This is a genomic window from Pseudomonas sp. NPDC086112 (assembly GCF_044746425.1).
Lineage (GTDB): Bacteria > Pseudomonadota > Gammaproteobacteria > Pseudomonadales > Pseudomonadaceae > Aquipseudomonas.
On sequence record NZ_JBIVCD010000036.1, the window covers coordinates 29,077 to 69,997 of the forward strand.

Consider the following 40,921-nt stretch of genomic DNA (forward strand, 5'->3'; position numbering starts at 1 on the left):
CGACGCAGGAAGAACCCTGGCCGAGACTGAGTGCAAAGAGCAGGACAAATTCTTGTAGATGGTTGGATCGAAATTCAACATATCGTGTAGAGATTCTCAGTGACACAAGCAGCACAGTGGCGCCACCTTAACCCTTTTTCCGGAACGTGCCAATGTTTCTTGCGAAGGTTTCTCTGTTTTCATGACTGACGGTGCATTGAATGGCGGTGAAGACCCGGGATTCACGGGGGATCGGCGAGAATTGTCTCCCGGACTTTGAACCCGGCGCGCCTGCCCGGTAAGATGCCGGACAGAATTTTTCTACCTCGCTATTCAGGACACCCGCCATGAGCATCAAATCGGACAAGTGGATTCGCCGCATGGCGCAGGAACACGGCATGATCGAGCCTTTCGTCGAGCGCCAGGTGCGCGGTAGCGACGATAGCCGTGTGATCTCCTACGGCGTGTCCAGCTACGGCTACGATGTGCGTTGCACCAATCACTTCAAGGTGTTTACCAACATCAATTCGGCGATCGTCGACCCGAAAAACTTCGATGCTGGCAGCTTCGTCGACATCCACAGCGACGTGTGCATCATTCCGCCGAACTCCTTCGCTCTGGCCAGCACCGTCGAATACTTCCGCATCCCGCGTAACGTATTGACCATTTGCCTGGGTAAAAGCACCTACGCGCGTTGCGGCATCATCGTCAACGTCACGCCGCTCGAGCCTGAGTGGGAAGGTCACGTGACCCTGGAGTTCTCCAACACCACCAATCTGCCGGCGAAAATCTACGCGAACGAAGGCGTGGCGCAGATGTTGTTCCTTGAGTCGGACGAAGAGTGCGAAGTCTCCTACAAGGACCGTGGCGGCAAGTATCAGGGGCAGCGTGGCGTGACCCTGCCGCGTACCTGAGTCAGCCGTCTGACAAGCCGTTGGAATTCCTGAGCGGGCGTACACTCTATGGAATGTACTGCTCCGATTCGCGCAAGGCGGATCGGGCCATCGCTCAGGAGTGCTTCATGAAGATCGATCCGCGAATAAGTGCCGAACTGGCAAGGCTTGAGCCCAATCAGGTTGGCGTGCTGGCCTGGTCCTTGTTGGCACATCCGCCCGTCATGGCAGGGGGCATCCCCCATCAGCCTGATCCCGACACACCCAATGAAGATCCGACAGAACCCGGGGAGCCCACCCTGCCGGATGAGCCGCCTCCCGCGCCTGTTGTCTGATGCCTGTGGGACAACCTGATTTCTGTAGGAGCGAGGCTTGCCCGCGAAGGCGTCCTTCCAGTCATATCAATGCGCAATGTGCCGACACCTTCGCGGGCAAGCCTCGCTCCTACAAGGGCGGAAGTTACTTCAGGTTGCCGCTGAGGAACTGCTTCAACCGCTCGCTCTTCGGGTTGCCCAGCACGTCTTCCGGCGCGCCTTCTTCTTCCACCAGCCCCTGGTGCAGGAACAGCACCTGGCTCGATACCTTACGGGCGAAGCTCATTTCGTGGGTGACCATGATCATGGTCCGGCCTTCTTCGGCCAGGCCCTGGATGACCTTGAGCACTTCGCCCACCAGTTCCGGGTCGAGCGCCGAGGTCGGTTCGTCGAACAGCATGACTTCCGGTTCCATGGCCAGTGCACGGGCAATGGCTACCCGTTGTTGCTGGCCGCCCGACAGGAACGCCGGGTACTGATCCGCTACGCGCGCCGCCAGGCCAACCTTGTCGAGGTAACGTCGGGCACGGTCTTCGGCCTCTTGCTTGCTGCAACCCAAGACCCGGCGCGGGGCCATGGTGATGTTTTCCAGCACCGTCATGTGGCTCCACAGGTTGAAGTGCTGGAACACCATAGCCAGGCGGGTGCGAATCCGCTGCAGCTCATCTGCATCGGCCACGCGCATGCCGTGACGGTCGTGGATCATGCGGATCGTCTGGCCATCCAGGCTCATGGCACCGTCGTTGGGTTGTTCGAGAAAGTTGATGCAGCGCAAAAAGGTGCTTTTACCCGAGCCGCTGGCGCCGATCAGGCTGATGACGTCGCCGGTCTTGGCCTTGAGCGAAACGCCTTTGAGCACCTGATGCTCGCCATAGCTTTTATGCAGGCCTTCAATGGTCAGTTTGTACATGGGGCATGCATCCTCAAGGCGAAAGTAGGTAGCCACTGCGATAGGCTTCGGTGCCCGCGACGTGGGCGATCACCATGCCGGCAGTGGCCATGCGTCGCAGCGAACGGGCGTACATCAGCCCGGCGGCGGTGCAATGAACAGGGGTGACGCGATCATTGATCGGGTCGATGACTTCGGCGATCAGTTGTCCGGCCTCCAGGTATTCCCCGGGCAGGGCCGTGAACACCAGCAGCCCGCCCACCGGCGTCGCCACCGGTTCAACGCCGGCCAGCGGGGTGGCCGGGTAGGGCAGTTCCGGTAATGGCGCCGGCTCACCGGCAATCGCGCCGAAATGAATCAGATAATCGATCAGCGCCTGGCTGTCGAGGCTGGCCAGCGGGTGATTGACGTCACCTTGGCCGCGTAATTCGACAGTGACTGAAAAACTGCCCAGCGGAATCTCGAACTGCTCGCCGAAGCGCTCTTTCAACTGCCACCAGAGCAGAGTGAAGCATTCATCGAACGATTGGCCACCCGAGTCGGTGGCCAGCAGGCTGGCTTCGGAACCGATGTAGCGCGCCAGCGGCTCGACCTGCGGCCAGGCCTCGGGCGTGGTGTAAAGGTGCGCCACGGCTTCGAAATCGCAATGCAGGTCCAGCACCATGTCTGCATCACAGGCCAGCCGTTGCAGGGTCAGGCGCTGGGATTGCAGTTGAGTGCCTGCGGTCTGCCGCGCCAACGCCTTGCGCAGGCTGTCGCGGATCAGTTCGAGGTTACATTGCGGATCGTCGCCGAGCAGGCCTTCGATCTCGTTGCCGACTTCTTCACTCAAGTCGACGAACCAGCGATTGAAGTTCTGCCCGCTTTCCAGCTCGTAGCGGCCCAGTGGAACGTCCATCAACACTTGTTCCAGGCCGACCGGGTTGGCCACGGGCACCAGTACGATTTCGCTGCGCAGCCGGCCGGCGGCTTCCAGCTCCGCCAGACGTCGCTTGAGGTGCCAGGCCACCAGCATGCCAGGCAATTCATCGGCATGCAGGGAGGACTGAATGTAAATCTTGCCTTTGGCCGACGACGGGCCGAAGTGGAAACTGTGAATCTGTCGCACGGTCCCCGGCAGCGGGGCCAGCAGGTCATGAATCTGGTGGCGCATGTACGAGTTGTCCTAGTGAGTCGGCCCGAGGAAGGCCAGCCATCGGCGTTCGGCGAGACGGAACAGGCCGACCAGCGCAAAGGTAACGGTCAGGTAGATCAGCGCGGCGATGCCGAACGACTGGAATGTCAGGAAGGTCGCAGAGTTCGCATCGCGAGCGACTTTCAATACATCCGGGATGGTCGCGGTGAACGCCACGGTGGTCGAGTGCAGCATCAGAATCACTTCGTTGCTGTAATAGGGCAACGAGCGACGCAGGGCTGACGGCATGATCACGTAGGCGTAGAGCTTCCAGCCTGACAGGCCGTAAGCCTTGGCCGCTTCGATTTCTCCGTGAGGCAGGCTGCGAATCGCCCCGGCGAAGATCTCCGTGGTGTAGGCGCAGGTGTTCAGGGCAAAGGCCAGGATCGTGCAGTTCATCGCATCGCGAAAGAACGCATCGAGGACCGGCTGGGCGCGCACGGCCGCCAGGCTGTAGATACCGGTGTAGCAAATCAGCAGCTGGATATACAGCGGTGTACCCCGGAACAGGTAGACGTAAAACTGCACTGGCCAGCGGATGTAGATCTTGGGCGAAACCCTGGCGATGGACAGCGGGATCGACGCCAGAAAGCCGATGAAGATCGAAGCGCTGAGCAGCCACAGGGTCATGGCCAGGCCGGTGATGTTGTAACCGTCGGTATAAAGGAAGGGTTTCCAGTATTCCTGCAAGAGTTCGATCATCGTACGGCCTCCCGGGAGCCAGCGGCGTAGCGGCGTTCGAGCCAGCGCAGGACGACGTTGGAGGCGCTGGTGATCAGCAGGTAAATCAGCGCAGCCAGCACCAGGAAATAGAACAGTTGATAAGTGCTTTTACCGGCGTCCTGCGCGGCTTTGACCAAGTCGGCCAGGCCGATGATCGAGACCAGCGCGGTGGCCTTGAGCATCACCATCCAGTTGTTGCCGATACCCGGCAGGGCGAAGCGCATCATTTGCGGGAACACCACGAAACGAAAACGCTGGCCGCGTTTGAGGCCGTAGGCGGTGGCGGCTTCGACCTGGCCCCGTGGCACGGCGAGGATCGCCCCGCGAAACGTTTCGGTGAAGTACGCACCATAAATGAAGCCCAGGGTGATGACCCCGGCGCTGAACGGGTTGATCTCGATGTATTCCCATTCCATGAAGTCGGTAAACGAGGTCAGCCAGGTTTGCAGACTGTAGAAGATCAGCAGCATCAGCACCAGGTCGGGCACCCCACGAATCAGCGTGGTGTAGAGCTGGGCCGGTACCCGCACCAGTTTGACTTTTGACAGCTTGGCACTGGCGCCCAGCAAGCCGAGCAAAACGGCCACCAACAGCGACAACACCGATAATTTGATGGTCATCCAGGTGCCTTCCATCAGCAACGGACCGAAGCCCTGGAGGCTGAAGGCTGAGAGCCCCAGGTTTTGTAATAGGTTTTCGAACATAAATCAGCAACCTGATCGGGTGAAAAAAGCGCCCATCGCGAGATGGGCGCCGGGCATTATTTGCCGCTGTACAGATTCAGATCGCCAAAGTGTTTCTTCTGAATGGTGGCGTAGGTGCCATCGTCGTGTAACGCTTTGATACCTTTATCCAAAAGTGCCTTGAGGTCTTTGTTACCTTTCGAGATACCGATCGCTGTTTTGGAAGGCAGCAATTCGCTGTCGACTGGCTTGCTGACTTCGTAATCGGTGCCTTTTGGCGACTTCAAGAAGCCCAGTTCGGCTTGCAGCATGTCCTGGATCGCTGCATCGAGACGGCCGGAAGTCAGGTCGGAATACACCTGATCCTGGTTCTGATAGGCCTGGGTTTTTACGCCAGCCTTGTCCAGCACCGCTTTGGCGTACGCTTCCTGGATGGTGCCTTGCTCGTAACCGACGGTTTTACCCTTCAGCGAAGCGACGTCTTCGGTCAGGCCGGAACCTTTCTTGAACACGTAAGCGGTTGGGCCGGAGAACAACTCGTTTGAGAAGTCGATGACTTTTTCGCGGGCCGGGGTGACGGTCATCGAAGAGATCACACCGTCGAATTTATTGGCTTTCAAGCCCGGAATCATGCCGTCGAAATCGCTTTCGACCCATTTGCACTTGACCTTCAGCTCGGCGCAAATGGCATTGCCCAGGTCGATGTCGAAGCCTACCAGGCTACCGTCGGCTGCTTTGGACTCGAACGGCGCGTAAGAAGGGTCAACGCCAAAACGCAATTCTTTGTATTCCTTGGCCAGCGCGGAGCCGGCAGCCATGCACAACGCCAGTGCAGAAAGGGTCAGCAATGCTTTTTTCATTATTCAATCCCTAAGAACCAATATGAGCGCTTGTGGCGCAGAAGTACTGTTACTGAAAAGCGTAAGACCTATTAAAAGTAGCAATTTCCGAACCAGAGTCCCGAACAAGCGTTTAAAAGGTAATACAAGAAGCGGCAAAGCGGGATTTTATGCACGAAAACGGGCATCGCCAGATCCCTGCGCCAGGATGGTGCTAAATGTGGGGAGAGGGCTTGTCCTAATGCCCAATCTGTCTGTAGGAGCGAGGCTTGCCCGCGAAGCTTTTGGCGTACCTGGGGACGCCTTCGCGGGCAAGCCTCGCTCCTACAGGATCAGCTCACCGAAATCAGGTCAGGCGAGCAAATCCTGCAATGTCGCCAAGTTGTCAGCGTCCTCCACCGACTTGTCCTGCCGCCAACGCAGCATCCTCGGGAACCGCACTGCAATCCCGCTCTTATGCCGCTTCGACAGGGCAATACCCTCGAATCCCAGCTCAAACACCAAAGTCGGTTTCACACTACTCACCGGTCCGAATTTTTCCACCGTGGTCTTGCGTACGATGCTGTCGACCTGACGCATTTCTTCGTCAGTCAACCCGGAGTAAGCCTTGGCGAAAGGCACCAGCGTTCGCTCGCGGGCAGAGGGAGGACCGTCCCACACCGCGAACGTGTAATCAGTGTAGAGGCTGGCCCGGCGGCCATGGCCCTGCTGGGCATAGATCAGCACCGCATCAACGCTGAACGGGTCGACTTTCCATTTCCACCACACGCCCATGTCCTTGGTCCGCCCGACGCCATACAGCGCATCGCGGGCCTTGAGCATCATGCCTTCGACGCCCAGTCTGCGGGAGGCTTCCCGTTGACGGCCAAGGTCGAACCAGTCTTCGCCGGTCAGCACGGGCGAGCTCATTAATACCGGGTTTGCGCAGTTGAGGATCAGTTGCTCCAGCTGAGTGCGGCGCGTGGCTTGAGTCTGGTTACGCCAATCCTCACCCTGCCATTCCAGCAGGTCATAGGCCAGGATCACCACGGGCACCTCATCGAGGATTTTCCTGCTCAGCGTTCTACGGCTGATCCGCTGTTGCAACAGCGCGAAGGGTTGCACGGCGGGTGACGACGTCGACTTCGGGTCGAAGGCGTCCTCGGTGCCTGGTTGTGCGGTTTTCCAGGCGACGATTTCACCGTCAATCACCGTGCCGTCGGGTAAGTCATAAACCAGGCTGTCCAGTTCGGGGAAACGGTCACTCACCAATTCTTCACCACGCGACCAGATCCACAAGCGCCCGTCACGCTTGACCACCTGGGCGCGGATGCCGTCCCACTTCCATTCCACTTGCCATTGGCTGGCCGGTCCGAGCAGGTTTTCGAACTGTTCGACCGGGTGCGACAACGCATGGGCGAGGAAAAACGGGTAGGGCTGACCACCCCGTTGGGCATGCTCATTGGGTGATTCGGGGGCGATCAGCTTCAGGTAACTGGCGGCGCTTGGGCGGTTAGACAAATCGGTGTAACCCACCAGCCGCTGGGCCACGCGTTTGCTGTCGAGCCCAGCCATCGCCGCCAAGGCGCGGGTAACCAGCAATTTGGAGACCCCGACACGGAAACTGCCGGTGATCAGTTTGATGCACAGCATCAGACTCTGGCGATCCAGTTGCGCCCACAAGGCGGGCAAGCATTCGGCGAGGGTTAGCGGGGGCGCGTTACGCAGCGGCAGCAGTTTGTCTTCAATCCACACCGCCAGCCCATCGGTAGAGGTGTGGTGCGTTTCGGGTAGCACCAGCGAAATGGTTTCCGCCAGATCACCGACGGCCTGATAACTCTCTTCGAACAACCAGGGTGGGAGCCCGGAAAACGCTGTGGCCATTTCCCGCAGCATTCGTACCGGCACCAATTGTCGAGGGCGCCCACCGGACAGAAAGTACACCGCCCAAGCGGCATCTTCGGGTGCGGCCTGGGCGAAATAGCTCTGCATCGCCGCCAGTTTGGCGTTGCTCGAGGTGGTGGCGTCGAGTTCGGCATACAAGTCGGCGAAGGCTTTCATGCCAGCACCTCGGCGCTCTCGGGTTCGAGGACTGTGGTTTCTTCATCATCGCCATATTCGGTGCTGAAACTCATGGCATCCAGGCCTTGTTCGCGCAGATAGCGCACCAATACCCCGATCGAACCATGGGTGACGATCACGCGTTCGGCTCCGGTTTGTTCGATGGCCCAAAGCAGGCCGGGCCAGTCGGCGTGATCCGATAGCACAAAACCGCGGTCCACACTGCGCCGGCGCCGTGTACCGCGCAAGCGCATCCAACCGCTGGCGAAGCCATCGCTGTAATCACCGAAACGCCGTACCCAAGGGCTGGCACCCGCCGAAGGAGGCGCGAGGACCAAGGCCTTGCGCATCATCGGGTCATGCTTTTTAACGTCGCCGGCATAGATCGTTGGCGGTAAATAAATGCCGCTCTGACGATAAATCCGATTGATGGGTTCAACCGCGCCGTGGACCAGAATGGGGCCGAGGCTGGCATCGATGCCGTGGAGAATCCGCTGGGCCTTGCCGAAGGCATAGCAGAACAGCACGCTGGTCTTGTCGGCCGCCGCATTGGCCCGCCACCACTGATTGATCTCGGCAAAGATCTGCGTCTGGGGTTGCCAGCGGTAAATCGGCAGGCCGAACGTCGATTCTGTGATGAAGGTGTGGCAACGCACCGGTTCGAATGGCGCACAGGTGCCATCGGGCTCGGTCTTGTAATCCCCCGAGGCGACCCAGACTTCCCCGCCATATTCCAGACGTACCTGGGCGGAGCCGAGTACGTGGCCCGCGGGGTGAAAACTCAGTTTTACACCGCGGTGCAGCAATGGCTCGCCATAAGGCAAGGTTTGCAGGTTGATGTCCCGGCCCAGACGCGCACGCAGGATGCCTGCACCCGGTGCCGCGGCCAGATAATGTTGATTGCCATGGCGAGCATGGTCGCTGTGGGCGTGGGTGATGATCGAGCGTTCGACCGGCTGCCATGGGTCGATATAGAAATCACCGGGCGGGCAGTACAAACCTTCAGGACGAGCGATAACAAGGTCCATGTTGTTACCCAAATGGAGAGGCCTGTTAGCTAGGAGGTTCGCGCGAGACGAGAAGTTCTATTTATTTTGGGGAAGATGGAGGCGTTAAACAGGCCGCTTTCGCGAGCAAGCCCGCTCCCACATTCAATCGAGTTCTGCCAGAAAGAATGCGATCAAATGTGGGAGCGGGCTTGCTCGCGAAGACGGCGGCACATTCAACATCAATGGGACCGGCAGCATGCTTTCGCGAGCAAGCCCGGTCCCACTCGAGGTTACTTGCCAGGCGTCAGCGTCAACCGCGTCTTGCCATACACCTTGTCAAAGTTCTGTGGCTGCATCGGCAGGCTGATGTATTGCCCCTTGAGCCATGGCTCGACGCTGTCGAGATAGTGCGCGCTGGCCGGGTTGCCGGACTGGCCGCTACCGTTCTGGCCCATCAGTGGTTCGGCCTTGCCGAAATCGACGATAAAGCGCATGGCCGGCGCCAGCGTGGTGTTGAAGTCCTGGCCCCAGGTGAACGCGGCGGTGTTGAGCGTGGTGTGGTCGCCGCCGGCTGCCAGCGGACCGCGCACGGTCTGGCCGCTGGCGTTCTTCCACTCGTAGCGATGCAGTTTGCCCCACTGCCAGGCTTTGTGATCGCCACCTAACTGGCTGTCACCCGCACTGATCGCGGCCGCGAGGCTACGGGCGAGAATCGCCGGTTTGTCTTCTTTCTGTGAGGTGCGCAGGTCGTCCCAGAACGGACTGTCCTCACGGCTCAGCAGATGATCGGCCTGCGCCGCGTAGGACAACTTGCCGTTGGCGATAAAGGCTTTCCACGCCGGGCTGCTTTCCGGGCCCAGTTCGTCGAGGAAAATCTGCTGGGTGCTTTCCTGCAGGAACAGCTCGTAGATCGCCGCGTCGGCGGAGGTCGGGCTGAGTTTTCCGTCGAAGGCCATCAAGCGCGTATAAGCCTCGCGAGCCTTGCCGCGATCGGCCACCGGCAACGCTTCGATGGCTTGCTTGAGTGGCTGGGACATGCCCGGTGCTTCAAACATCTTCTTCAGCTTGGCAGCGAAGGTGGTGGTCTGGTCGTATTGCATGGCGATCAGGCTACGCGTGTCGTGTTTGCCGACGCCCGCCAGTTCGGCCATGCGTTCACCGCGCTCCGGCGCCGACCAGGAATTGGACAGCTGCATGCCGTAGCCATGGGGAATGACCCGCTGGTTGGCGGTGCCGAGCCAGCCTTGAGCCGGGTCCTGGTCATACGGATGGAGCATCGGGTCGGCGTAACCGTCCCAGTCGTAACGACCTTCCCAGCCCGGCGACGGCAGCAAGCCTTCGCCTTCGCGACGGTTCGGGTAGCGACCGGTGACTTGCCAACCGATGTTGCTGGCATCGGCAAACACCAGATTCAGGGCGATGGCGCGTATTTCACGGCTGGCGTCCGAGGCTTTCTCGACGCTCTGCGCTCGAGACAGGTCGAAAAACGCATCCAGGGTTTTGTCGTCGGTGAAGTTCGGCGTCTGCAAGGCCAGGCCGAAACCATTCGCCAACGCGGTGCCTTGGGCGCTGTTGAGCAGCGACCCGTGGCGGGTTTCGTACACCGCTTCGCGAATCGGCTTCTGGCCTTTGACGAAGTAGGTTTCGTTGCGCACGATCACCGGCTGCCATTTGCCGCTGACTTCGTAGGAAAGGCCGTTGCCCTGGCGTTTGATTTTTTCCAGGAACAGGTCCTGGTTGTCGCCCATGACCGTGGTCATGCTCCACGCCACTTTGCCGTTGAAACCACCGAGCACCATCGGTAGCCCGGCAATGGTCACGCCGGAGGCCTGGTATTTCGGCGCGCGAATCTGCACGTAGCTGAACAGCGACGGCACGCCCAGCGGCCCATGGCTGTCGCTGGCCAACAGGCTTTTGCCGCTGCGGCTGCGCTGCGGGGCAATCGCCCAGTTGTTCGAAGACGTGGCGCCCAGCAGATTCAGGTCGGACAGTTGGCCCGTGGCTTTGCTGATTTCGCTCAGCCCCGGGATTTGCCCATTGAGTTTGATGCCCTGAAGTTTTTCCGCTTCTGCGACTGGCAGTTTTTCATCGGGAGCGGACGGTGCAAGCCACGCCAGCTTGTCGGTACTGACTGTCTGGGCCAGCATCAATGAGGAAATTTCTTCCGGCAGGTTCGCCGATTGACTGAAATTCAGCAGGCAGAAAATCAGCGCCGAATCTTCCGGTTTCCAGTACTCAGGCTTGTAGCCAGTGGCTGCGAGGTCCGCAGGCAGTTTGTCGCGGTAGCGGAACAGGTAGGCGTTGACCCCACGGGCATAGACTTCGAAGAAACGCTTGAGGCGCGGCGAAGAGGCTTTGTACAGCTCCCCCGCACTTTTCTTCAGGTTGACCGCACGCATGTAGCGGTCGGCGTCGAGCAAGTCCGAACCGGATATCTCCGCCAGACGGCCCTGGGCCAGCAAACGCAGAGTGACCATTTGGCTGATGCGGTCGCTGGCGTGCACGTAACCGAGGGTGAACAGCGCATCGTGGAAGCTGTTGCTCTCGATCAGCGGCATGCCCATGGCATTGCGCCGAATCGAAACGTTCTGCGCCAGGCCCTTGAGCGGTTGCACGCCGGAGGTCGGCGGGAGGGTGTCTTGAGTGTTCCAGGTCTGACAACCGGTCAGGCTTAAAACACCGGCCACTGCTGCGGCAACGCCGAACCGGGGAAGAAAATGTGTGAGGGCTGGCGAGGCCATGGCAAAGCTCCTGCGGGGGTAGTGACGCAATAAAGGCGCTACGTTAGTGAGCAGGAGGAAGCCGCGCAAGCGGGGTATGGGGTTATTTCAGGAATTGTTTGTGGAACGCAAAAAAGATCGCAGCCTCGTTTCACTCGACAGCTCCTACAGGGCATGCAAAACCGTGTAGGAGCTGTCGAGTGAAACGAGGCTGCGATCTTTTGATCTTCTATCAGGATTTAGGCGGATTGACCTTGGCCACCAGCGCATACGCCTTCACCGTCGCCGGGCGGTTCTGGATGTGGGTGAACCAGCGCAATACGTTGGGGAAGTCTTCCAGGTTCTGGCTTTGCCACTTGTGAGAAACGATCCACGGGTAGATCGCCATGTCGGCAATGCTGTATTCGCTGCCGGCGACAAAGTCATCGTTGGCCAGTTGCTTGTCGAGCACCCCATAGAGGCGGGCGGTTTCGTCGATGTAGCGCTTGATCGCGTAGGGGATTTTCTCTGGTGCGAATTGGCTGAAGTGATGATTTTGCCCGGCCATTGGCCCCAGTCCACCCATCTGCCAGAACAACCATTGCAACGCTTGCTGGCGTCCGCGCAGATCCTTGGGCAGGAACTTGCCGGTTTTCTCCGCGAGGTACAGCAGAATCGCCCCCGACTCGAACAGTGCCAACGGTTCACCGCCATCGGCCGGCTCATGATCGACGATGGCCGGGATTTTATTATTCGGCGAGATCTTCAGGAATTCGGGTTTGAACTGGTCGTTCTGGCTGATGTTGATCGGGTAAACGTTGTACGGCAGGCCGGCTTCTTCCAGGAATATCGAAATCTTGTGCCCGTTGGGGGTGGTCCAGTAATACAAGTCGATCATGAAGTACTCCAAATCAAGAGATATCGTCAGGTACGGACAGCGACCGCCGGCATCAGGTCGTCCTGTTTGCGTTTGATGGCTTGCCAGCAGGAAGAGGTGATGCTGAAGTGCGGGAAATTCAATGCCCCAGCAGGAGAAAAGTCGGCATGGAGCTCAAGACAAACGCGGCGCTGATCATCATCGATCAACAAAAAGGCATTCTGCATCCCAAACTGGGTCGTCGAAACAACCCTCAGGCCGAAGCGCGCATCCTGGAATTGTTGGGGCATTGGCGCCGAACCGGGCGGCCGGTGATTCATGTGCAGCACCTGTCCCGCTCAGAGGATTCAGTGTTCTGGCCGCAGCAATCGGGGGTGGAATTTCAGGAGCGTTTTCAACCCTTGGCTGACGAGTACCTGATTCAGAAGCAAGTGCCGGATGCCTTTTGTTCCACGGGGCTGGAGGCGCGTTTGCGCGAGGCGGGGATCGATCAGTTGATCATCGTTGGCGTGGCGACCCACAACTCGGTGGAGTCCACAGCGAGAACGGCCGGGAATCTGGGGTTTGAAGCGTGGGTTGCTGAGGATGCGTGCTTTACCTTCGATAAAGCGGATTACTTTGGCAATGCTCATTCAGCCGAGGAAGTGCATGCGATGTCGCTGGGTAATTTGCATGGCGAATATGCGACGGTGATCAGTACGGATCAAATCCTGAGCGACGACTGAAAACCTGTAGGAGCGAGGCTTGCCCGCGAAAGCGATTTAACTGACAGATTGATAGTGAATGTGCCGCCGTCTTCGCGAGCAAGCCCGCTCCCACACTCGATCTGCGCCAGTCACACATTGTGTGAACACAGCAGATCCAATGTGGGAGCGGGCTTGCTCGCGAAGGCGATTCAACAGGCGAAAAAGATATCCGCCCGAAGCATCAAGCGCCGTGGCACTTCTTGAATTTCTTGCCGTTGCCGCATGGGCAAGGGTCGTTGCGGCCGACGTCTTTCAAGGCATTGCGCACCGGTTCCTGGTGGGCGTGGCCGCAGTTCGGGCCGTGGACATGGCCATGGTCGTGATCATGGTGATCGTGATGGTCATGATCGTGGTTGCAGTCAGGGCCATGGACATGAGGTTGCTGGGTCATCGGGCTTACTCCGGAATTAGATCGGCGGCGATTATCACGCCATTACGCGCCAGGTGCACGTAGTGCGCGATGAATAAGCCGGTTTCCAGTTCACCTTCCAGACGATAGGGAATGGGTTGGTCGGGTTTTTTCAGCAGCTTGACCAGGTCCCGGACTTTCGGCCACAGGTTGGTGCGGATCGGTACTTTAAAATAAGCACTGCGTTTGGGGCCGACCGTGAACCAATGTTCGTACTCGCCTTCGGTCAGCAGTATGTCCCCCAAGTGAATGCGATATTCCAGGGCACGCACCGTCAGGTCTTGGTCATTGGGATTGTCGACGCGAAAATGCAGCAGGAATTTCTGCTCCAGTAGTTTGGCCCGGACCACCTCGACCTTGACCAGATGCACCTGCGGCTCCGGCAAGTCGTCGTCGAACCACGACGCACAGCCGCCGAGCCCCAAAAGCAGGAGCAGGGTGAGCAGCTGTAATGTGCGCCGCCGGGTGTTCATGGTCGTGTTTCTCCCTTTGTAGCAGCTGTCGAGCCTTGGCGAGGCTACGTTCGGCTGCGCAGCAGTCGTGAATCCGGCTGACGCGGTTTGCCTGAAGCACCGCAAGTTCTGGTTTGACGACTGCTTCGCAGCCGAACGCAGCCTCGCAAGCTCGACAGCTGCTACGGCCGAACGCAGCCTTCGCCAGCTGCTAAAGGGATCACCTCAAGCGCCAAAGTAGCTCGCGCAGCACTTCTTGAACTTCTGCCCGCTGGCGCACGGGCACGCATCATTGCGTCCGGCCTTGAGTGACACGGTGGGGTCGATGAAATACCAGTGGCCGGCGTTCTGTACGAATGACGAACGTTCGCAGTGACTGTGTTCGCCGCTGCTGTCGTGCCAGCGAGCGGTGAAGGTGACGAAAGCGTGCTCTGGCTGACCGCCGAAGACTTCGGCACTTTCCACCTCCAGGCCCAGCCAGGTGCTTTGGGCGCTCCAGTCGCTGATCGACTGGCGATCCAGGCCGGCCTGTTGTGCGGGCAGGGTGGTTGCTACCAGATAGTCAATCAACCCCAGTACATAGGCGCTGTAGCGCGACCGCATCAAGACTTCGGCGCTGGGGGCGGGGTGGCCGGCGTGGTAATGGCCACAGCAGGCATCGAGCAGCGTGCCGCTACCGCAAGGGCAAATGGATGTACTCATTGCGTTACCACCAATATTTCCCGAAGTTTTCCGGATTGGCCCAGAAGCGTGAGTTAAGCCAGTCGGGCACCTGTTTATAGTCAAGCAGATCATAGGTGAACAGGGTCAGTACTTGATCATCGCGCTGGAAGCGTTCACTGGCTTGCAGCGCCAGGGAGAAAAAGTCCGTCTCCTGCCAACCGCATGCCGGCAAGTCGGCCAGCACCGCAATGCGACTGGCATTGAGGTTGCGTATCCCGCCGAGCAGATTCAGGCCGTCGCGCTTGGGCAAATGTTCGAGGCAATCGACCACCAGCGCCAGATCAAACCGTTGCGCCGCCAGTTCGGCGGGCAGTGGCCCGGGTGCAGCAAAGGCGACGATGCTGTCCGGGTGTGCGAGTTTGAATGCCTCAAGCGCGGGGAATTCGCTGGCGCCAATCAGTAACAGACGCGCCGGGGCATAACGATCAAGCAAAGCGGCCAACGCCTGCTGGGGCGTGCGCGAAGAAATACCTGCAATCATCGAAGATCCTCAATCAGAGCGCCAAGATTAGCCTGCCCCAACGTCCGGGCCTAGCGTCCCTTCTGGCGGGTTTAACCAAAAAGCGCCGATCTTCCGTGAACACGGGGCAAAACAGCAATGGCCTATTGCTGGCGGAGATTAAAAGTCGGGTCTTTACTCCCTAGAATCGGTTTTAAGCCGATCCCTCAGGAGAAGAACTAGATGAGCATAATTCGGACAGCATTACCCTTGGTTCTGCTAACCAGTGTGTTGACTGGTTGCGCAGGTTTGCAGAAAACCGACTGGCCGTCCTGTGCGGCGGTCGGTGGTGTCATCGGTGCGGGGCTCGGCGCGACCGAAAGCTCGGCATGGGCGGGGTATGGCGCGCTGCTGGTCGGCGGCACGGCAGCCGCTTATTGCTGGGTGCATGGTGACGGCGACGAAGACGGCGATGGCGTACCGGACAGCCGCGACAAGTGCCCGGGTACACCTAAAGGCGTGCGGGTCGATGCCGACGGCTGCCCTCCACCTGCGCCTGCGCCGGTGGTCGAGGAGGCGGCGGTGGTCAAGGAAGAAGTCATCGTTATCCGTGATGTGCACTTCCAGTTCGACTCGGCCAAGCTCACCCCTGCCGATAAGGACGTACTCAGCACCATTGCCACGCGCCTGAAACAGGAATCCTCCACCGCCCAACTGACCGTCACCGGTCATACCGACAGTGTCGGCAGTGATGCCTACAACCAGAAACTGTCGGATAGACGCGCCCATTCAGTGGTGGAATACCTGATTTCCCAAGGCGTGCCACGCAGCAGTTTCGTGTCTGTGACCGGTGCTGGTGAAAGCCAACCGGTGGCCGATAATAAAACCGCTGACGGCCGTTCGATGAATCGGCGCACGGAAATCAAAATCAACCGCTAGGCCTCTCCCGTTCCGCGGCTTGTACAGTCGCGGATGCGGGTCTTTACTCCTGTGTGACCGGTATGGGCCGGTGACACAGGAGCATTCACAATGAGCGTTCTCACAAGGACCGTCTTGCCGGTTCTGCTGCTTGGCAGTCTTCTGACCGGTTGTGCGACTCACAGCGATGGCACCGCCCCCCTCAATCAACGTACCTGGCCGATCTGCAGCGTCCTGGGTGGACTGGTCGGCGGTGGTTTGGGCGCGATCGAAAGTAGTGCCTGGGCAGCGGGTGGGGCAGCGCTCGGGATCTTGACCGGTGGCCTGATCTGTTACGCCCAGGATGGCGATGAAGACGATGATGGCGTCTTCGATCGACGTGATCGTTGCCCCGATACGCCTGCCGATACCCCTGTCGAACATCACGGTTGCCCGCTGCCGCAATACCCGGCCAGCGTGAAACCTGTTGAAGCACCGGTCTCCGAAGTCATCACCCTGAACGGCAACGTGCTGTTCGCTTACAACCAATCCGAGCTGATGCCCCAAGCGCGCAGTGAGCTGGATTCGTTGATGGCCAAATTGCAGAACACCGATGTGGTGAGCATTAAAGTCATCGGTCATACCGACAGCCAGGGTTCGGACGCCTATAACCAGAAACTGTCGGAACGTCGTGCCAGCAGCGTCGCGGCCTACCTGTTGAGCCAGGGAGTCGCGCCAGACAAACTCACCAGCGAAGGCCGGGGCGAAAGCCAGCCGGTGGCCGATAACGACACGGAAGAAGGACGGGCGCAAAACCGCCGCGTGGAATTGCACATCAATCGCTAAGCTCTGTGACTAATAACCGCGTGATAGAGCCGTCGGGCAACGATTCGGGTTGATCCGGCGGCCAATCCGCGACCTTCGGGAAGAATTTTTTGTTGCCCTCTGGCTTATCCCGCGTGGAAGCCGTTACTGTGCGTGCAAAGAATAATTCTCAACGGAGGAGCGTATGAAGGTGTTTTGGGGGCTGGGGAAGTTGTTGACCCTGCTGTTCTGGCTGGTGGCGCTGGCCAATCTGCTCATACCATTTATTCATCCGTTTCACCTGCTGATCAATTTTGCAGGCACTGTGTTGGCAGGGCTCCATCTTCTGGAGCTGGTGTTCTGCAATCGCAGCCTCAAAGGTCGAGCCCATCCTTGGCGTGATCGCCTGAAGATTGTCTTTTTCGGCGTTTTCCACCTGCAAACCATTCCGGCCCCGGCCGCTTCGAAGGCCTCCCATGCGTAAACTCTGTCTGCTCGCTGCATTTATCAGCCCATTGGCCTGCGCGCAGGTGGTGAGCGTCGAAACCAACTCGCTGATGCGCTTGCCCAACACCACCAGTACCTTGCAACTGGAACGGCTGGAAGTCGCCGATTACGGGACTTTGCTGATTCCCTCGAACGTGACCGAAGTGACGGTCGGCGAGCTGCACCTGGGGCGCGACGCGCGGATTGCCATTGTGCCGAGCGAACAAGCTCTGGCGTTGAAGGTCAGCCGTGCCGAATTGGCCGAAGGCAGTCAGATCACTGCACGTGGCGCGCCGGGGACTTACCTCAAGGCCGCTCGCTCCGGGCGCAATCTGGATTTGCAGATCAAAGCGTTGAACGCGCCGCAATTGTCGGTTGACGCTCGCGGTGGCGCGGGTGCTCCAGGTTTTGTCGGCCTTGATGGGGCTAATGGTCAAGCACCGGGTTGTACCTGGGGCCAGGCCGGTCGCGGCGCCGATGGCAGTAATGGCAGTGACGGCCAGCCGGGAGCGCCAGGAGCGCTGGTTCGGCTGGAAGTGCCGCGTGATTACCCTGCGCAGCAGATCAAGGTCGAGGTCGCAGGCGGGGTTGGTGGCGCGGCAGGTCCGGGGGGTAAACCTGGCGCGGGCGGCAAGGCCAAGGGCTGCGTCGTCTATAAAGCCGATGGCGGCAAGAGCGGTCGTCCTGGTGCCGACGGTCAGCCGGGGCCTGCGGGAGTGGCGGGTTCAGTGACGATTCAGCGGTTGTAAGTGGTTTCTGAAATGTTTGTTGTCTGACAGATAGCTTTCGCGGGCAAGCCTCGCTCCTACAGATTTTGCGTTGGTTCGCGAACGACATGAATCCTGTAGGAGCGAGGCTTGCCCGCGAAGCTTTTAGAGCATCGGCCGAGCCGCCGCAATCGCCACCAGCACCAATCCGACTATCAGATTGATCCCCACCAACCGACGAATCTTCCCCAGCACCGCCGCACCCGTCGGCCAATCCTGAGCCGCCACCGCCGTGCGCAGTTCCGGCAGCAACAACGCCTGAATCCGGATAAACAGCGCCGTCATCACCACATACAATCCCATCATCACCTGCACATACCGCGGCGCCGCTTCAAACCCCGCGAACTGCAGATGAATCATGCCCACACCGCTGATCGGCAAAAGCACCACCGCGATCCAGACCCAGCGGAAAAAACCTTGAAACACTTCCACCCACAGCTTCAATCGGGCAGGGCCTTCCAGCGCCTTCATCGCCGCGGGGCGCAAGACCATCCAGGCGAAAAACATGCCGCCGACCCACACCAGGGCAGCGATGACATGCAGGGTATAAACGATGCCAAAAGGTGTCATTGAGGTACTCCGTTCTGCGCGGGATTAAATAGCGGGGTATGATAGCGGCCGATCCGAAGTACTGAAAATTTATCCAGCCTTTTTGCGCCCGACAATCCATGATCAGCACTGAACTCAAAACCACGATCCAGGGCGCCTATTCGCGTTTTCTCGAAGCCAAGAGCCTCAAGCCGCGCTACGGCCAACGCCTGATGATCGCTGAAATTGCCAAAGTCCTCGGTGACATCGACACCGACGACGAAGGCCGGCGCAGTGGCGACCCCGCGATTGTCGCGGTGGAAGCCGGCACCGGTACCGGCAAAACCGTGGCCTACAGCCTGGCGGCCATCCCTGCCGCGAAGGCCGCCGGCAAGCGTCTGGTGATCGCCACGGCCACCGTGGCCCTGCAAGAGCAGATCGTCTACAAGGATTTGCCCGACCTGATGCGCAACAGCGGGCTGAATTTCAGCTTCGCCCTGGCCAAGGGCCGGGGGCGCTACATGTGCCTGTCCAAGCTGGATATGTTGCTCCAGGAAGGTCATGCGCAGACTGCCACCGCGCAGCTGTTCGAAGAAGAAGGCTTCAAGATCGAGGTCGATGAGGCCAGCCAGAAGCTGTTCACCAGCATGATCGAGAAGCTCGCCGGCAATAAGTGGGACGGCGATCGCGACAGTTGGTCCACCGCGCTGGAAGACGCCGATTGGGCGCGCCTGACCACCGATCACAGCCAGTGCACCAACCGTCATTGCCCGAACTTCGGTCAGTGCGCCTTCTACAAGGCCCGCGAAGGCATGGGCAAAGTTGACGTGATTGTCACCAACCACGACATGGTCCTGGCCGACCTGGCCCTGGGCGGCGGCGCGGTTTTGCCGGACCCGCGTGACACCATCTACGTGTTTGACGAAGGCCATCACCTGCCGGACAAGGCCATCGGTCACTTCGCGCATTACACCCGTTTGCGTTCCACCGCCGACTGGCTGGAAACCACCGCCAAGAACCTCACCAAATTACTCGCCCAGCACCCGCTGCCGGGCGATCTGGGCAAGTTGATCGAGCAGGTGCCGGAGCTGGCCCGGGAGATCAAGACCCAGCAGCAGTTCATGTTCAGCGCCTGCGAGCAAGCCGCCGACTTCAAACCCGGCGAAGACGTCGAAGGCCGCGAGCGGCCACGTCACCGTTTCGTCGGCGGGGTGATTCCCGAGCACATGCGCGAAATGGGCATTGAGTTGAAGAAGGGCTTTGCCCGCCTGACCGATTTGTTTACCCGCCTCACCGAACTGCTCAAGGAAGGCATGGACGGCGAGGTCAACATCGGCATCGCCAGCAATCAGGCCGAAGAGTGGTATCCGCTGTTCGGCAGCCTGTTGTCGCGCTCTTCGGGCAACTGGGAGCTGTGGACCGCTTTCACCGTCGAAGACCCGGAAGACAACCCGCCCATGGCCCGTTGGCTGACCCTGGCCGAAAGCGGTTCGCTGTTCGACATTGAGGTCAATGCCAGTCCGATCCTTGCCGCAGACATGCTGCGGCGCAATCTGTGGAACGTGGCTTACGGGGCGCTGGTGACATCGGCGACCCTGACCGCTCTGGGCACCTTCGACCGCTTCCGCATGCGTGCCGGCCTGCCTAAAACAGCCGTGACCGCCGTGGTCCCGAGCCCGTTTCATCACGCCGACGCCGGTGTGTTGCGGGTGCCGGACCTGAAAGCCGACCCGCGTGACGCGCCGGCTCACACCGCGGCGATCATTCGCGACCTGCCGCAACTGGTAGAAGGTTCCCGTGGCACCCTGGTGCTGTTCTCATCGCGTAAACAGATGCAGGACGTGTTCGACGGCCTGGACCGCGACTGGCGTAAGCAAGTGTTCATTCAAGGCAATCTGTCGAAGCAGGAAACCCTGAACAAGCACAAGGCGCGGGTCGATGGCGGGGATTCCAGCGTGCTGTTCGGCCTGGCGAGTTTCGCCGAAGGCGTGGATTTGCCCGGTGCGTACTGCGAGCACGTGGTGATCGCCAAGATTCCGTTCTCGGTGCCCGACGATCCGGTCGAAGCGGCGCTGGCGGAATGGATCGAGGCCCGTGGCGGCAATCCGTTCATGGAAATCTCCGTGCCGGACGCCTCGCTGAAACTGGTCCAGGCCTGCGGTCGCTTGCTGCGGACCGAAGAAGACCGCGGCACCATCACCTTGCTCGACCGTCGTCTGGTCACGCAGCGCTACGGCAAAGCTATTCTCAATGCATTGCCGCCATTTCGTCGTGAAATTTCCTGATGCACCGGTGGGCAAATAAGCCCACCGCGTTGTCTACCTCACTGCCACCGCTTTTCCACTGGCCCATTGATGGTCGCTTGGGAGATCCACGTTCCTATGATTCGCCGTTCGTTGCCTGCTGTTTTTGCCTTGATGTTCGCAGCCCCTTTGCTGGCGGCCCCTGCCGGCCAGCAGACGCTGTTCAACTTTGTGCGTCCCGCCGATGTGGTTCAGGTGGCGACCCAGGACACCAGCCTGCCGCAGTCCAACGCGGAGCAAACAGCCGAAGGTGAAGTGCTGCGCCGCGTGACCTTCAACCCGGTCGCCCGGCCGACCTTGCGCCTGACGCCGCAGACCGGTGCCTGGGACTGGTCGCAGTCGGGTGTCATGAGCCTGCGGATCCAGAGCGCGATGAACTGGGCGGTGACCCTGAACGTGACCATCCAGAGCAACGACGGCAAGACCCTGGTCAGCCGCGTCGATCTGCCGGCCGGCCCGGCGCAAACCCTGCTGGTGCCACTGCAGCCGAGTACACCTTTGAGCCAGGGTATGAAAGCCGGCCCGCCGATGCCGATCAACTTCGAAGGCCAGCGTGTATTGCTGGCGAGCAGCGCCGGTGAGCTGGACCGCAGCCAAGTGGTGTCGGTGACCTTGTCGATGGATCAGCCCAAAGTCGCCCAAAGCATCCTGCTCGAGCGCTTCGGCGTGCAGGATGGCGAGGCTGTCACCAAGGCCGCTTATGGCGGTCTGGTGGACGCCTACGGCCAATCGACCCGGGCCAAATGGCCGGAGAAGGTCAGCAGCGACGAGCAACTGAAATCCGCCGCGGCCAAAGAACAGCAACAACTGAAAAGCTGGCTGGCCGAGCGCGAGAAGCAGTCCCTGGACAAGTTCGGCGGCTGGACCAAAGGCCCTGCGTTCAAGGCCAGCGGCTTTTTCCGCACAGAAAAACGTGACGGCCGCTGGTACCTGGTAACCCCGGAAGGGCATCCGTTCTATTCCCTCGGCGTCAACAGCGTGACCCCGAGCGCAAACCAGACCTACGTCGCCGGTCGCGAGTGGATGTTCGAGTCCCTGCCCAAACCCGACGAGCCCCTTGCCAGCTACTATGGCGAAGGCGACAACCGTGGCGGCAATGGCGCCGATCAGGGCCGAGCCTACAACGCCGGGCGCTGGTACGATTTCTATGGCGCCAACCTGCAGCGTCTGTATGGCGAGCCTTGCACACCGGGCAGCGACACCAAGGCCGGTGTCGCCGAAGCGGCCAAGGCCGATGCGGTCGAGGCGACGGCCGATAAGGCCGCCGCACCATCAGCTGATCCTGCGGCGACCGAATCCGCGGCCGGCGTCGCTGAAGCGGCCAAGACCGGCGCTGTTGAAGCGTCAGTCGAAAAAGCGGCCGAGCAAACGGCCGCCGAACCTTGCAAAGTGGTTTTCGACGAAAAGCGTTGGGCCAGTCACACCCTCGATCGCCTGCAAGCCTGGGGTTTCAACACCCTCGGCAACTGGAGCGCACCGGTGTTTGGCAACGCTGACCGAGTGCCATACACCCTGCCGCTGTCGATCGTCGGCGATTACGCCAGCATCAGCACCGGTACCGATTGGTGGGGCGGCATGCCCGATCCGTTCGATCCGCGTTTCGCCATGGCCACCGAGCGCGCCGTAGCCATCGCCGCCCGCGACCATCGCGACGATCCTTGGCTGATCGGTTACTTCGCCGATAACGAACTGGCCTGGGCCGGTCCCGGCGATGACCCGAAGGCCCGTTACGCGCTGGCCTACGGGACCTTGAAAATGACCACCGATGTGCCGGCCAAACGTGCCTTCCTCAAACAACTGCGTGACAAGTACCGCAACCAGGCGGGCCTTTCCAAGGCATGGGGCATTGATCTGCCGGCCTGGGAATTGATGGAAGACCCGGGCTTCGTGCCACCGCAGCCGAGCGCCGAGTACCCGGAAATCGAAGCCGACTTCAAATACTTCCAGAAAGTGTTTGCCGACACGTACTTCAAAACCGTCTCCGACTCGCTCAAGTGGCATGCGCCGAACCAGTTGTTGCTGGGTGGCCGTTTTGCCGTCAGCACCCCGGAAGCCGTCGAGTCCTGCGCGCAATACTGCGACGTGCTGAGCTTCAATATGTACACCCTGCAACCCCAGGACGGTTACGACTTCGCCAGACTGCGCAGCCTGGACAAGCCGGTGCTGATCACTGAATTCAATTTCGGTTCGACGGATCGCGGCCCGTTCTGGGGAGGCGTGACGCAACTGGCGAAAGAAGAAGACCGCGGCCCGGCCTACGCCAATTTCCTCAAGCAGGCGATGAGCGAACCGTCGATTGTCGGGGTGCATTGGTTCCAGTACCTCGATCAACCGGTGACCGGTCGCCTGCTGGATGGCGAGAACGGTCACTTCGGGCTGGTGGGTATTACTGATCTGCCGTTCCAGGGCTTTGTCGACAGTGTGCGCAAAAGCAATGTGCAGACTGTCGATCAACTCGGCAAAGAGGCCGAGAAGGCCAGGGCTGAGGCGGAAAAAGCCGCCGGGAACCATGAAGGCGAGGGCGGCAAGCAAGGCGCTGCCGGCAAAGGAGCGGAGCAGGGCGCCGGTCATGCGGGTGGGCATTCGGGCAATGGTCATTAATAGCTGAGACCGCGTTGTCGTTCTTCGCGGGCAAGCCTCGCTCCTACAGGATTTATGTCGTTCGCAAACCAACTCAAAATCTGTAGGAGCGAGGCTTGCCCGCGAAGGCGTCGGTACAGGCACTATAAATTTCCAATCATTTCCATGGCCGGGCGACCGCCCGGCCCGACCCTGTTCCCAAAACCCTCAAGGGCTGGAACAATGCGGGCCACTTTATAGAGCGTTTATCCGGGAGAGTTGTGGGTGCAGATTCAGGGTCATTACGAGCTTAAGTTCGAAGCGGTGCGCGAAGCTTTTGCGGCGTTGTTCGACGATCCTCAGGAGCGTGGTGCGGCGTTGTGCATCCGGATTGGCGGTGAAACTGTCCTCGACCTCTGGGGCGGCACCGCTGACAAGGACGGCACCGAAGCCTGGCACAGCGACACCATTGCCAACCTGTTTTCCTGCACCAAGACCTTCACCGCCGTGACCGCGCTGCAGCTGGTGGCCGAAGGCAAGCTGCAACTGGATGTCCCGGTCGCTCGCTACTGGCCCGAGTTCGCTGCCGCCGGCAAAGAATCCGTGACCCTGCGCCACTTGCTCAGCCATCAGGCCGGCCTGCCTGCGTTGCGCGAATTGCTGGCGCCAGAAACACTTTACGACTGGCAGACCATGGTCGATGCCCTGGCTGCCGAAGCGCCATGGTGGACGCCGGGTCAAGGTCACGGTTATGCGGCGATCACCTATGGTTGGCTGGTCGGTGAATTGCTGCGTCGCGCCGACGGTCGTGGGCCGGGCGAGTCCATCGTGGCACGGGTCGCGAAGCCTTTGGGGCTGGACTTCCACGTTGGCCTCGCCGACAAAGAGTTTCATCGCGTCGCGCACATTGCCCGTGGCAAGGGCAACCTCGGCGACGCCGCGGCCCAGCGCTTGCTGCAAGTGACCATGCGCGAGCCGACGGCCATGAGCACGCGGGCCTTCACCAACCCGCCGTCTATAATGACTAGCACCAACAAACCGGAATGGCGGCGCATGCAGCAGCCGGCCGCCAATGGCCACGGCAATGCCCGCAGCCTGGCCGGGTTCTACTCAGGTTTGCTCGACGGCAGCCTGCTGGAAAGCGACATGCTCGAGGAGCTGACCCGCGAACACAGCGTCGGCGAAGACAAGACTTTATTGACCCGGACCCGCTTCGGCCTGGGTTGCATGCTCGATCAACCGGACGTACCCAACGCCACCTATGGCCTCGGCCCACGGGCGTTCGGTCACCCGGGCGCCGGCGGTTCCATCGGTTTTGCTGATCCGGAATACGATGTGGCCTTCGGCTTTGTGACAAATACCCTGGGGCCGTACGTCTTGATGGATCCACGAGCCCAAAAGCTTGTGCGAGTACTGGCCACTTGTCTGTAAATCACGCTTAAGGGGGCCAGGGCCGGAACCCGAAAGCCTTTGTGGTTTCAAAGCGCTGTTTATCCGGGCCAACCCGGTCTGATTCTTCATTACTTCATTTTGTGGATATCCAATGTCATCCAATAAAACTCTCGCCCTGGCCCTGTGCTTCGCTATCACCGGTTGCGCACAAACCCCACAAAATGACGCAGACGGCGGCAGCTGGTGGCCGTTCGGCTCTTCCGACAAGGTTGCGACCAAAGAACCGGCCCCCGCTCCGTTGAAACCTGCTGCAACAGCCCCCGTCGCCAAGGCTGACAGTGCATCCCCTTGGTACTGGCCGTTCGGTTCCGATGACGCTGCCGACAAAGTGGCCAAACCGGACGTGAAGCCGGAAGTTAAACCTGAAGCCAAGCCGGTCGTTGCAGCCAAGGCTGAAGCCGATGCCGGTGGCAACTGGTGGTGGCCGTTCGGCGGTAAGGAGCAGAGCACCGCCAAGGTCGTGCCGATGCCCGACCCGAAAGTCACCCAGGCCTGGCTCGACGACTACGAACCGCGCCTGCGCGAGGCGATCAAGGACAGCAACCTGAAACTCGAGCGCCGCGAAAACGTGCTGGTTGTCACGGCACCGGTAGAAGGCTCGTTTAACCCTGACCGTCCGTCCATGCTGTTGCCGGTGACCCTCGGCCCGTTCACCCGTGTCGCGAAAATCCTCGAAGTCGATCCAAAGACTGCCGTGCTGGTACTCGGTCACAGTGATACGTCGGGCGCCGCACCGGCCAACGTGAAGCTGAGCCAGGAGCGCGCCCAAGCGGTGGCGGCGATCTTCCGTCTCAGCGGTCTGCAGCGTGATCGTTTGATGCTGCGCGGCATGGGTGGTGAGGCTCCGCGCGCCGCCAATGACAGTTCTGAAGGTCGTGCCCTGAACCGTCGCGTCGAGTTGTTGGTGACCCCGGCAAACACCATGGTCGCGCTGCTGAGCAAGTACAACATGCCGGCTCCTGCACCGGTGAAAACCATGGTTGCTGCGCAAGACATCAAGCCAGTGGCCAAGCCTGTGACCCCGGCGCCTGCTGCGAAGAAAGCGGCTGTGCCGGCGACGAAAAAGGCACCCGCCAAGAAAGCGGCTGCCAAGGCGCCAGCCAAAAAAGCCGTGGTGAAAAAGACTGCGCCGGCCAAAGCCGCTGTCGACACCAAGAAAGTCGCTGTCGCCGATGACACAAAGAAGTGATTCGTTAACCAAAAGGAATGCGCCATGACCCGGCCCTTGGCAGATATGCGTCGCGATTACACCCGAGATGGCCTGACCGAGGCGCAAGCCCCGGCCGAGCCGTTCGCGCTGTTCCATCAGTGGTTTGCCGATGCGGTGAAAACCGAGCAGGTGCCGGTGGAGGCGAATGCCATGACGCTGGCCACCGTCGATCAGCAGGGGCGGCCGCATTGCCGCATCCTGCTGCTCAAGGGCCTGGACGAGCAGGGCTTCACCTTTTTCACCAACTACGATAGCGACAAGGGTCAGCAACTGGCAGCCAATCCATTTGCGGCCATGACGTTCTTCTGGCCGGCCCTGGAGCGCCAGGTGCGCATCGAAGGGCGGGTGGTGAAGGTCACGCCTGAAGAGTCCGACGCTTATTATCAGGTTCGCCCTCTGGGCAGCCGTCTCGGCGCCTGGGCTTCGCCCCAGAGCCGGGTGATCGCCGATCGCGGCGAACTGGAAGCGCTGCTCAAGAACACCGAGCAACGTTTCAGCGATACTCAGCCTCACTGCCCCGAACACTGGGGCGGTTATCGTTTGCTACCCGAGCGCATCGAATTCTGGCAGGGCCGTCCGAGCCGTCTGCACGATCGCCTCAACTACCGCTTGCAAGGCACCGACTGGGTTCGTGAACGCCTGGCGCCGTAAATAGCCTACCGATCGGGATACCCTGCCGCAGCGGCCGCCAGCCACTGAGGCAGGTCCCGCCGCTTGATCTTCTGCGCTTGAGCGTTCGCCAGTTGTTGGAGCATAAAGGCTCTTTTCTGTTCGTCTTTACCCGCCAGTGACAACGCCAGATCGCGGTCCATCCAGCGTTTGATCCGCACGTACAGCCACCAATGGAAGTACAAGCCGGCGACGGTCGTGACGACAATGATGAAGTAATCCATGAAAGTCCTTGGGTCTGCGGCGCAGATTTTGTAATTTGCCGCTACTGTATGTGAGTTCGAAAAAGCGCCTGTATCGGGCCTGAATGAAACCAATTTTATCCGGGCAATGCCGTGACAGGCGTCAAGCTGCGGAGTTTAATGGATACCTGTCCTATGGAGTTTGATGCTATGCGTAAGTCTGTTCTGCTGGTTGCTTCCTTTTCCACGATGGCGATGTTGCTCTCCGGTTGCCAATCGAGCCTGACCGGTGACTCCTACTCCCGTGACGAAGCGCGTCGTGTGCAGACGATTCGCATGGGCACTATCGAAGCGCTGCGTCCGGTGAAAATCGAAGGCACCAAAACCCCGATCGGCAGCGTCGCGGGCGCAGCAGTGGGTGGTGTCGGCGGTAGCGCCATTGGCGGCGGTCGCGGCAGCATCGTCGCAGCGGTCATCGGCGCTGTCGCCGGCGGCCTGATAGGCTCGGCTGCCGAAGAAGGCCTGACCCGTACGCAAGGTGTTGAAATCACCGTGCGCGAAGACGATGGCAGCATGCGCGCCTACGTGCAGGAAGTTCAGCCAAACGAAGTGTTCCGCGTGGGTGAGCGGGTGCGGATTGCTACTGTTGATGGTACGAGCCGCGTTGCGCACTAAGCGGGAATACGGGTAAAAGAAAACCCCGATCAGGTGACTGGTCGGGGTTTTGTGTTTTTTAAGGGATTGTTCACGCTACCGCACGGGTGCCGATGAAATATTCCAGGCCTTCGGGAAAGTCGACATCGAGCAATTGCTTTAGTGCGAGAACCTGATTCTCGCTTAGCTCCAATTCACCGGGTTCCAGATCTGCCAATGGCTTTGACTCGATCAGTTGCGCGACGGCTTCGTTGAGTTCCAAACCTTCGATATCCAGTTCAAACTGCAGGGAGTCATCTTGCTTTTCGTCTGGGTAGAAACCGGTTATTTCCAAGCATCGTATGCTGGCCATTTCGATTGTCCTTAATCGTGTGAAACCTACCAATTGTCACGATAGATGAACGCTACCTGGTAGTCGTAAGAGGATAAATTAATGACATGATGGAAGTGGGGCTGAAGAGTGCCAACCCAGTTGGAAGCAACGTCAAATCCACCGTTATTTATATTGTTTTCGATGGGCATTCCCAGTGCTTCAATAACGGAGCCATCATCGCCAAGATCTTTCGATAACTCTTCTCCTTGGCCTATTTCAGTTTTCTTGTCATACCATTCAAGTCTTATTTTCAGTCCCATAAAGCCCTCACAAGTATTTTTTAATGCTGCGTTTCTTCTTGGGTGGATCTAGCTGCCCACCCGTTTTATGGTCAAATGAACCTAGGTGGCTGCCATCACTTGAGCGATACGCTTCAAGCTCACCGTGCAGAAAGTCCCACTCGTAGATTGTTCTACCCTTTGCATCCATCCAGCGATCCCGGAGACCTCCTTTGTACGGGGTTTTCTTTTTTACCCGTGTTAGGCCAGGAAATGCGGTGATGTCTTCGGTTTCGGGAGCCGGATGGTAGGTATGACCGGCTTCGGCCGTACCTTTGCGGCGGACACTCACCACAATATAAACCGGCAACACCCCCGAATCCGCCGGAAACACAAGAATGAAATCCTTGTACTCAGGCGGATACACCGGATTCACGATGATGCTGTCAGCCGCCTTCGTCGGCGGGTAAACCCAGATGTGCGGTGCTTGCGGGGCGGCTTCCAGGGCGGGGATGCCGAGGATGTTTGAACCGTCCTCGGCCGGTGTCCAGATCAGCTCTATACCATCCCCAAGATCAGCCACCTGCTGACTGCCGCGCAAGGTGACTTGCACGACATCGACCATTTCCCAATCGCGATTCTTGCCGGTGTAGAAACCGTATCCCTTGAGACTGCCGTCAGCCTGTTGTTCGACTCTGAGGCGTACGCGGATGCGGGCCTGCTTAAGGGATCGCAGTTGATCTTCGGTGTAGAGCGAGCTGTCGCCAAGGCTCGACGGTATGACCAGGGCCACCAGGCCTGCCAAGGTAGCCGCGGCGGTGCTGGCGGCGACGGCGGGCAGTGCGGTGAACGCTGAGCCGGCTAGCGCAAAGCTGCCGAAACCCGCCGGAACCGCAGTGCCACTGATTTTCTTGAGCGGTACAACACCGCTTTCATCGGCCTCGCGAGCGCCGAGCAGAACCAGTTCGCCGTAGTCTTTCAGACTGTCAGTCGGAACAACGCCAGTGGGATTCGTGTAGTCGATGATTGCGTCGGGCAGTTTGCAGGACTTGGCGAACACGCAGCCCGCGCGGACAACGTCGTCCTTTTTCGCAGCGACTTGAAGGCTGTCTTCGAAGGCCCACTGCCTCGCCAGCATGGCGTCGTAGGCATTTTGCCTGGCATCGCGCTCGGCCAGTTCGGTGGCCGTCATATAGCGGTGGGTGACGTGATGCCCATCGCCTGACGGTGGGTTTTTAACCCGGGGGATGTCCTTGTTGCCAGCCACTGATTGTCCTTTCGCTCGTCCATCGGCAACCCCTGAAAGAGGGGCTGCGCGACGTTAACGAACGTGGCTAATCGTGGCTGTAGGACGAATCCTGAATATCGCTAAGAGTGTTCTCTATCGCTCAGGAAGGTAGTGCGGGGTTCTTGCGACTCGCTGCCGCCGTCACCGCATAACCGATCAATGCCGCCAGTATCGAGCCGGTCAGAATCCCCATTCGATCCATCCCGGCGTATTCACTGGTGCCGGGCACGAAGGCCAGGGAGCCGACGAACAGGCTCATGGTGAAACCGATGCCGCAGAGGATCGCCACGCCCAACACCTGACCCCAGTTGGCGCCCTGGGGCAGGGTGGCAATGCCGATTTTTACCGCCAGCCAGGTCAGGCCGTAGACACCGATGGTCTTGCCCAGCAGCAGGCCGATGGCGATGCCCATTGGCACGTCGTGGGTGAAGCTTTCGACCGTCACGCCGCTCAGGGACAGGCCGGCGTTGGCGAAGGCGAACAGCGGCAGGATGCCGTAGGCCACCCACGGATGCAGGGCATGTTCCAGGGTCAGCAGCGGCGAAGGCTCGGCGTTTTTCGTGCGCAGTGGAATGCAGAAGGCCAGGGTCACACCGGCCAGCGTGGCATGCACGCCGCTCTTGAGCACGCAGACCCAGAGGATCAGCCCGATGATCATGTACGGCCCGAGCTTGACCACGCCGAGTCGGTTCATCCCGATCAACGCCGCGATGCAGGCTGCGGCCAATGCCAGGGACAAGGTCGACAGTGCGCCGGAATAGAAGATCGCAATGATGATGATCGCGCCCAGGTCGTCGATGATCGCCAAGGTCATGAGGAACAGTTTCAGCGACACCGGCACGCGTTTGCCCAGCAGGGCCAGTACGCCGAGGGCGAAGGCAATGTCAGTGGCGGTTGGGATGGCCCAGCCACTCAGGGCGGAAGGGTTGTCGCGGTTGAGGAACCAGTAGATCAGCGCCGGCACCACCATGCCGCCAATCGCCGCCGCGCCGGGCAGGACGATTTGCGACGGTTTCGACAGCTGGCCGTCGAGGACTTCGCGTTTCACTTCCAGGCCAATCAGCAGGAAGAACAGGGCCATCAGGCCATCGTTGATCCACAGCAACAGTGGCTTGGCGATTTTCAGCGCGCCGATCTGAGCCACCACGGGGGTGTCCAGCAGCCCGCTATAGAGCCACGACAGCGATGAATTGTTGATGATCAGGGCGAGAGCGGCCGCGGCGATCAATAACAGACCGCTGGCAGCTTCCAACTGAAAGAAACGCGTGAACGTGCTACGCAGAGGCAAGGTCGCTCTCCATCGATGAATTCAAAAGGTGGCACACCCTAACCCGTACCGTTAGTTGTTAAAACAAAAGTTATATTCTTTTTTGTTATATGCCGTTACAACGCGGACGGTCAGCAAAGGCGAGCCTAGCAGTTGCCGGACGTATTGGACCTCAGCTGTATCTGTGCATGATGTAGGTTCTTTCCTAAGCTTGTGGGCTGAGCCTTGCGACAAGGCCGACTCTTTGCCTGATTCAACGAGAAAACCATCATGAGCGACAACCGACAGTGGGCCCGCGAAGCCATCCGGATCATCGAAGCCGACTTCCAGCGTAGCGCCGATACCCACCTGATTCCCTTGCCGCTACCGGGGTTGCCGGGCATCGAGTTGTATTTCAAGGATGAGTCGAGCCATCCCACCGGCAGCCTGAAACATCGGCTGGCGCGCTCGTTATTTCTTTACGCTTTGTGTAACGGCTGGCTCAAACCGGGTGCGCCGGTGATCGAAGCCTCCAGCGGTTCGACGGCGATTTCCGAGGCGTATTTTGCCCGGTTACTGGGTTTGCCGTTCATTGCCGTAATGCCCGCAAGCACGTCCAAGGAAAAGATCGCGCAGATCGCTTTCTACGGTGGCAAGAGCCATCTGGTGGACGATCCGACGCAGATCTACGCCGAGTCCGAACGCCTGGCTCGCGAACATGACGGGCACTTCATCGACCAGTTCACCTACGCCGAACGCGCCACCGACTGGCGGGCGAACAACAACATCGCCGAATCGATCTTCCAGCAGATGCGCTTCGAGCAACATCCGGAACCGAGCTGGCTGATTTCCAGCCCCGGCACCGGAGGCACTACCGCGACGCTCGGCCGTTACGTGCGCTATCGCCAGCACTCCACCCGTGTGCTGTGCGCCGATGCCGAGCGTTCGGTGTTCTTCGATTACTACCAGACTGGCGATGCCAGCTTGCGCCTGGATTGCGGGTCACGGATTGAAGGCATTGGTCGGCCGCGAGTGGAAGCGTCATTCCTGCCCAAGGTGATCGATGCGATGGTCAAGGTGCCGGACGCCTTGTCGCTGGCGGCCATGCATTATCTGGCGCAGCGTTTGGGTCGGCATGTAGGCGGATCAAGCGGCACCAACCTGATTGGCGCGCTGATGGCGGCGCAACAGATGAAGGCGGCGGGGGAGTCGGGATCGATCGTGGCGATTCTGTGCGATGGCGGCGAGCGCTATGCCACCACCTATTACGATCAGGCCTGGCTCAAGGCCCAGGGGTATGAGCTGAGTGGTTTGATGGATGCCGTGGCGGCGAGTGTCGAGCGTGGCGAGCCGTTGCCGGCCAGCGTGTTGCGCGCCAATATCTGACACCAAACACCGCCCCCTGTAGGAGCGAGGCTTGCCCGCGAAGAACGATAATGCGGTCTTTCAGAAAGTCCGCGTCAACTTCTTCGCGGGCAAGCCTCGCTCCTACAGGGGCGTGTGATCGTTCCTTAGGCCTCGAGGCCAAGGATGTCTCGGGCCACCGCTTCGGCAATCCGAATCCCGTCGACACCCGCCGACAGAATCCCGCCCGCATAACCCGCGCCTTCACCGGCCGGGAACAAGCCCTTCACGTTCAGGCTTTGCATCGACTCGTTACGGGTAATACGCAGCGGCGATGACGTGCGCGTCTCGATCCCGGTCAACACGGCGTCGTGCAGCGAGTAGCCACGAATCTGCTTCTCGAACGCCGGCAAGGCTTCGCGAATGGCTTCGATGGCGAACGCCGGCAACGCCAGGGCCAAATCACCCAAGGCAACGCCCGGCTTGTAGGACGGCTCGACGCTGCCCAACTCGGTCGATGGCTTGCCTGCAATGAAGTCGCCGACCAATTGCGCTGGCGCTTCGTAATTGCTGCCGCCCAACACAAAGGCGTGGGATTCCAGGCGTTCCTGCAACTCGATGCCAGCCAGTGGGCCACCTGGGTAATCGACTTCCGGGGTGATCCCGACAACGATCCCGGAGTTGGCGTTGCGCTCGTTACGCGAGTACTGGCTCATGCCATTGGTGACCACGCGGTTCGGCTCGGAGGTCGCTGCCACCACGGTGCCGCCCGGGCACATGCAGAAGCTGTAGACCGAACGGCCGTTACTGGCGTGGTGCACCAGTTTGTAGTCGGCAGCGCCGAGTTTCGGGTGCCCGGCGTATTTGCCCAGGCGCGCGCGGTCGATCAGCGATTGCGGGTGCTCGATGCGGAAACCCACCGAGAACGGCTTGGCTTCCATGAACACGCCGCGGCCGTGGAGCATGCGGAAGGTGTCACGGGCGCTGTGGCCGAGGGCCAGGATCACGTGTTTCGAATGGATCTGCTCGCCGCCATTGAGCTCGACGCCGACCAGTTGGCCATCCTCGATCAAGATGTCGGTGACGCGCTGCTGGAAGCGCACTTCGCCGCCCATGGCGCGAATCTGCTCACGCATGTTTTCCACGACACCGGTCAGACGGAACGTACCGATGTGCGGTTTGCTGACGTAGAGGATTTCTTCCGGCGCGCCGGCTTTGACGAACTCGTGCAAGACTTTGCGACCGATGAATTTCGGGTCCTTGATCTGGCTGTAGAGCTTGCCGTCGGAGAACGTACCCGCGCCGCCTTCACCGAACTGCACGTTGGATTCGGGGTTGAGCACGCTTTTGCGCCACAGGCCCCAGGTGTCTTTGGTGCGCTGACGCACTTCGGTGCCACGTTCGAGGATGATCGGTTTGAAGCCCATTTGCGCCAGCAGCAGCCCAGCGAAGATTCCGCACGGGCCGAACCCGACCACGATCGGGCGCTGGCTCAGGTCGGCCGGCGCCTGGCCGACCACTTTGTAGCTGACATCCGGCGCCACGTTGACGTTACGGTCATCGGCGAACCTGTGCAGCACCGACGCTTCATCCCGAACGTTGAGGTCGATGGTGTAGATGAAGCACAGTTCGGAGGACTTTTTGCGCGCATCGTAGCTGCGCTTGAACAAGGTGAAATCGAGCAGGTCATCACTGGCGATGCCCAGGCGCTGCACGATGGCAGGGCGCAGGTCTTCTTCGGGATGGTCGATCGGCAGCTTGAGTTCGGTGATTCGTAACATGACGGGATCCGGTTCGCGGGGCGCACAACTGCGCCAAGGCGTTTGAAGCCCGCGATTATAAGCCTCAAAGGATGATTCCCGTGAGGCAAAAACGATCAGTCGTCGCGCGATCCGCCAAAATACCCACAGCCGCGTTGCACCTGGCCGTCAATGCGCAGCTCGGCGCTCATGTGCTGCACGCTGCCGGTGCTGCCGTCGACACAACGTTGCGGCGCGACCCAGAGCTCGATGCGCTGGTTATTGGCTTCGGTGCTCAGGTTGAAACGGCCGTCGCCCAGTTGCTCTTCAACGTACGGCAGGGCCAGGGGCGGCTGACCGGCGCGGTCGATGACCATGCCTTTGCCGCTGACTCTGACGTTCCATTCCGGGCCATGGCCGGCGGCGCGCAGCGTCAGCTGCTTGAAATCGGGATCGTCGCACGCCGTGCCCGAGCGTTCGACGCGGTACAACTGCTCCAGATCCAGCTGGCCGCTGGCGGTGATCCGGCCGCGCACGTCGGCGAACAGCTTGCCCTGATCATCGGCCAGGGTCGCGGCCTCTTGCAGGACGCTGGTGCCGCCGGTGTCGTTGACCACCAAGCTGCGCTGCTCATTGCACGGCTGGAACAGTAACTTTCCGTCAGCGGCCGTCAATTGGCCCTGCAGGCGGGTCTGGCCCACATGGGACGCGCTTTCCCGTGGGCCATCAAGCAACTGGCAGGCGGCGAACAACGGAAGCACGGCAACAAGTACCAAGGAACGGGCAACACGCATCTTTGAGTCTCCTGACAAGTGTCGCCACGTTACTCAGCCTGACCGTTCATCACAACCCTGCAATGTCCTCGCTTTCCCAGAATCAAGATCAAAAGATCGCAGCCTGCGGCAGCTCCTACAGGGCTTTTACGCGGTGCCTTTGTAGGAGCTGGCGTAGCCTGCGATCTTTTGATTTTGGCGGCTTAGCCGACGCGGTAAGTCTGGCCGGTCTGCAAGCCTTCCACGCTTTTGGCGTAAGCCAGCGCCACTTCGGCGGCGGGAACCGGTTTGAAGCCACGGAAATACGGGGCATAACTGCCCATGGCTTCGACCAGCACGTTCGGGCTGACCGAGTTGATGCGCAAACCGCGCGGCAGTTCGATTGCCGCGGCACGGACGAAGCTATCCAGGGCGCCGTTGACCATGGAGGCAGAGCTGCCGGTACGAATCGGATCGTGGCTGAGGATGCCGGTGGTGAAGGTGAATGACGCACCGTCATTGGCGAATTCCCGGCCGATCAGCAGCAGGTTGACCTGGCCCATCAGCTTGTCCCGCAAGCCGAGCTCGAAGTCTTGTTCGGTCATGGTCGCCAGTGGCACGAAGTTGACGCTGCCAGCGGCGCAGATCAGCGCATCGAAGTTGCCGGTCTGTTGGAACAATTTGCGGATCGAGGCGCTGTCACTGATGTCGACCTGAAACTCACCGCTCTTGCGGCCGATACGGATGACTTCGTGGCGCTGGGACAGCTCATGGTCAATGGCCGAACCGACGGTGCCAGAGGCGCCAATCAAAAGAATTTTCATCGTGCTGTACCTGAATGGGTTGGATTTAAATTTAAGTTTAGAGTGGTTTTTTCCATTGATAAGCGGGCTAATAGGCAACCTTTGGTTTTCAAATGGAAACAATCCATGAGCGAAATGGACGACCTGGCGGCATTCGCGGTGTTGATCGAGGCGGGCAGTTTCACCTTGGCCGCCCAGCAATTGGGTTGCAGCAAGGGGCAACTCTCCAAGCGCATCAGCCTGCTGGAAACGCGGTTCTCCGTGGTGTTGTTACAACGCACTACGCGCCGCTTGAGCCTGACGGCGGCGGGTGCGGCGCTATTGCCGCAAGCCCAGGCGCTGGTGATTCAAGTCGAGCGAGCGCGTCAGGCCCTGGCGCGGTTGAAAGACGACATGGCCGGCCCTGTGCGGATGACGGTTCCGGTTTCATTGGGGGAAACCTTCTTTGACGGCGCGCTGCCGGAGTTTTCCCGGCAATACCCCGAGGTGCAGATCGAGCTGGAGCTCAACAATAACTACCGTGACCTGTCCCGGGACGGTTTCGATTTGGCAATCCGCTCGGAAGTGGCCAACGACGAACGCCTGGTCGCCCGCCCGCTGCTGGCCTGGCACGAGATGACCTGCGCCAGCCCCGCGTACCTTGAGCGATTCGGTGAGCCACTGACGCCTCAGGCACTGGCCGAACACCGCTGCCTGCTCAACAGCCATTACAGCGGTCGCGAAGAATGGCTCTATCACCAACAGCACGAGTTACTGCGGGTGCGAGTGTCGGGGCCGTTCGCCAGCAACCATTACAATCTCTTGAAGAAAGCCGCGCTGGCGGATGCGGGCATTGCGCGTTTGCCGTCGTATTTGCTGCAAGAGGAATTGGCTGACGGGTGTTTGCGCTGGCTCCTGCGCGATTATCAGACCCGCAGCATGCCGATGTACCTGGTGCACCCGTATCAGGGCGGTTTGCCGAAACGTACCCAAGTGTTGGCGGATTATTTGATCGGTTGGTTCAAGCGCAGTGGCGAGGCGTTGGATCGGCTTCAACGATAACGTCTCACCACGCAACCCCCCTGTGGGAGCGGGCTTGCTCGCGAAAGCGGTGTGTCAGCCAACATATCTGTTGAATGTGATACCGCTTTCGCGAGCAAGCCCGCTCCCACATTAGTTCTTTATCGTCTGGAGGTCTGAGGTAGGGATCAGCGGGCATACCGCTTGGCAATCAGATGATCAATCGACAACTTGCCCGGCCCGGTCGCCATCAAGTACAGCAACACCGCAGCCCAGGTGCCGTGGGTTGGATAGGCATCGGGGTACACGAACAGCTGAATAGTCAGCGTCATGCCCAACAGCGCCAGAGCCGAAAAGCGGGTGGCAAAGCCGATCAGAATCAGCATCGGAAATAAATGCTCGGCGAAGGCCGCCAGGTGCGCCGCCAGTTCCGGGGAGAGCAGCGGCAGGTGATATTCGCTCTGGAACAACGGGATGGTCGAGTCCGCCAGCCTTGGTACGCCGAGTTGAAACGTGCCGTCGATCAAATCGATGGCCAGGCCTTCCACCTTGGTTTGCCCGGACTTCCAGAACACCGCGGCAATCGAAAAACGCGCGATAAAGGCGATCAGGCTGAGAGGGATTTTTTCCAGCAGCGCGATGGAGCGGGTGATGGGGTTCATGGCGATACCTTGTGGTGTAAATGGCTAATGACGTTGTGGCTGATCAGCAGCGCCAGGGTTTGGCTGAGGTCGAAGTCAGGCGCTGTCTCTAACGCTTGGGTCAGGGATTGGCCGTTTCGCAGGTTCTGAATGAAGGTGCTGGCGCCATGGTCGATGGCAAAGACCTCAACCTCCAGATCGTTGCGCAGTACCAGGGCGTTTTGCCCGTGGCCGAGGTCGATCCCGGCCAGCGTCGCGTCCTGTTGATGCGCCGCCCAGATCGCAACCATGGCAAAAGCTGAAGTCAGCAGACTCAGGGAGGGATGAAACCCGACCGTCAGCTCGCTCAGCGCCTGCGGGTCCGACAGCGCGGTGGCAATCTGTTCATGGCGCAAGGGCTGCGCATCGGCGGCGTGATAGGCCTGAACGCGCAACCGCTCCAGCCGCGCCATGTCGGCCAGATAAGGCACGCTGGCTGCCGGCTCAAAGCTGTCGATGAACTCGGCGAAGTCCTTGCCGTAATCGTTGATGAGTGGGCCTTGGGGCGGGCAATGCTGCACATACAGCCCCGCCATCGCCCGAAAGAACTCATCGCCCACCAACTGCAAAACCACGGGATAACTGTCGGCCAGGGCGTTGATCAGCGAGCTCTGCACATTGTTGCGATACACCGCGAAACGGCTGGCGGGATCGGCGCCATTGGTACTGAACAAACCGTCGGGGCAGGGCCGTTGCGGATCGAGCAGAGCAGCGGCAAACGCAGTTTGAGTGCTCATGATCGGCTCCCCGCGCAATGCAGCAACTCATCGGCCTGACGGGCTTCGGCATGCAGCACGCTGAAGGCCGGCAATTGGTTGTCGCGCTCGATCAACGTGGCGATCGGGCCGACTCGTTCCAGTACTTGCCGGTATAGCGTCCACACCGCGTTATCGATGGGCGCACCGTGATCGTCGATCAGCAGACGGTCGCCGAGGCTGTCGGTGTCTTCGGCAAACCCGGCCAGATGAATCTCTCCCACCGCCTGCAGCGGCAGCGCGTCGATGTAGGCCCGCGGATCCCTTTGGTGATTGATGCAGGAGACGTAGACGTTGTTGACGTCCAGTAGCAGGCCGCAACCGGTGCGGCGAATGACCTCACTGATGAAGTCGGCTTCATCGATTGTCGAGCGCTGGAACGCCAGATACGTCGCCGGGTTCTCCAGCAGCATTGGGCGTTTGAGGGTGCTCTGCACCTGATCGATGTGCTCGCAGACGCGGTTCAGCGTCGGCGCGTCGTAGGCCAGGGGCAGCAGGTCATTGAGGAACACCGGGCCATGGCTGGACCAGGCCAGGTGTTCGGAAAAGGATTGGGGTTGATAGCGTTCGATCAGCGCGGCAAGCCTTTGCAGGTGCTGAAGATCCAGCGGACCTTCGGCACCAATGGACAAGCCAACGCCGTGTAGCGATAGCGGATACTGCTCGCGAATCAACCCCAAAAAATGATGAAACGGGCCGCCGGCCACCATGTAGTTTTCGGCGTGGACTTCGAAGAAACCGATGTCCGGTTGTGCACCGAGCACTTCACGAAAGTGCTCGGTCTTGAGTCCCAGCCCGGAGCGGGGCGGGAGCCCGCACGATAAATGGTTCATGGTCGACACTCAGGCTGGGTGCTGATTACGACTTGGCTTTGTAGGCTTCCAATTGGCCGAAACCGGTTGGCGAGGTTTTGCTCATCGTGGTGGCGCAGGTGCCTTTAGGAACCAGTTTGAAAGCATTTGGCTGGTAGTCGGTTTTTGCCGTGCCGGCGCAAGTGGTGCCAGCGCCTGCGGCGCAATCGTTTTTGCCTTTCATGGCCACGCCGAAGCATTTTTCCATGTTGGCGTCAGCGGCATGGGCAGTGGAGACAGCGGCGATGCTCAGGGCAGAACCGAGGGCCAGAACCAGGGCGGTGGCGGACAGGGTGCGGGTGGTAACAGTCATGATGTTTCTCCGAAATTGAGCTTGGGTTGGCAAGCGTTTGTGCTTGCTTACTGCTCTAGAGAAACGACAGGGCGATGCGTTACAGGCCACCCAAAAATTTTTTTGCCGATAAGGTCGTCAGGCAATGCTGATTTTACTGACGCTGGTGATCTGACCGTTCCAGATCATCTCGTAGTGGGCTGTTTGAGTGATTGATGAGAGGGGGCTGGGGGTCATCAGTGCCCAGCAGTAGCTCCCATGCATGCGCACGGAGTTGTACCGCAGACCAGGGGCCCCAGCATCCTTGATGGCCTTTCCCAAGCGATGGGAGTGCGTGTAATCGACGGGATCGTAGACAGGATCGTCCATCGGAATGGATGCGGCATCCCTCATGGCTTCGTCAACGAAAGTGCAGGATAACCCCCGGAAAACAAACCTCTCGTAATTGAGCCCCTGGACTTTCGACCAATACTGATTCTGATGATGCTGCACCTCAGCCAGTGCGGTTTCCATCGAGGCAGCCAGGTACAACACGCCGAAACTGCCGTCGCTGAAACGCGAACCCGCTGGGTTGATGTGGGTGAAAGGAGCGATTGCGTAAGAGCACCCAGGGATGCCGAAGGGAATCTGCGCACGCGGTATCAGCTCAAGCCGGCCGACTTCATTTTGCAGCCTCGGATTGGTGAGGGCCTGGATCTGATACAGCACATCAAATTCGTCCGCGTTTGCCACGTCGTCAAACAGCGCAATGGGCGGAAATTTTGAATTGATCAATCGGTAGGCCTGCAACTGCTCACCGGCCAATACAGCCAGCTGGCTCACCGTTACCATTGTGCGCCTCGCAGCATGTCGATCCGCCGAAACGTCTCGTACAGGGAGATCATATCCCCTTGGGACATGATTTCGAGCGGGCTACGCCCGTTGAAGAACTCGTTCTCGTTCGCCATCGCCGCAAAACCATAGACGTTTTCAGGGTTATCAAAGACAAGGCGCAGGGTGGCATGGATGTTGAGAATAAAACTGATGCGCTGCATCTGGTCTGAATCCAGGCTTACGGACCAATCGGGATCGCGCTGCTTTGCCCGGGAGTACGTACTGCGGGAAATGCGCAGGATGCGACAGGCCTGATCGCTCGACGCTTGCCACTTTTCGAGTATGCCGACAGCCGCTCGCAAACCAGTCACGCACTGGTCTTTGCTGAATGCTTGTGCCAGGGAGGTTGCTGTCATGGCGGTCACTTTGAGTTGGTCTGTAGATGCAAATATATTAACAATGTATCTGTAGAGCAAGCTTATATTGTGAATACGCAGCTCCTACGAGGGCGAACCTGTTACGTCAGGCGCAAGGATGTGTAGCTTGCAGGAAGTAACGCTGACACTGATTAAACACGTTCTCCAAAACACCAAAAATCCCCTGTGGGAGCGGGCTTGCTCGCGAATGCAATCTGACATTCAAAATAGGTGGTGACTGACCCACCGCTTTCGCGAGCAAGCCCGCTCCCACATGGGATCTTTGTTGTTGTGAGGTTTGTGGCAGGCAGAAAAAAACGGCCTGCGAAGGCCGTTTTTTGTTTACCGCAATCGCTTAACCGCCAAGGTACGCTTCGCGCACTTTCGGGTCGGTCAACAGCGCTTCGCCAGTCCCTGTCATCACCACCCGGCCGTTTTCCAGCACATAGGCACGGTCAGCGATTTTCAGCGCCTGGTTGGCGTTTTGCTCCACCAGAAAAACCGTCACACCGTCCTTGCGCAGTTGTTCGATGATGTCGAAGATCTGCTGGATGATGATCGGTGCCAGGCCCAGCGACGGCTCGTCGAGCAGCAACAGCTTGGGCTTGCTCATCAGCGCACGGCCGATGGCGAGCATTTGCTGTTCGCCGCCAGACATGGTGCCGCCGCGTTGGGCGAAGCGCTCTTTCAGGCGTGGGAAAAGTCCGAGGACCTTGTCCATCTGTTCCTGATAATCGCCCTTGTCGGTGAAGAATCCGCCCATGGCGAGGTTCTCTTCCACGGTCAGACGGGCAAACACCCGACGACCTTCCGGGACCACGGCGATGCTCTTGCGCATGATGTGCGACGAGTCCTGGCCGACGAGCTCTTCACCCATGTAGCGGATGCTGCCGCTGTGGGCCTGCGGCGAACCGCAGAGGGTCATCAACAGGGTCGACTTGCCGCACCGTTGGCGCCGATCAGGGTCACGATC

At 59.7% G+C, this 40,921-nt stretch carries 43 protein-coding genes and 1 pseudogene; 15 read left to right on the forward strand and 29 right to left on the reverse strand.

From position 1 onward, the window contains the following. Positions 1-326: 326 nt before the first annotated feature. Together dcd and ACIPLA_RS21800 are read left to right on the forward strand one after the other, a co-directional pair. The gene (gene dcd / locus ACIPLA_RS21795; RefSeq protein ID WP_007904652.1) at positions 327-893 is read left to right on the forward strand and encodes a dCTP deaminase; all 567 of its coding nucleotides are present in this window, start codon (positions 327-329) and stop codon (positions 891-893) included. Between the two features lie 107 nt (positions 894-1,000). After that, a complete protein-coding gene (locus ACIPLA_RS21800) occupies positions 1,001-1,207 on the forward strand; it encodes a hypothetical protein (protein WP_218398371.1) in 207 nt (68 codons plus the stop codon). A gap of 124 nt (positions 1,208-1,331) precedes the next feature. Here ACIPLA_RS21800 and ACIPLA_RS21805 read toward each other — a convergent pair whose 3' ends face one another. From ACIPLA_RS21805 to ACIPLA_RS21845, 9 genes are all read right to left on the reverse strand, one after another. Then, positions 1,332-2,096 carry an ABC transporter ATP-binding protein gene (locus ACIPLA_RS21805; protein ID WP_123499321.1) on the reverse strand — a complete coding sequence of 255 codons (765 nt, stop codon included), beginning with the start codon at positions 2,094-2,096 and terminating at the stop codon, positions 1,332-1,334. A gap of 13 nt (positions 2,097-2,109) precedes the next feature. Next, a complete protein-coding gene (locus tag ACIPLA_RS21810; protein WP_218398369.1) occupies positions 2,110-3,228 on the reverse strand; it encodes a succinylglutamate desuccinylase/aspartoacylase family protein in 1,119 nt (372 codons plus the stop codon). Between the two features lie 12 nt (positions 3,229-3,240). Beyond that, positions 3,241-3,951 (reverse strand): ABC transporter permease, encoded by a 711-nt coding sequence (locus ACIPLA_RS21815; protein WP_218398366.1) that lies wholly within the window; start codon positions 3,949-3,951, stop codon positions 3,241-3,243. Continuing rightward, positions 3,948-4,676: an ABC transporter permease gene (locus ACIPLA_RS21820; RefSeq protein ID WP_218398364.1), complete on the reverse strand. Its 729-nt coding sequence runs from the start codon at positions 4,674-4,676 to the stop codon at positions 3,948-3,950. Before ACIPLA_RS21820 ends, ACIPLA_RS21815 begins: the two co-directional genes overlap by 4 nt. 56 nt (positions 4,677-4,732) lie before the next feature. After that, positions 4,733-5,515 carry a transporter substrate-binding domain-containing protein gene (locus ACIPLA_RS21825; RefSeq protein WP_401175841.1) on the reverse strand — a complete coding sequence of 261 codons (783 nt, stop codon included), beginning with the start codon at positions 5,513-5,515 and terminating at the stop codon, positions 4,733-4,735. 330 nt (positions 5,516-5,845) lie between these two features. Continuing rightward, positions 5,846-7,534, reverse strand: coding sequence for an ATP-dependent DNA ligase (locus ACIPLA_RS21830; RefSeq protein WP_401175844.1), 1,689 nt, complete (start codon positions 7,532-7,534; stop codon positions 5,846-5,848). After that, entirely contained in the window at positions 7,531-8,562 is a 1,032-nt protein-coding gene (locus ACIPLA_RS21835; protein ID WP_401175846.1) for a ligase-associated DNA damage response exonuclease, read from the reverse strand. Before ACIPLA_RS21835 ends, ACIPLA_RS21830 begins: the two co-directional genes overlap by 4 nt. Before the next feature lie 251 nt (positions 8,563-8,813). Next, positions 8,814-11,264 carry a penicillin acylase family protein gene (locus ACIPLA_RS21840; RefSeq protein ID WP_401175849.1) on the reverse strand — a complete coding sequence of 817 codons (2,451 nt, stop codon included), beginning with the start codon at positions 11,262-11,264 and terminating at the stop codon, positions 8,814-8,816. A gap of 211 nt (positions 11,265-11,475) precedes the next feature. Further along, positions 11,476-12,120, reverse strand: coding sequence for a glutathione S-transferase N-terminal domain-containing protein (locus ACIPLA_RS21845; RefSeq protein ID WP_218398357.1), 645 nt, complete (start codon positions 12,118-12,120; stop codon positions 11,476-11,478). Positions 12,121-12,266: 146 nt separating this feature from the next. Between ACIPLA_RS21845 and ACIPLA_RS21850 the strand changes: the two genes are divergently transcribed. Next, positions 12,267-12,824 carry a cysteine hydrolase family protein gene (locus tag ACIPLA_RS21850; protein ID WP_218398355.1) on the forward strand — a complete coding sequence of 186 codons (558 nt, stop codon included), beginning with the start codon at positions 12,267-12,269 and terminating at the stop codon, positions 12,822-12,824. Positions 12,825-13,026: 202 nt separating this feature from the next. Here ACIPLA_RS21850 and ACIPLA_RS21855 read toward each other — a convergent pair whose 3' ends face one another. The 4 genes from ACIPLA_RS21855 to ACIPLA_RS21870 form a co-directional block, all read right to left on the reverse strand. After that, positions 13,027-13,236 (reverse strand): SEC-C metal-binding domain-containing protein, encoded by a 210-nt coding sequence (locus ACIPLA_RS21855; RefSeq protein WP_007906737.1) that lies wholly within the window; start codon positions 13,234-13,236, stop codon positions 13,027-13,029. A gap of 5 nt (positions 13,237-13,241) precedes the next feature. Further along, positions 13,242-13,727 (reverse strand): LEA type 2 family protein, encoded by a 486-nt coding sequence (locus ACIPLA_RS21860; RefSeq protein WP_218398353.1) that lies wholly within the window; start codon positions 13,725-13,727, stop codon positions 13,242-13,244. A gap of 204 nt (positions 13,728-13,931) precedes the next feature. Next, positions 13,932-14,408, reverse strand: coding sequence for a YchJ family protein (locus ACIPLA_RS21865; RefSeq protein WP_401175855.1), 477 nt, complete (start codon positions 14,406-14,408; stop codon positions 13,932-13,934). A gap of 4 nt (positions 14,409-14,412) precedes the next feature. After that, a complete protein-coding gene (locus tag ACIPLA_RS21870; RefSeq protein ID WP_123499293.1) occupies positions 14,413-14,910 on the reverse strand; it encodes a DUF6231 family protein in 498 nt (165 codons plus the stop codon). A 201-nt stretch (positions 14,911-15,111) separates the two neighbouring features. On the opposite strand from ACIPLA_RS21870, the gene ACIPLA_RS21875 reads away from it, so the two are divergent. The 4 genes from ACIPLA_RS21875 to ACIPLA_RS21890 all read left to right on the forward strand — a co-directional run bounded on the left by ACIPLA_RS21875 (position 15,112) and on the right by ACIPLA_RS21890 (position 17,804). Then, positions 15,112-15,807: an OmpA family protein gene (locus tag ACIPLA_RS21875; protein WP_218398349.1), complete on the forward strand. Its 696-nt coding sequence runs from the start codon at positions 15,112-15,114 to the stop codon at positions 15,805-15,807. A 90-nt stretch (positions 15,808-15,897) separates the two neighbouring features. Further along, the gene (locus tag ACIPLA_RS21880) at positions 15,898-16,611 is read left to right on the forward strand and encodes an OmpA family protein (protein ID WP_008072767.1); all 714 of its coding nucleotides are present in this window, start codon (positions 15,898-15,900) and stop codon (positions 16,609-16,611) included. Positions 16,612-16,774: 163 nt separating this feature from the next. Further along, a complete protein-coding gene (locus ACIPLA_RS21885; RefSeq protein WP_218398347.1) occupies positions 16,775-17,053 on the forward strand; it encodes a DUF1145 domain-containing protein in 279 nt (92 codons plus the stop codon). Next, positions 17,046-17,804 (forward strand): collagen-like protein, encoded by a 759-nt coding sequence (locus tag ACIPLA_RS21890; RefSeq protein ID WP_218398345.1) that lies wholly within the window; start codon positions 17,046-17,048, stop codon positions 17,802-17,804. Before ACIPLA_RS21885 ends, ACIPLA_RS21890 begins: the two co-directional genes overlap by 8 nt. A gap of 123 nt (positions 17,805-17,927) precedes the next feature. Here the strand turns inward: ACIPLA_RS21890 and ACIPLA_RS21895 are convergent, their stop codons facing one another. Next, entirely contained in the window at positions 17,928-18,392 is a 465-nt protein-coding gene (locus tag ACIPLA_RS21895; RefSeq protein WP_218398343.1) for a CopD family protein, read from the reverse strand. 98 nt (positions 18,393-18,490) lie between these two features. Here ACIPLA_RS21895 and dinG point away from each other — a divergent pair, with 98 nt between their 5' ends. The 5 genes from dinG (at position 18,491) to pdxH (ending at position 26,525) form a co-directional block, all read left to right on the forward strand. Next, on the forward strand, positions 18,491-20,635 hold the full coding sequence (gene dinG / locus ACIPLA_RS21900) for an ATP-dependent DNA helicase DinG (protein ID WP_218398340.1): 2,145 nt from the start codon (positions 18,491-18,493) through the stop codon (positions 20,633-20,635). 96 nt (positions 20,636-20,731) lie between these two features. Continuing rightward, positions 20,732-23,254 (forward strand): beta-agarase, encoded by a 2,523-nt coding sequence (locus ACIPLA_RS21905; protein ID WP_401175861.1) that lies wholly within the window; start codon positions 20,732-20,734, stop codon positions 23,252-23,254. A gap of 243 nt (positions 23,255-23,497) precedes the next feature. Beyond that, the gene (locus tag ACIPLA_RS21910; protein WP_401175864.1) at positions 23,498-24,643 is read left to right on the forward strand and encodes a serine hydrolase domain-containing protein; all 1,146 of its coding nucleotides are present in this window, start codon (positions 23,498-23,500) and stop codon (positions 24,641-24,643) included. A gap of 112 nt (positions 24,644-24,755) precedes the next feature. Next, positions 24,756-25,853 carry an OmpA family protein gene (locus ACIPLA_RS21915; RefSeq protein ID WP_218398334.1) on the forward strand — a complete coding sequence of 366 codons (1,098 nt, stop codon included), beginning with the start codon at positions 24,756-24,758 and terminating at the stop codon, positions 25,851-25,853. Positions 25,854-25,877: 24 nt separating this feature from the next. Further along, entirely contained in the window at positions 25,878-26,525 is a 648-nt protein-coding gene (gene pdxH / locus ACIPLA_RS21920; RefSeq protein ID WP_218398332.1) for a pyridoxamine 5'-phosphate oxidase, read from the forward strand. Between the two features lie 5 nt (positions 26,526-26,530). On the opposite strand, the gene ACIPLA_RS21925 is transcribed toward pdxH, so the two are convergent. Next, positions 26,531-26,767: a hypothetical protein gene (locus tag ACIPLA_RS21925; protein WP_063342689.1), complete on the reverse strand. Its 237-nt coding sequence runs from the start codon at positions 26,765-26,767 to the stop codon at positions 26,531-26,533. A gap of 168 nt (positions 26,768-26,935) precedes the next feature. Here ACIPLA_RS21925 and ACIPLA_RS21930 point away from each other — a divergent pair, with 168 nt between their 5' ends. Beyond that, positions 26,936-27,400, forward strand: coding sequence for a glycine zipper 2TM domain-containing protein (locus tag ACIPLA_RS21930; RefSeq protein ID WP_218398330.1), 465 nt, complete (start codon positions 26,936-26,938; stop codon positions 27,398-27,400). A 70-nt stretch (positions 27,401-27,470) separates the two neighbouring features. Here the strand turns inward: ACIPLA_RS21930 and ACIPLA_RS21935 are convergent, their stop codons facing one another. From ACIPLA_RS21935 to nhaA, 4 genes are all read right to left on the reverse strand, one after another. Then, positions 27,471-27,731: a pyocin S6 family toxin immunity protein gene (locus ACIPLA_RS21935; RefSeq protein WP_401175870.1), complete on the reverse strand. Its 261-nt coding sequence runs from the start codon at positions 27,729-27,731 to the stop codon at positions 27,471-27,473. A gap of 26 nt (positions 27,732-27,757) precedes the next feature. Next, positions 27,758-28,012 (reverse strand): colicin E3-like toxin immunity protein, encoded by a 255-nt coding sequence (locus ACIPLA_RS21940; RefSeq protein WP_401175873.1) that lies wholly within the window; start codon positions 28,010-28,012, stop codon positions 27,758-27,760. A gap of 7 nt (positions 28,013-28,019) precedes the next feature. Next, the gene (locus tag ACIPLA_RS21945; protein WP_401175876.1) at positions 28,020-29,237 is read right to left on the reverse strand and encodes an S-type pyocin domain-containing protein; all 1,218 of its coding nucleotides are present in this window, start codon (positions 29,235-29,237) and stop codon (positions 28,020-28,022) included. 121 nt (positions 29,238-29,358) lie between these two features. Continuing rightward, on the reverse strand, positions 29,359-30,546 hold the full coding sequence (gene nhaA, locus ACIPLA_RS21950; protein WP_218398326.1) for a Na+/H+ antiporter NhaA: 1,188 nt from the start codon (positions 30,544-30,546) through the stop codon (positions 29,359-29,361). Positions 30,547-30,792: 246 nt separating this feature from the next. Here nhaA and ACIPLA_RS21955 point away from each other — a divergent pair, with 246 nt between their 5' ends. Then, positions 30,793-31,890: a PLP-dependent cysteine synthase family protein gene (locus ACIPLA_RS21955; RefSeq protein WP_185022204.1), complete on the forward strand. Its 1,098-nt coding sequence runs from the start codon at positions 30,793-30,795 to the stop codon at positions 31,888-31,890. Between the two features lie 125 nt (positions 31,891-32,015). Here ACIPLA_RS21955 and ACIPLA_RS21960 read toward each other — a convergent pair whose 3' ends face one another. The 3 genes from ACIPLA_RS21960 to ACIPLA_RS21970 form a co-directional block, all read right to left on the reverse strand. After that, positions 32,016-33,629, reverse strand: coding sequence for an NAD(P)/FAD-dependent oxidoreductase (locus tag ACIPLA_RS21960; RefSeq protein ID WP_401175879.1), 1,614 nt, complete (start codon positions 33,627-33,629; stop codon positions 32,016-32,018). 95 nt (positions 33,630-33,724) lie between these two features. After that, positions 33,725-34,381, reverse strand: a complete 657-nt coding sequence (locus tag ACIPLA_RS21965; RefSeq protein ID WP_401175881.1) for a COG3650 family protein — start codon at positions 34,379-34,381, stop codon at positions 33,725-33,727. 182 nt (positions 34,382-34,563) lie between these two features. Further along, positions 34,564-35,163, reverse strand: coding sequence for a short chain dehydrogenase (locus ACIPLA_RS21970; protein WP_218398320.1), 600 nt, complete (start codon positions 35,161-35,163; stop codon positions 34,564-34,566). A gap of 105 nt (positions 35,164-35,268) precedes the next feature. Between ACIPLA_RS21970 and ACIPLA_RS21975 the strand changes: the two genes are divergently transcribed. After that, positions 35,269-36,183 carry a LysR family transcriptional regulator gene (locus ACIPLA_RS21975; protein WP_401175885.1) on the forward strand — a complete coding sequence of 305 codons (915 nt, stop codon included), beginning with the start codon at positions 35,269-35,271 and terminating at the stop codon, positions 36,181-36,183. Between the two features lie 146 nt (positions 36,184-36,329). Here the strand turns inward: ACIPLA_RS21975 and ACIPLA_RS21980 are convergent, their stop codons facing one another. From ACIPLA_RS21980 to ACIPLA_RS22010, 7 genes and pseudogenes are all read right to left on the reverse strand, one after another. After that, entirely contained in the window at positions 36,330-36,803 is a 474-nt protein-coding gene (locus tag ACIPLA_RS21980) for a DoxX family protein (protein WP_218398316.1), read from the reverse strand. Beyond that, entirely contained in the window at positions 36,800-37,558 is a 759-nt protein-coding gene (locus tag ACIPLA_RS21985) for a DUF2063 domain-containing protein (RefSeq protein WP_401175889.1), read from the reverse strand. Before ACIPLA_RS21985 ends, ACIPLA_RS21980 begins: the two co-directional genes overlap by 4 nt. Next, entirely contained in the window at positions 37,555-38,409 is an 855-nt protein-coding gene (locus ACIPLA_RS21990) for a DUF692 domain-containing protein (RefSeq protein ID WP_401175892.1), read from the reverse strand. The genes ACIPLA_RS21985 and ACIPLA_RS21990 overlap by 4 nt, the downstream gene beginning before the upstream one ends. Before the next feature lie 25 nt (positions 38,410-38,434). Next, complete coding sequence (locus ACIPLA_RS21995; protein ID WP_401175894.1) at positions 38,435-38,740, reverse strand: DUF2282 domain-containing protein; 306 nt, start codon at positions 38,738-38,740, stop codon at positions 38,435-38,437. 117 nt (positions 38,741-38,857) lie between these two features. After that, positions 38,858-39,550 (reverse strand): RES family NAD+ phosphorylase, encoded by a 693-nt coding sequence (locus ACIPLA_RS22000; RefSeq protein ID WP_218398307.1) that lies wholly within the window; start codon positions 39,548-39,550, stop codon positions 38,858-38,860. Continuing rightward, positions 39,544-39,948, reverse strand: a complete 405-nt coding sequence (locus ACIPLA_RS22005; RefSeq protein WP_123499233.1) for an antitoxin Xre-like helix-turn-helix domain-containing protein — start codon at positions 39,946-39,948, stop codon at positions 39,544-39,546. Before ACIPLA_RS22005 ends, ACIPLA_RS22000 begins: the two co-directional genes overlap by 7 nt. Before the next feature lie 355 nt (positions 39,949-40,303). Beyond that, positions 40,304-40,921 (reverse strand): annotated as a pseudogene (locus ACIPLA_RS22010) (ABC transporter ATP-binding protein); the annotation flags it as partial.

Bases quoted from the DNA above. Each gene is read 5' to 3' on its own strand.
- ACIPLA_RS21935 (WP_401175870.1), bottom strand. From the start codon at position 27,731: ATGGCCAGCATACGATGCTTGGAAATAACCGGTTTCTACCCAGACGAA.
- ACIPLA_RS21905 (WP_401175861.1), top strand. From the start codon at position 20,732: ATGATTCGCCGTTCGTTGCCTGCTGTTTTTGCCTTGATGTTCGCAGCC.
- ACIPLA_RS21850 (WP_218398355.1), top strand. From the start codon at position 12,267: ATGGAGCTCAAGACAAACGCGGCGCTGATCATCATCGATCAACAAAAA.
- ACIPLA_RS21975 (WP_401175885.1), top strand. From the start codon at position 35,269: ATGAGCGAAATGGACGACCTGGCGGCATTCGCGGTGTTGATCGAGGCG.
- ACIPLA_RS21995 (WP_401175894.1), bottom strand. From the start codon at position 38,740: ATGACTGTTACCACCCGCACCCTGTCCGCCACCGCCCTGGTTCTGGCC.
- ACIPLA_RS22000 (WP_218398307.1), bottom strand. From the start codon at position 39,550: ATGGTAACGGTGAGCCAGCTGGCTGTATTGGCCGGTGAGCAGTTGCAG.
- ACIPLA_RS21985 (WP_401175889.1), bottom strand. From the start codon at position 37,558: ATGAGCACTCAAACTGCGTTTGCCGCTGCTCTGCTCGATCCGCAACGG.
- ACIPLA_RS21830 (WP_401175844.1), bottom strand. From the start codon at position 7,534: ATGAAAGCCTTCGCCGACTTGTATGCCGAACTCGACGCCACCACCTCG.
- ACIPLA_RS21990 (WP_401175892.1), bottom strand. From the start codon at position 38,409: ATGAACCATTTATCGTGCGGGCTCCCGCCCCGCTCCGGGCTGGGACTC.
- dcd (WP_007904652.1), top strand. From the start codon at position 327: ATGAGCATCAAATCGGACAAGTGGATTCGCCGCATGGCGCAGGAACAC.
- ACIPLA_RS21810 (WP_218398369.1), bottom strand. From the start codon at position 3,228: ATGCGCCACCAGATTCATGACCTGCTGGCCCCGCTGCCGGGGACCGTG.
- ACIPLA_RS21880 (WP_008072767.1), top strand. From the start codon at position 15,898: ATGAGCGTTCTCACAAGGACCGTCTTGCCGGTTCTGCTGCTTGGCAGT.
- ACIPLA_RS21960 (WP_401175879.1), bottom strand. From the start codon at position 33,629: ATGTTACGAATCACCGAACTCAAGCTGCCGATCGACCATCCCGAAGAA.
- ACIPLA_RS21980 (WP_218398316.1), bottom strand. From the start codon at position 36,803: ATGAACCCCATCACCCGCTCCATCGCGCTGCTGGAAAAAATCCCTCTC.
- ACIPLA_RS21835 (WP_401175846.1), bottom strand. From the start codon at position 8,562: ATGGACCTTGTTATCGCTCGTCCTGAAGGTTTGTACTGCCCGCCCGGT.
- ACIPLA_RS21965 (WP_401175881.1), bottom strand. From the start codon at position 34,381: ATGCGTGTTGCCCGTTCCTTGGTACTTGTTGCCGTGCTTCCGTTGTTC.
- ACIPLA_RS21800 (WP_218398371.1), top strand. From the start codon at position 1,001: ATGAAGATCGATCCGCGAATAAGTGCCGAACTGGCAAGGCTTGAGCCC.
- ACIPLA_RS21815 (WP_218398366.1), bottom strand. From the start codon at position 3,951: ATGATCGAACTCTTGCAGGAATACTGGAAACCCTTCCTTTATACCGAC.
- ACIPLA_RS21855 (WP_007906737.1), bottom strand. From the start codon at position 13,236: ATGACCCAGCAACCTCATGTCCATGGCCCTGACTGCAACCACGATCAT.
- ACIPLA_RS21970 (WP_218398320.1), bottom strand. From the start codon at position 35,163: ATGAAAATTCTTTTGATTGGCGCCTCTGGCACCGTCGGTTCGGCCATT.
- ACIPLA_RS21860 (WP_218398353.1), bottom strand. From the start codon at position 13,727: ATGAACACCCGGCGGCGCACATTACAGCTGCTCACCCTGCTCCTGCTT.
- ACIPLA_RS21805 (WP_123499321.1), bottom strand. From the start codon at position 2,096: ATGTACAAACTGACCATTGAAGGCCTGCATAAAAGCTATGGCGAGCAT.
- ACIPLA_RS21885 (WP_218398347.1), top strand. From the start codon at position 16,775: ATGAAGGTGTTTTGGGGGCTGGGGAAGTTGTTGACCCTGCTGTTCTGG.
- pdxH (WP_218398332.1), top strand. From the start codon at position 25,878: ATGACCCGGCCCTTGGCAGATATGCGTCGCGATTACACCCGAGATGGC.
- ACIPLA_RS21890 (WP_218398345.1), top strand. From the start codon at position 17,046: ATGCGTAAACTCTGTCTGCTCGCTGCATTTATCAGCCCATTGGCCTGC.
- ACIPLA_RS21940 (WP_401175873.1), bottom strand. From the start codon at position 28,012: ATGGGACTGAAAATAAGACTTGAATGGTATGACAAGAAAACTGAAATA.
- ACIPLA_RS21925 (WP_063342689.1), bottom strand. From the start codon at position 26,767: ATGGATTACTTCATCATTGTCGTCACGACCGTCGCCGGCTTGTACTTC.
- ACIPLA_RS21845 (WP_218398357.1), bottom strand. From the start codon at position 12,120: ATGATCGACTTGTATTACTGGACCACCCCCAACGGGCACAAGATTTCG.
- ACIPLA_RS21895 (WP_218398343.1), bottom strand. From the start codon at position 18,392: ATGACACCTTTTGGCATCGTTTATACCCTGCATGTCATCGCTGCCCTG.
- ACIPLA_RS21825 (WP_401175841.1), bottom strand. From the start codon at position 5,515: ATGAAAAAAGCATTGCTGACCCTTTCTGCACTGGCGTTGTGCATGGCT.
- ACIPLA_RS22005 (WP_123499233.1), bottom strand. From the start codon at position 39,948: ATGACAGCAACCTCCCTGGCACAAGCATTCAGCAAAGACCAGTGCGTG.
- ACIPLA_RS21870 (WP_123499293.1), bottom strand. From the start codon at position 14,910: ATGATTGCAGGTATTTCTTCGCGCACGCCCCAGCAGGCGTTGGCCGCT.
- ACIPLA_RS21840 (WP_401175849.1), bottom strand. From the start codon at position 11,264: ATGGCCTCGCCAGCCCTCACACATTTTCTTCCCCGGTTCGGCGTTGCC.
- ACIPLA_RS21820 (WP_218398364.1), bottom strand. From the start codon at position 4,676: ATGTTCGAAAACCTATTACAAAACCTGGGGCTCTCAGCCTTCAGCCTC.
- dinG (WP_218398340.1), top strand. From the start codon at position 18,491: ATGATCAGCACTGAACTCAAAACCACGATCCAGGGCGCCTATTCGCGT.
- ACIPLA_RS21865 (WP_401175855.1), bottom strand. From the start codon at position 14,408: ATGAGTACATCCATTTGCCCTTGCGGTAGCGGCACGCTGCTCGATGCC.
- ACIPLA_RS21930 (WP_218398330.1), top strand. From the start codon at position 26,936: ATGCGTAAGTCTGTTCTGCTGGTTGCTTCCTTTTCCACGATGGCGATG.
- ACIPLA_RS21915 (WP_218398334.1), top strand. From the start codon at position 24,756: ATGTCATCCAATAAAACTCTCGCCCTGGCCCTGTGCTTCGCTATCACC.
- ACIPLA_RS21875 (WP_218398349.1), top strand. From the start codon at position 15,112: ATGAGCATAATTCGGACAGCATTACCCTTGGTTCTGCTAACCAGTGTG.